At 72.0% G+C, this 55940-nt stretch carries 56 protein-coding genes (2 of these 56 only partly in view); 41 read left to right on the top strand and 15 right to left on the bottom strand.

Annotated elements, in window-relative coordinates; genetic code table 11:
- The 5 genes from ACVW00_RS12695 to ACVW00_RS12675 form a co-directional block, all read left to right on the top strand.
- Positions 1–510 carry the 3' portion of a nucleotidyltransferase family protein gene (locus ACVW00_RS12695; protein ID WP_457111262.1) on the top strand. 51 nt of this gene lie to the left of the window's left edge, so 510 of the gene's 561 nt are visible here — the last part of the coding sequence; its start codon lies beyond the left edge, outside the window; its stop codon occupies positions 508–510.
- A 112-nt stretch (positions 511–622) separates the two neighbouring features.
- Positions 623–1924 (top strand): class II 3-deoxy-7-phosphoheptulonate synthase, encoded by a 1302-nt coding sequence (locus ACVW00_RS12690; protein ID WP_457113109.1) that lies wholly within the window; start codon positions 623–625, stop codon positions 1922–1924.
- A gap of 162 nt (positions 1925–2086) precedes the next feature.
- Positions 2087–2677, top strand: coding sequence for a hypothetical protein (locus ACVW00_RS12685; RefSeq protein ID WP_457111261.1), 591 nt, complete (start codon positions 2087–2089; stop codon positions 2675–2677).
- Positions 2678–2693: 16 nt separating this feature from the next.
- Positions 2694–3692: a threonine aldolase family protein gene (locus tag ACVW00_RS12680; protein WP_457111260.1), complete on the top strand. Its 999-nt coding sequence runs from the start codon at positions 2694–2696 to the stop codon at positions 3690–3692.
- Between the two features lie 40 nt (positions 3693–3732).
- Entirely contained in the window at positions 3733–4686 is a 954-nt protein-coding gene (locus tag ACVW00_RS12675) for an acyl-ACP desaturase (protein ID WP_457111259.1), read from the top strand.
- A gap of 1 nt (position 4687) precedes the next feature.
- Here the strand turns inward: ACVW00_RS12675 and aroF are convergent, their stop codons facing one another.
- Together aroF and soxR are read right to left on the bottom strand one after the other, a co-directional pair.
- Positions 4688–5734, bottom strand: coding sequence for a 3-deoxy-7-phosphoheptulonate synthase (gene aroF / locus ACVW00_RS12670; RefSeq protein WP_457111258.1), 1047 nt, complete (start codon positions 5732–5734; stop codon positions 4688–4690).
- A gap of 71 nt (positions 5735–5805) precedes the next feature.
- Entirely contained in the window at positions 5806–6279 is a 474-nt protein-coding gene (gene soxR, locus ACVW00_RS12665; protein ID WP_457111257.1) for a redox-sensitive transcriptional activator SoxR, read from the bottom strand.
- A gap of 81 nt (positions 6280–6360) precedes the next feature.
- On the opposite strand from soxR, the gene ACVW00_RS12660 reads away from it, so the two are divergent.
- The gene (locus ACVW00_RS12660) at positions 6361–7053 is read left to right on the top strand and encodes an SDR family oxidoreductase (protein WP_457111256.1); all 693 of its coding nucleotides are present in this window, start codon (positions 6361–6363) and stop codon (positions 7051–7053) included.
- The gene (locus tag ACVW00_RS12655; protein WP_457111255.1) at positions 7046–8119 is read left to right on the top strand and encodes an S-adenosylmethionine:tRNA ribosyltransferase-isomerase; all 1074 of its coding nucleotides are present in this window, start codon (positions 7046–7048) and stop codon (positions 8117–8119) included. Before ACVW00_RS12660 ends, ACVW00_RS12655 begins: the two co-directional genes overlap by 8 nt.
- Positions 8120–8254: 135 nt before the next feature.
- Here ACVW00_RS12655 and ACVW00_RS12650 read toward each other — a convergent pair whose 3' ends face one another.
- From ACVW00_RS12650 to ACVW00_RS12640, 3 genes are read right to left on the bottom strand one after another with little or no spacing between them, the layout of a single operon-like run.
- Entirely contained in the window at positions 8255–9166 is a 912-nt protein-coding gene (locus tag ACVW00_RS12650; RefSeq protein ID WP_457111254.1) for a DMT family transporter, read from the bottom strand.
- Positions 9163–10059, bottom strand: a complete 897-nt coding sequence (locus tag ACVW00_RS12645; protein WP_457111253.1) for a deoxyribonuclease IV — start codon at positions 10057–10059, stop codon at positions 9163–9165. The genes ACVW00_RS12650 and ACVW00_RS12645 overlap by 4 nt, the downstream gene beginning before the upstream one ends.
- 20 nt (positions 10060–10079) lie before the next feature.
- On the bottom strand, positions 10080–10670 hold the full coding sequence (locus ACVW00_RS12640; protein ID WP_457111252.1) for a TetR/AcrR family transcriptional regulator: 591 nt from the start codon (positions 10668–10670) through the stop codon (positions 10080–10082).
- A gap of 91 nt (positions 10671–10761) precedes the next feature.
- Between ACVW00_RS12640 and ACVW00_RS12635 the strand changes: the two genes are divergently transcribed.
- A complete protein-coding gene (locus ACVW00_RS12635) occupies positions 10762–12270 on the top strand; it encodes an MFS transporter (RefSeq protein ID WP_457111251.1) in 1509 nt (502 codons plus the stop codon).
- A gap of 360 nt (positions 12271–12630) precedes the next feature.
- Here ACVW00_RS12635 and pknB read toward each other — a convergent pair whose 3' ends face one another.
- Positions 12631–14667: a Stk1 family PASTA domain-containing Ser/Thr kinase gene (gene pknB, locus ACVW00_RS12630; RefSeq protein WP_457111250.1), complete on the bottom strand. Its 2037-nt coding sequence runs from the start codon at positions 14665–14667 to the stop codon at positions 12631–12633.
- Between the two features lie 108 nt (positions 14668–14775).
- Between pknB and ACVW00_RS12625 the strand changes: the two genes are divergently transcribed.
- Both ACVW00_RS12625 and ACVW00_RS12620 read left to right on the top strand, forming a co-directional pair.
- The gene (locus ACVW00_RS12625) at positions 14776–15165 is read left to right on the top strand and encodes an Rv2175c family DNA-binding protein (protein WP_457111249.1); all 390 of its coding nucleotides are present in this window, start codon (positions 14776–14778) and stop codon (positions 15163–15165) included.
- Between the two features lie 81 nt (positions 15166–15246).
- Positions 15247–15669, top strand: coding sequence for a barstar family protein (locus ACVW00_RS12620; protein WP_457111248.1), 423 nt, complete (start codon positions 15247–15249; stop codon positions 15667–15669).
- Between the two features lie 7 nt (positions 15670–15676).
- On the opposite strand, the gene ACVW00_RS12615 is transcribed toward ACVW00_RS12620, so the two are convergent.
- On the bottom strand, positions 15677–16762 hold the full coding sequence (locus tag ACVW00_RS12615; protein ID WP_457111247.1) for a polyprenyl synthetase family protein: 1086 nt from the start codon (positions 16760–16762) through the stop codon (positions 15677–15679).
- A gap of 32 nt (positions 16763–16794) precedes the next feature.
- Between ACVW00_RS12615 and metF the strand changes: the two genes are divergently transcribed.
- Entirely contained in the window at positions 16795–17685 is an 891-nt protein-coding gene (gene metF, locus ACVW00_RS12610) for a methylenetetrahydrofolate reductase [NAD(P)H] (RefSeq protein WP_457111246.1), read from the top strand.
- 343 nt (positions 17686–18028) lie between these two features.
- On the opposite strand, the gene ACVW00_RS12605 is transcribed toward metF, so the two are convergent.
- Together ACVW00_RS12605 and ACVW00_RS12600 are read right to left on the bottom strand one after the other, a co-directional pair.
- Complete coding sequence (locus tag ACVW00_RS12605) at positions 18029–19333, bottom strand: phytoene desaturase family protein (RefSeq protein ID WP_457111245.1); 1305 nt, start codon at positions 19331–19333, stop codon at positions 18029–18031.
- A 35-nt stretch (positions 19334–19368) separates the two neighbouring features.
- Positions 19369–19950 carry a DUF4126 domain-containing protein gene (locus tag ACVW00_RS12600; RefSeq protein WP_457111244.1) on the bottom strand — a complete coding sequence of 194 codons (582 nt, stop codon included), beginning with the start codon at positions 19948–19950 and terminating at the stop codon, positions 19369–19371.
- A gap of 54 nt (positions 19951–20004) precedes the next feature.
- Here ACVW00_RS12600 and ACVW00_RS12595 point away from each other — a divergent pair, with 54 nt between their 5' ends.
- Positions 20005–20646: an MSMEG_1061 family FMN-dependent PPOX-type flavoprotein gene (locus tag ACVW00_RS12595; protein WP_457111243.1), complete on the top strand. Its 642-nt coding sequence runs from the start codon at positions 20005–20007 to the stop codon at positions 20644–20646.
- Here ACVW00_RS12595 and ACVW00_RS12590 read toward each other — a convergent pair.
- On the bottom strand, positions 20643–21026 hold the full coding sequence (locus ACVW00_RS12590) for an ArsC/Spx/MgsR family protein (protein ID WP_457111242.1): 384 nt from the start codon (positions 21024–21026) through the stop codon (positions 20643–20645). The genes ACVW00_RS12595 and ACVW00_RS12590 overlap by 4 nt on opposite strands.
- Positions 21026–21511 carry a YbaK/EbsC family protein gene (locus tag ACVW00_RS12585; RefSeq protein WP_457111241.1) on the bottom strand — a complete coding sequence of 162 codons (486 nt, stop codon included), beginning with the start codon at positions 21509–21511 and terminating at the stop codon, positions 21026–21028. The genes ACVW00_RS12590 and ACVW00_RS12585 overlap by 1 nt, the downstream gene beginning before the upstream one ends.
- A 172-nt stretch (positions 21512–21683) precedes the next feature.
- Here ACVW00_RS12585 and ACVW00_RS12580 point away from each other — a divergent pair, with 172 nt between their 5' ends.
- The 5 genes from ACVW00_RS12580 (at position 21684) to ACVW00_RS12560 (ending at position 25111) form a co-directional block, all read left to right on the top strand.
- On the top strand, positions 21684–22019 hold the full coding sequence (locus tag ACVW00_RS12580) for a DUF6504 family protein (protein ID WP_457111240.1): 336 nt from the start codon (positions 21684–21686) through the stop codon (positions 22017–22019).
- A gap of 7 nt (positions 22020–22026) precedes the next feature.
- A complete protein-coding gene (locus tag ACVW00_RS12575) occupies positions 22027–22434 on the top strand; it encodes an SAV_6107 family HEPN domain-containing protein (protein WP_457111239.1) in 408 nt (135 codons plus the stop codon).
- 33 nt (positions 22435–22467) lie between these two features.
- Positions 22468–23193, top strand: coding sequence for a methyltransferase domain-containing protein (locus tag ACVW00_RS12570; RefSeq protein WP_457111238.1), 726 nt, complete (start codon positions 22468–22470; stop codon positions 23191–23193).
- 57 nt (positions 23194–23250) lie between these two features.
- Positions 23251–24453: a DNA polymerase IV gene (gene dinB, locus ACVW00_RS12565; protein WP_457111237.1), complete on the top strand. Its 1203-nt coding sequence runs from the start codon at positions 23251–23253 to the stop codon at positions 24451–24453.
- A 187-nt stretch (positions 24454–24640) separates the two neighbouring features.
- Positions 24641–25111, top strand: a complete 471-nt coding sequence (locus ACVW00_RS12560) for a DUF3040 domain-containing protein (protein ID WP_457111236.1) — start codon at positions 24641–24643, stop codon at positions 25109–25111.
- Here the strand turns inward: ACVW00_RS12560 and ACVW00_RS12555 are convergent.
- From ACVW00_RS12555 to ACVW00_RS12545, 3 genes are all read right to left on the bottom strand, one after another.
- A complete protein-coding gene (locus ACVW00_RS12555) occupies positions 25105–27465 on the bottom strand; it encodes a transglutaminaseTgpA domain-containing protein (RefSeq protein WP_457111235.1) in 2361 nt (786 codons plus the stop codon). The genes ACVW00_RS12560 and ACVW00_RS12555 overlap by 7 nt on opposite strands.
- A 64-nt stretch (positions 27466–27529) precedes the next feature.
- Positions 27530–28831 carry a DUF58 domain-containing protein gene (locus ACVW00_RS12550; RefSeq protein ID WP_457111234.1) on the bottom strand — a complete coding sequence of 434 codons (1302 nt, stop codon included), beginning with the start codon at positions 28829–28831 and terminating at the stop codon, positions 27530–27532.
- A 4-nt stretch (positions 28832–28835) separates the two neighbouring features.
- Positions 28836–29873 (bottom strand): AAA family ATPase, encoded by a 1038-nt coding sequence (locus tag ACVW00_RS12545; RefSeq protein ID WP_457111233.1) that lies wholly within the window; start codon positions 29871–29873, stop codon positions 28836–28838.
- Between the two features lie 165 nt (positions 29874–30038).
- On the opposite strand from ACVW00_RS12545, the gene mraZ reads away from it, so the two are divergent.
- The 19 genes from mraZ to ACVW00_RS12450 all read left to right on the top strand — a co-directional run bounded on the left by mraZ (position 30039) and on the right by ACVW00_RS12450 (position 48832).
- The gene (mraZ, locus tag ACVW00_RS12540; RefSeq protein ID WP_457111232.1) at positions 30039–30467 is read left to right on the top strand and encodes a division/cell wall cluster transcriptional repressor MraZ; all 429 of its coding nucleotides are present in this window, start codon (positions 30039–30041) and stop codon (positions 30465–30467) included.
- 241 nt (positions 30468–30708) lie between these two features.
- Complete coding sequence (locus ACVW00_RS12535; protein ID WP_457111231.1) at positions 30709–30876, top strand: hypothetical protein; 168 nt, start codon at positions 30709–30711, stop codon at positions 30874–30876.
- Between the two features lie 7 nt (positions 30877–30883).
- Entirely contained in the window at positions 30884–31840 is a 957-nt protein-coding gene (gene rsmH / locus ACVW00_RS12530) for a 16S rRNA (cytosine(1402)-N(4))-methyltransferase RsmH (RefSeq protein ID WP_457111230.1), read from the top strand.
- Positions 31837–32418, top strand: coding sequence for a hypothetical protein (locus ACVW00_RS12525; RefSeq protein WP_457111229.1), 582 nt, complete (start codon positions 31837–31839; stop codon positions 32416–32418). Before rsmH ends, ACVW00_RS12525 begins: the two co-directional genes overlap by 4 nt.
- Positions 32415–34196 carry a peptidoglycan D,D-transpeptidase FtsI family protein gene (locus ACVW00_RS12520; protein WP_457111228.1) on the top strand — a complete coding sequence of 594 codons (1782 nt, stop codon included), beginning with the start codon at positions 32415–32417 and terminating at the stop codon, positions 34194–34196. The genes ACVW00_RS12525 and ACVW00_RS12520 overlap by 4 nt, the downstream gene beginning before the upstream one ends.
- A gap of 55 nt (positions 34197–34251) precedes the next feature.
- Complete coding sequence (locus ACVW00_RS12515) at positions 34252–35787, top strand: UDP-N-acetylmuramoyl-L-alanyl-D-glutamate--2,6-diaminopimelate ligase (protein ID WP_457111227.1); 1536 nt, start codon at positions 34252–34254, stop codon at positions 35785–35787.
- On the top strand, positions 35784–37208 hold the full coding sequence (locus tag ACVW00_RS12510) for a UDP-N-acetylmuramoyl-tripeptide--D-alanyl-D-alanine ligase (RefSeq protein WP_457111226.1): 1425 nt from the start codon (positions 35784–35786) through the stop codon (positions 37206–37208). Before ACVW00_RS12515 ends, ACVW00_RS12510 begins: the two co-directional genes overlap by 4 nt.
- Positions 37205–38305 carry a phospho-N-acetylmuramoyl-pentapeptide-transferase gene (gene mraY, locus ACVW00_RS12505; protein ID WP_457111225.1) on the top strand — a complete coding sequence of 367 codons (1101 nt, stop codon included), beginning with the start codon at positions 37205–37207 and terminating at the stop codon, positions 38303–38305. Before ACVW00_RS12510 ends, mraY begins: the two co-directional genes overlap by 4 nt.
- Positions 38298–39764 carry a UDP-N-acetylmuramoyl-L-alanine--D-glutamate ligase gene (gene murD / locus ACVW00_RS12500; protein WP_457111224.1) on the top strand — a complete coding sequence of 489 codons (1467 nt, stop codon included), beginning with the start codon at positions 38298–38300 and terminating at the stop codon, positions 39762–39764. Before mraY ends, murD begins: the two co-directional genes overlap by 8 nt.
- Positions 39765–39774: 10 nt before the next feature.
- Positions 39775–41052, top strand: a complete 1278-nt coding sequence (ftsW, locus tag ACVW00_RS12495; protein WP_457111223.1) for a putative lipid II flippase FtsW — start codon at positions 39775–39777, stop codon at positions 41050–41052.
- A gap of 10 nt (positions 41053–41062) precedes the next feature.
- Positions 41063–42154, top strand: a complete 1092-nt coding sequence (gene murG, locus ACVW00_RS12490; protein WP_457111222.1) for an undecaprenyldiphospho-muramoylpentapeptide beta-N-acetylglucosaminyltransferase — start codon at positions 41063–41065, stop codon at positions 42152–42154.
- A complete protein-coding gene (murC, locus tag ACVW00_RS12485; RefSeq protein WP_457111221.1) occupies positions 42151–43626 on the top strand; it encodes a UDP-N-acetylmuramate--L-alanine ligase in 1476 nt (491 codons plus the stop codon). Before murG ends, murC begins: the two co-directional genes overlap by 4 nt.
- Positions 43613–44347: a cell division protein FtsQ/DivIB gene (locus tag ACVW00_RS12480; protein ID WP_457111220.1), complete on the top strand. Its 735-nt coding sequence runs from the start codon at positions 43613–43615 to the stop codon at positions 44345–44347. Before murC ends, ACVW00_RS12480 begins: the two co-directional genes overlap by 14 nt.
- A gap of 185 nt (positions 44348–44532) precedes the next feature.
- A complete protein-coding gene (gene ftsZ / locus ACVW00_RS12475) occupies positions 44533–45735 on the top strand; it encodes a cell division protein FtsZ (protein ID WP_457111219.1) in 1203 nt (400 codons plus the stop codon).
- A 16-nt stretch (positions 45736–45751) separates the two neighbouring features.
- On the top strand, positions 45752–46474 hold the full coding sequence (gene pgeF, locus ACVW00_RS12470) for a peptidoglycan editing factor PgeF (protein ID WP_457111218.1): 723 nt from the start codon (positions 45752–45754) through the stop codon (positions 46472–46474).
- Positions 46471–47178: a YggS family pyridoxal phosphate-dependent enzyme gene (locus tag ACVW00_RS12465; RefSeq protein WP_457111217.1), complete on the top strand. Its 708-nt coding sequence runs from the start codon at positions 46471–46473 to the stop codon at positions 47176–47178. The genes pgeF and ACVW00_RS12465 overlap by 4 nt, the downstream gene beginning before the upstream one ends.
- Before the next feature lie 61 nt (positions 47179–47239).
- Positions 47240–47719, top strand: coding sequence for a cell division protein SepF (locus ACVW00_RS12460; protein ID WP_457111216.1), 480 nt, complete (start codon positions 47240–47242; stop codon positions 47717–47719).
- 7 nt (positions 47720–47726) lie between these two features.
- Positions 47727–48017, top strand: a complete 291-nt coding sequence (locus tag ACVW00_RS12455; RefSeq protein WP_457111215.1) for a YggT family protein — start codon at positions 47727–47729, stop codon at positions 48015–48017.
- Between the two features lie 65 nt (positions 48018–48082).
- Positions 48083–48832 (top strand): DivIVA domain-containing protein, encoded by a 750-nt coding sequence (locus ACVW00_RS12450; RefSeq protein WP_457111214.1) that lies wholly within the window; start codon positions 48083–48085, stop codon positions 48830–48832.
- A gap of 36 nt (positions 48833–48868) precedes the next feature.
- Here ACVW00_RS12450 and ileS read toward each other — a convergent pair whose 3' ends face one another.
- A complete protein-coding gene (gene ileS, locus ACVW00_RS12445) occupies positions 48869–52012 on the bottom strand; it encodes an isoleucine--tRNA ligase (RefSeq protein WP_457111213.1) in 3144 nt (1047 codons plus the stop codon).
- A gap of 469 nt (positions 52013–52481) precedes the next feature.
- On the opposite strand from ileS, the gene ACVW00_RS12440 reads away from it, so the two are divergent.
- The 5 genes in view from ACVW00_RS12440 to htpX are tightly spaced (at most 49 nt apart) and all read left to right on the top strand, a layout consistent with a single transcriptional unit that may run on beyond the window.
- Positions 52482–53504 (top strand): TraR/DksA family transcriptional regulator, encoded by a 1023-nt coding sequence (locus ACVW00_RS12440; protein WP_457111212.1) that lies wholly within the window; start codon positions 52482–52484, stop codon positions 53502–53504.
- Positions 53477–54034: a signal peptidase II gene (locus ACVW00_RS12435; RefSeq protein WP_457111211.1), complete on the top strand. Its 558-nt coding sequence runs from the start codon at positions 53477–53479 to the stop codon at positions 54032–54034. The genes ACVW00_RS12440 and ACVW00_RS12435 overlap by 28 nt, the downstream gene beginning before the upstream one ends.
- Positions 54031–54969, top strand: a complete 939-nt coding sequence (locus tag ACVW00_RS12430) for an RluA family pseudouridine synthase (RefSeq protein WP_457111210.1) — start codon at positions 54031–54033, stop codon at positions 54967–54969. The genes ACVW00_RS12435 and ACVW00_RS12430 overlap by 4 nt, the downstream gene beginning before the upstream one ends.
- On the top strand, positions 54969–55718 hold the full coding sequence (locus ACVW00_RS12425) for a GNAT family N-acetyltransferase (protein ID WP_457111209.1): 750 nt from the start codon (positions 54969–54971) through the stop codon (positions 55716–55718). The genes ACVW00_RS12430 and ACVW00_RS12425 overlap by 1 nt, the downstream gene beginning before the upstream one ends.
- Positions 55719–55767: 49 nt before the next feature.
- A protein-coding gene (gene htpX / locus ACVW00_RS12420) for a zinc metalloprotease HtpX (protein WP_457111208.1) crosses the window boundary here: on the top strand, positions 55768–55940 show its start. It continues 706 nt past the right edge of the window; the window shows 173 of its 879 coding nt (coding positions 1–173); its start codon is at positions 55768–55770; the stop codon falls past the right edge of the window.

Here is a 55940-nt window from a genome sequence, read left to right as displayed (position 1 = left end):
AGCTTGAAGGAGGCCGGGGTGCCGTTCGCGCTGACCGGCGGCTATGCCGCCTGGGCGCTGGGCGGCCCCGAGCCCGACCACGACGTCGACTTCCTCATCGACCCCGACGACGCCGACAAGGCCGCGGGGCTCCTCGCCGAGCAGGGGCTGCAGATCGTCCAGCCGCCCGAGGACTGGCTCTTCAAGGTCTTCACCGACGACTCGATGGTCGACGTCCTCTACCGCGCGCCCGGCTGGCCGCAGGTGCGCGACGTGCTCGAGCGGGCCTCCGAGGCCGAGGTGCTCTCGGTCTGGATGCCGGTGCTCACGGCGACCGACCTGCTGGTGCAGAAGCTCGCCGTCCTCTCCGAGCGCTACTGCGACCTCGCCGCGGTGGTGCCGACCGCGCGCGCCCTCCGTGAGCAGGTCGACTGGGACGTGGTCCGCGACCGCGTCGCCGGGAACCCGTACGCCGAGGTCACCCTCGACCTCCTCGAGCGGCTCGACGTGATCGCGCCCGTGAACGCCTGAGGCGTCCGCCGCAGGAGATGCGGCCGGGTGGAAACGGCCCGGGACGTAGGATTGGCCGGTGCCACACCAAATCTCCGGGGGCCCGATCCCCGACCTCGCAGCGCTGCACGCGATGGGCGCCGCGCAGCAGCCGGCGTACCCGGACCCGGTGGCGGTCGATGCGGCCGTGGCTCGGCTGCGTTCGTTCCCGCCGCTGGTCTTCGCGGGGGAGTGCGACAAGCTCAAGGACAAGCTCGCCGCGGTGAGCCGCGGCGAGGCCTTCCTGCTGCAGGGTGGCGACTGTGCCGAGACGTTCGACGGCGTCACCGCCGACAACGTCCGCAACAAGCTGCGAGTGCTGCTGCAGATGGCGGTGGTGCTCACCTACGCCGCGTCCGTGCCGGTCGTGAAGCTCGGCCGCTTCGCCGGGCAGTACGCGAAGCCGCGCTCGTCGGACCTCGAGACGCGCGACGGGACCGTCCTCCCGGCGTACCGGGGTGACGCGGTCAACGGCTACGACTTCACCGAGGCCTCGCGGGTCCCCGACCCGCAGCGGCTGGTGGAGGTCTACCACGCCTCGGCCGCGACGCTGAACCTCGTGCGCGCGTTCACCACCGGTGGCTACGCCGACCTGCGCCAGGTGCACGCCTGGAACACCGACTTCGTGCTGAGCTCGGCGGTCGGCAGGCGCTACGAGGCGGTGGCGAGCGAGATCGACCGCGCCCTGACCTTCATGAAGGCGATCGGCGCCGACCCCGACGAGTTCCACCGCGTCGAGATGCACTCGAGCCACGAGGCGCTCCTCCTCGAGTACGAGCACTCGATGACGCGCATCGACTCGCGCACGCAGCTGCCGTACGACGTGTCGGCACACTTCGTGTGGATCGGTGAGCGCACCCGTCAGCTCGACGGTGCCCACGTCGAGCTGCTCAGCCGCGTGCGGAACCCGATCGGCGTGAAGCTGGGCCCGACGACGAGCGCCGACGACGCCATCGCGCTGGCCGCACGGCTCAACCCGGACAACGAGGCCGGCAGGCTCACCTTCATCACCCGCATGGGTGCGGAGCGGGTCAACGAGCTGCTGCCCCCGCTGGTGGAGAAGGTCGACGCGGCCGGCGTCCAGGTCGCCTGGGTGTGCGACCCGATGCACGGCAACACCTACGAGGCGTCGTCGGGCTACAAGACCCGCCGCTTCGACGACGTTATCGCCGAGGTGCAGGGCTTCTTCGACGTCCACCGTGCGGTCGGCACCTGGCCGGGCGGAGTGCACGTCGAGCTGACCGGCGACGACGTCACCGAGTGCGTCGGCGGCGGCGAGGAGCTCGCCGAGATCAACCTCGCCGAGCGCTACGAGTCGGTGTGCGACCCGCGGCTCAACCGCGTCCAGTCGCTCGAGCTGGCGTTCCTGGTCGCCGAGATGCTGCGCAAGGCCTGAAACGCCGCCATACGCGGCGCCTGGCTGCGTTTGTCCTCGCTCGACGTCCGCTCCGCTGCGCTCCGCTGAAGGACGCCTTCGCTCGTCCGCCTTGCCATGCACCACGTCTGACGACGTTCCGACTGGATGAACCGGCGCGGTCTCTTGGCCGTATGGGAGAGCATGACGCCCCCTCGCGCGCCGCGATGCATCGCCGCGCTCATCGCCCTGCTCGGACTGGTGCTCCTCGGACCGCTCGCGTCCGCCCGAGCCGCCGACACGGTGGTGTCCGTGCAGGACTTCTCGTTCACCCCCGCAGCGGTCACGACCGGCCTCGGCGACACGGTGACGTGGGCCTTCGCCTCGATGCACACCACCACCTCGAACCAGAGGTTCTGGAGCTCGGGAGCGCGCGACAGCGGCGACCGCTACCAGGTCAGGTTCCGCGATGCCGGAGCGTTCGGCTACCACTGCTCGATGCACCCGTCGATGACGGGGCGCGTGTCGGTGCCGGTGCGGGCGTCCGGGTCGTCGGCGAGCGGCTGGCGGCTGACCTGGTCGGTGCGCACCAGCACCCCGGCGAACCGTCGCTTCGACGTCCGGCTCAAGCGGGTCGGGACGAGCAGGTGGACGTCGTACCGGAAGGCGACCGCGAAGCGGGCGGCCTCCTTCGACCCGGCGCGCACCGGCACGTACCTGGTCGAGGCCAGGACCCGCAACGTCGGTGCCGGCGTCTCCGGATGGTCACCGGCGCTGACGGTCGCGATCTCCTGATCGCTACGCTCGAGCGATGATCGACCTGCGCTCGGACACCGTCACGCGCCCCACCCCGGAGATGCGCGAGGCGATGGCGCGCGCGGAGGTCGGGGACGACGTCTACGGCGAGGACCCCACCGTCCTCCGCCTGCAGGAGCGGGTGGCCGGCATGTTCGGCAAGGAGGCGGCCCTGTTCACGCCCACCGGCTCCATGGCGAACGTGCTCGCCGTGGCGGCCCTGGTCGGTCCGGGCCAGGAGGTGCTCTGCGAGGCGCGCGCCCACATCGTCCGCGCCGAGCTCGGTGCCCACGGTGCGCTCACCGGGCTCACCACGCGGACCTGGTCGCACCCTGACGGACAGGTCGATCTCGACGCGATCAGGTCCATGTACGCCGCGGACATGGGCCCCTTCTTCGTCCGCACGACCGCCGTCTCTGTCGAGAACACGCACAACTTCGCCGGCGGTGCCGTGCTGCCGATCGACGACCTGCGCGCGCTGCGCGACTGGGCCACCACGATCGGCTGCGCGGTGCACCTCGACGGCGCCCGGATCTGGAACGCCCACGTCGCCACCGGTACGCCGCTCGCCGACTACGGCGCCGTCGCCGACACGATCTCGGTGTGCCTCTCCAAGGGACTCGGTGCGCCGGTCGGATCGCTCGTGCTCGGCAGCGCGGAGATCGTCGAGGAGGCCCGCATCCGGCGCAAGCGCCTGGGCGGTGGCATGCGCCAGGTCGGCGTACTGGCCGCGGCCGGGCTGCACGCCCTGGACCACCACCTGGACCGGATGGCCGAGGACCACGCGCACGCGCGCCTGATCGCGGAGGCGTGCGGCGTCGACCCGGCCACCGTGCCCACGAACATCGTCGTGGTCGACGTGCCGTCCGCCGCCGAGGTGGTCGCAGCGGCAGGTGAGCAGGGGGTGCGCATCGGCGCCGTCGGACCGCAGCGGGTCCGGCTGCTCACCCACCTGGACATCGGTCGCGAGGACGCCGAGCAGGCGGCGAAGGTGCTGGGCACGATCCTCGCCTGAGGCGGCGTAGGGTCTTACGAAGTCGAGCGAGGGAGCGCGCGTGAGCACCGAGAGCCATCTGCTGGAAGAGCTGGAGCCGGTCGTGGCCGAGAACCTCGACCGCCACCTCGCGATGGCGCAGGAGTGGCATCCCCATGACTACGTCCCGTGGAGCGAGGGTCGCGACTTCGCGTTCCTCGGCGGGGAGGACTGGTCGCCCGAGCAGTCGCGGCTGTCCGAGACCGCCAAGGCGGCCATGGTGACCAACCTGCTCACCGAGGACAACCTGCCCTCCTACCACCGCGAGATCGCCACCCGGTTCGGGCGCGACGGCGCCTGGGGCACCTGGGTCGGCCGGTGGACGGCCGAGGAGAACCGCCACGGCATCGCCATGCGCGACTACCTCGTGGTGACGCGCGGCGTCGACCCGGTCGAGCTCGAGCGCGCCCGCATCGACTACATGACCTCGGGCTACGACTCGGGGGACAAGACCGCGCTGGAGGCGGTGACCTACGTGTCCTTCCAGGAGCTCGCGACGCGCGTCTCCCACCGCAACACCGGCAAGGTCACCCAGGACCCGATCGCGGACCAGATGCTCGCCCGGATCTCCAAGGACGAGAACCTGCACATGGTCTTCTACCGCAACATCGTCGCGGCCGCGCTCGAGATCGCGCCGGACGCCACCATGCGGGCCATCGCCGACGAGGTGATCGGCTTCGAGATGCCCGGCGCCACGATGGCCGGCTTCCGGCGCAACTCGATGATCATCGCCAAGGCAGGCATCTACGACCTCCGGCTGCACCACGACGACGTGATCATGCCGATCCTGCGGCACTGGGCCGTCTTCGACCGCACCGACCTGGGCGAGGTCGGGGAGCAGGCCCGTGCCGAGCTCGCGGCGTTCCTCGACGGTCTCGACGCCCAGGCGACCCGCTTCGTCGAGCGCCGAGCCGAGAACCGGGCGCGCACCGCCGCCAGGGCCGAGAGCGACGAGACACCCGACATCGCGTCCTGAGTCAGCTGCGGATGCGCTCCCGTGCATCCGTGCGCCCGACGACCGGGGGGATCTGCCGCACCGCCTGGGCGAGCGCACGCAGGTCGGCGCCGAACAGCGCCTGCGGGCCGTCGCACAGCGCGTGCTCCGGGTCGGGGTGGACGTCGACGATCACGCCGTCCGCGCCTGCTCCGATGGCGGCGCGGGACAGCGGTACGACGAGGTCGCGCCGGCCACCGGCGTGCGACGGGTCGATGATCACCGGCAGGTGGCTCCACGACTGCACGATCGGCACGGCGGAGATGTCCAGGGTGTTGCGCGTCGTCGGCTCGAAGGTGCGGATGCCGCGCTCGCAGAGGACCACGTCGAGGTTGCCGCGCTGGGCGACGTACTCGGCCGCCATCAGCCACTCCTCGATGGTCGCGGTCATGCCGCGCTTGAGCAGGACCGGCTTGCCTGCCTCGCCGGCGGCCTGGAGGAGCCCGAAGTTGGCCATGTTGCGGGTGCCGATCTGGAGCATGTCGGCGTACTCCGCCACGACGCCGACATCGCGTGCGTCGACGACCTCGGTGACGATCGGGAGCCCGGTGACCTCGCGCACGTCCGCCAGGATCTCCAGGCCCCTCACCCCGAGGCCCTGGAACGCGTAGGGGGACGTGCGCGGCTTGAACGCCCCGCCGCGGAGGATGGTGGCGCCGGCAGCCTTGGCCATCTCGGCGGCGTCGAGGGTCTGGCTCGGGGTCTCGACCGCACATGGGCCGGCGATGAAGGTGAAGGTGTCCGGACCGATCGGGACCTGGTGGCCCTTGCCGCCGACCCACACGGTGGAGCGGTCGGGGTGGTGCTGCCGGCTGACCAGCTTGAACGGGTCTGAGATCCGGTGGACGTCGGCCACGCCCGGCATGCTGCGCAGGTTCAGGCCGTGGAAGGAGTCGATGTCGCCGACGAGGCCGATGATCGTGCGGACGACGCCGCGGCTGACGAAGGCCTGGCCGCCCACGCTCTCGACGCGCTCGGTGACGTGCGCGATCTGCTCCTCCGTCGCATCCGGAGCCATCACCACCACCATGGGCCGACCCTAGTTGGCGCGTCCACAGTCCGGACGGCGATATCGCTGTCCGAGACTGCGACGCGGCTGCCTCAGCGTGTCGGCTGCGGCCGGCGCAGGATCGCCGGGAGGTACGCCGCGCCCGGAGCGTTCGCGGTGCGGGCAGCGAGGTCGTCGGGGTTCGCGAACGAGCAGTGCTTCAGCGAGAGGCAGCCGCACCCGATGCAGGAGTCCAGGCCGTCGCGCAACCGCGCGAGTGCCGCCATCTGCTCGTCGAGCCGCGCCCGCCAGTGGTTCGAGATCCGGTGCCAGTCCGCCTTCGTGGGGGTGCGCCCGCGGGGGAGGCGGTCGAGCTCCTCGCGGACCTCGGCCAGCGACAGCCCGATGTTGCTCGCAGCCCGGATGAACGCGAGCTGCCGCAGGACGGATCTCTCGTAGCGGCGGCGCCCGCTGGTGCTCCGGGTCGCCTCGATGAGGCCCTGGTCCTCGTAGAAGCGCAGGGCCGAGGCGGCGAAGCCGCTGCGTCGGGAGACCTCGGTCACCGTGAGCAGGTCGTGGGCGTCCATCACTTCTCCATTTGTGCTTGACCTCAAGTTCACTTGAACTTGAAGAATCGCAGACGAAGGCATCCCGATCAAGGAGATTCCATGTCTGTTGCAGTGATCACCGGCGGCTCCGCCGGCCTCGGCCTGGCCCTCGCGCGGGCGCTCGCCGTCGACGGTTGGCGCGTGGTCGTCGACGGCAGGGACGCTGAACGGCTCGCGGCCGCAGCCGACCACCCCGACATCGTCACCGTGCCCGGCGACGTCACCGACGACTGGCACCGCGGTGCGCTCGTCGACGCGGCGGAGCAGGAGGGCGGTCTCGACCTGCTCGTGCACAACGCGAGCACGCTCGGGCCCACGCCGCTGCCGCACCTGGCCGACGCATCCATCGCCGACCTGGACCAGGTGTGGAGGACCAACGTCGGCGCGCCGATGGCACTCACCGCTGTCCTGCTGCCGATGCTCGTCGCGTCGAAGGGCGTGCTGGTCTCGATCTCCTCCGACGCGGGCGTCGAGCACTACGAGGGCTGGGGACTGTACGGCACGTCGAAGGCGGCGCTCGACCACCTCACGCTGACCTTCGGTGAGGAGAACCCCGAGATCAGCGCGTACGCCGTGGACCCGGGCGACATGCGCACCCAGATGCACCAGGACGCGTTCCCCGGAGAGGACATCTCGGACCGCCCCCTCCCGGAGACGGTCGTCCCGCACTTCCTGGCCCTGCTCGCCGACCGACCGCCCTCGGGCCGCTACCGAGCCGCCGAGCTGCCGGCCGTGCAGAGGGTGGGTGGCTGACGTGCGCATCCTGGAAGAACGGTCCTCGATCCGGTTCGACCCCAAGGCCGATGCCGTCGCCCCGGCACCGGCCGAGGCACGCGGCCTGTCCCGGGAGGACGTGCGCCTGCTGGTGGCCTCGCCCGACGGCGTCCACCACGCCCGGTTCCGCGACCTGCCCGACCACCTGCGTGCCGGCGACCTCGTGGTGGTCAACGACTCCGCGACGATTCCCGGAGAGATCGACGCGGAGTGGCTGGGGCACGGCCCGGTGGTGCTGCACCTGGCGACGCCGCTCGAGGACGGCACCTGGGTGACGGAGGTCCGCACGCCGGTCGACGGATCGCGAGCGGTGCTCGACGCCGAGCCGGGTGACCGGTTCGACGCGGGACCGGTCAGTGTGACCCTCGTGGCGGCCTACCCGCGCGCGGGCTCCTCGCCGACCGGGCAGGGCAACCGGCTGTGGCGCGCGCGCGTCGACGGACCGCTCGAGGACCACCTCGACCGGCACGGTCGCCCGATCGCCTACGGCTACCTGCCGCGGCGCTACCCGCTCAGTGCGTACCAGACGGTCTTCGCCTCGCGGCCGGGAAGCGCCGAGATGCCCTCAGCGGCCAGGCCGTTCACCCACGGCCTGGTCACCCGGCTGGTCTCGAAGGGCGTGGCGATCGCGCCGATCACGCTGCACACCGGCGTCTCGTCGCAGGAGGCGGGGGAGGCACCCCAGGCCGAGCGGTTCAGCGTCCTGCCGTCGACCGCGCGCCTCGTCAACGCGGTGCGCGCCGGCGGTGGCCGCGTCGTCGCGGTCGGTACGACGGTCACCCGGGCGCTCGAGTCGGCGGTCGGCCAGGACGGCACCGTGGTCGCGCGCAGTGGCTGGGCCGAGCGGGTCGTCACGCCCGCCGACCCGCCCCGAGTGGTCAACGGGCTGGTCACCGGCTGGCACGACCCGCACGCCTCGCACCTGCTGCTGGTCGAGGCCGTGGCCGGCCCCGAGCTCACCCAGCGTGCCTACGAGGCTGCCGTCGCCGAGGACTATCTCTGGCACGAGTTCGGCGACGCCGCGTTGCTGCTGCCTGCGCTCTGACGCGGTCCGGCCGACTCGGTCCTCGCGGAGCCACCGCTCAGGTCTCGACCCGCCGTTCGCGGTTCGCAGGCTCACCGCGAGGCTCGCTCGACCTCTTCGCGTGGTGCCTCCGCTCGTTCCTCGCGGAGCCACCGCTCAGACGGCGATGTGCGGGACCTCGGCCTCGATGCGTCGCCGGGGCACCAGCTCGACGAGCAGCATCGCCCCGAGGACCATGGCGCCGCCGACCAGCATTCGGGCGTTGACAGACTCGCCGCCCAGCAGCACCGCGAAGAACGCGGCGAAGACCGGCTCCATGCTCATGATGATCGCCGACCGGGTCGGAGGCAGGTGGGCCTGCGCCCAGGTCTGCCCGAGGAGGGCGGCGGCGCCGGCGAACAGCGCCATGTACACCACGGCCAGCCAGTCGCCGGTCCGGTCCGGCAGGGTGATCCCGCCGGGCGCCGCGGCGACCAGGCAGATCGTGGCGATGACCAGGCACTGCAGGATCGACATGCCGATGGCGTCCGACGGGCGCGACCACGCGCCGAGCCCGACGATGTGCAGCGCGTAGATGACCGCGGCGACCAGGGTGAGCGCCTCGCCGTACCCGATGCTGAAGCCCTGGAGGGTCAGTACGGCGAGCCCGGCGACGGCCAGCCCGACCGCGACCATGGTCAGCGAGGTGATCCGCGTGCCCAGGATCAGTGCCGCCAGCAGCGGCGTGCAGACGACGTACATGCCGGTGATGAAGCCCGAGACGCTCGCCGGTGTGTGTGCCAGGCCGACCGTCTGGAGGATCTGCGCGACGCCGTAGAGGACGCCGAGCACGAGCGCGTGCCGGCGCAGCTCGGGGGTGAGGCGGGCGACCGCGCGCGGTGCGAGCACCAGCAGGGCCGCGCTCGCGATCGTGAACCGCACGGCCAGGAAGTCGACTGCGGGCACCCGGTCGAGCAGGTCGTGGATCAGGAAGAACGTCGAGCCCCAGCACGCGGTCATCGCCAGGAGGGTCAGCGTGGCGAGCAGCGCCAGCCGGCGCTCGCGTGCCGCGAGGACCTGCGCCGTCACCGCTCGCCCACGGGCTCGCGGAGCTTCTTGAGCAGCGGCACGCAGCTGCCGGGCACGCCGCCGTCCCCGGACCCGGGCGTCTCCGCCACGAACGGCACCCCCTCGGTGGCGGGGTGCCGGAACAGCTCGACGAACGCGTCCTCGCCGATGTGCCCGTCGCCGATCCGCTCGTGCCGGTCGCGCAGCGAGCCGCGCGGGTCCTTCGAGTCGTTGGCGTGCACGAGCCGCAGGCGTCCGGGTCCGGCGACCTCGACGAGCTGGTCGAGCGTCCGGGCCGCGCCTCCGGTCTCGTCGAGCGGTGCGCCCGCAGCGAAGACGTGACAGGTGTCGAGGCAGACGCCGACACGGGGATGCCGCCCGAGAGCGTCCAGGTAGGGCCCGAGCTCCTCGACCAGGCCGCACAGGGACCGGCCCTGGCCGGCGGTGGGCTCGAGCAGCAGCCACGGTCCCTCGTCAGCGGGTGTCCCGGCGGACCGGTCGTGCTCCAGCCGGTCGAGTACCGGGAGCAGGCCCTCGCGCACCTGGCGCAGCGCGGCGTCGACGTTGCCGTCGTCGACGCACGACCCGGTGTGCACCACCACGCCCTCCGCACCGAGCCGGGCGGCACGACGCAGGTTGTGCTCGACGGTGGCGACCGACCGCTCGTAGGTCGCGGCGGTCGGGGAGCCCAGGTTCACCAGGTACGGCGTGTGCACGAAGCTGCGCAGACCACGGTCGGCGCACGTCGTACGGAACGCCTCGTCGACGGCCGGGTCCCCGGCGCTCGGCGCCCACCCGCGCGGGTTGCCGACGAACACCTGGACGGCCTCGGCAGCAATGGTCTCGGCCGTGCGCAGCGCGCCGGAGACGAGACCCCGTCCGACGAAGACGTGGGAGCCGACCGGGTTGCGCACCCGGCCAACCCTACGACCGGTCAGTCGGCCCTGAGGCCGTCCATCACGACCTTCATGATGCGGCGGAGCTGGGCCCGGTCGAAGTTGGGCATCATCGTGCAGCCGCCGACGAGGCGGATCACGTCGAGCGCCGTGATGTCCTTGCGGATCTCGCCGGCCTCCTGGGCGCCGCCGACCATCGCCTCGGCCGCGGCCGTCATGGTCGCGCGGGAGTGGGTGATCAGCTCGGAGTCGCGTCCGGTCGCCTCGACGAGCTCGTGGAAGATGTGCTTCTTGGTGGCGGCGTAGTCGGCGAAGACCTCGAGCCAGAGCTCCAGCGCCTCGAGCGGAGGGTGCGCCGCGGCGAGCCGGTCGGCCGCCTGCCGGAGCCCGTCGACCTCTTCGCGGTAGACCGCCTCGAGCAGGTCCAGGCGCGTGGGGAAGTGCCGGTAGAGGGTGCCGATCCCGACCCCGGCCGACTTCGCGACCTGCTCCAGGGAGACCTCGGCATCGGGCGGGCCGGCCAGGAACAGCTCGCGGGCCGCCTCGACCAGCCGGGCCCGGTTGCGGGCGGCGTCGGCGCGCAGCTTCGGAGCCCCGGCGGGGGCCTCGGCGGCGGTCGTGTCGGTCATCGGCGTTAAATCCCTTGATAAGCGGAGGAGGCCTCCGTATTGTAAGTGGAGGCGCCCTCCGAATCATACCTCTCGCGGAACGGAAACCACTGTGTCCGACCAACTTATCGCCGAGATCCCGGCGATCGAAGCAACCGAACCATCCCGCCGTGAGCGCCGCCTGCGACCCAGGCAGCGTCCCGAGCGGCCACGCCTCGTCCTCGCCACGATCCTGACCGCACAGCTGATGGTCGTGCTCGACATGAGCATCGTGAACGTGGCGCTCCCGCACATGCAGCAGGCCCTCGACTTCTCCCCGACCGGGCTGTCGTGGGTGGTCAACGCCTACAGCCTCGCCTTCGGTGGGCTGCTCCTCCTGGGCGCGCGCTCGGGCGACCTCCTCGGCCGGCGGCCGACGTTCCTCGCGGGGATCGCACTGTTCACGCTGGCCTCGCTGGCAGGAGGCTTCGCGACCACCGGCGCCGCCCTCGTGGCCGCCCGTGTCGCCCAGGGAGTCGGTGCTGCGTTCGCGGCTCCGGCGACCCTCTCGCTGATCACCACGATGTTCCCGGAGGGCCGTGAGCGCACCCGTGCCATGGGCCTGTTCACCGCGATGTCGATCGGCGGAGCCTCGCTGGGCATGGTCCTCGGCGGCATCCTCATCCAGGTCGCCGACTGGCGCTGGGTGATGCTGGTCAACGTGCCGATCGGTGCCGCGGTCGCGACGGCGGCGTGGATCGCCGTACCGCACACGCCGCGTCGGCACGGTCGCTTCGACCTGGCCGGCGCGATCACCTCGACGCTCGGGGTGTCCGGGCTCGTCTATGGCTTCGTGCACGCCGCGAGCGACGGCTGGGGTGACCCGGTCACCCTCGTCGCGCTCGTGCTCGGCGTCGGCCTGCTCGCCTCCTTCGTGGCCGTCGAGCGCACCGCCGAGGAGCCGATCACCCCGCTGTCGCTGTTCGCGAGCCGGGTGCGCAGCGGTGCACTGCTGGCGCGCGCCTTCCTGATCGCCGGCGCGATGGGTGCGTTCTTCTTCCTCACCCAGTACCTCCAGGACGTGCTCGACCTGAGCCCGATCCGAGCCGGGCTCGCGTTCCTGCCGCTGACCGCGATGCTCTTCGTCGCCTCGCAGGCGGCCTCGCGCGACCTGGTCGAGCGCTTCGGCGAGCGCGTGGTGCTGATCGCCGGCTCGAGTCTGACGCTGCTGTCGCTGGCCTGGCTCACCCGGCTCGATGCCGGGAGCGGGTACGCCGACGTGCTGGTGTCGCTGGTCGTCCTCGGCCTGGGCAACGGGCTCGCGTTCGTGCCGCTGACCACCTCGGCCCTCCATGCCGTGCAGCCGCACGAGGCGGGTGCTGCGGCAGGGCTGGTCAACGTCGCCCAGCAGCTGGGCTCGGCGCTCGGCCTCGCCGGGCTGGTGACGGTCTCCGGTCACGCCAGCCGGTCGGTGCACCTGGCGCCGGGGCTCGATGCGGTGGCCCGTGCCCACGAGACGTTCCTCTCGGGGGCCCACGCGGCCTTCGAGGCAGCGACGGTGATGCTGGTCGTGACCATGCTGCTGGTCACCTTCGTGGTCAGGCGGCAGCCGGCGCCGGTCGAGGTCCCGGCGGAGCAGTAGCCGGCACCGGGCGAGGGCTGTCGTGGCCTCGCTCGACCTGTCTGAGCCGGGACTCCGCCCGTTCCTCGCGGAGTCCCGGCTCAGGTCTCGACCCGGCGTCGCGGGTTCGCAGGCTCACCCGCGGCCTCGCTCGACCTCTTCGCGTCGGGACTCCGCCCGTTCCTCGCCGGCTCAGGTCTCGACCCGGCGTCGCGGGTTCGCAGGCTCACCCGCGGCCTCGCTCGACCTCTTCGCGTCGGGACTCCGCTCGTTCCTCGCCGGCTCAGGTCTCGACCCGGCGTCGCGGGTTCGCAGGCTCACCCGCGGCCTCGCTCGACCTCTTCGCGTCGGGACTCCGCTCGTTCCTCGCGGAGTCCCGGCTCAGACGATGCTGAGCGTGACTGTGCTTCCCCGGGGTGCGAGCTGGCCCTCGGACGGGTTGGAACCGACGACGTAGCCGGCGCCGACGTACAGGGGGTTCTCCACCACGTCGACCTGGAAGCCCAGGCTCTCGAGCTCGTGCCGGGCGTCGTCGACCTTCAGGCCGTTGACGTGGGGGACCGCGACCAGGGCCGGTCCCTTGGAGACCACGAGCTTGACCGGGTCGTCCTTGAAGCCCGTGCCGGAGCTCGGGCTCTGCGAGATCACCTTGCCGGCGGGCACGGTGTCGCTGAAGTCGTCGGAGCGGTCGACCTTGAAGCCGAGCCGGTCGAGCGCGTCCACGGCCTTGTCGCCGTTGCGGCCGGTCCAGTCGGGGATGTCGATCGGCCGCGGGCCCTTGCTGACCACCACGTTGACCGCGGTGCCCCGGCGCAGCGGTGTGCCGGGGGCGGGATCGGTGGTGATCACGGTGTCCTTGGCGACCTTCTGGCTGAACTTCTCCACCTTCTGGCCGAACGAGAGGGCGGCGTCGCCGAGCATGGCCTGGGCGTCGTCGAGGCTCTTGCCGCGCACGTCGGGCACGGTGTGCCGCTCGGGGCCCAGCGAGAGCACCGCCGTGACGGTGCCGTGCTTGCTGATGCGGGACCCCGCGCTGGGGTCGGTGCGGACCACGGAGCCCGCTGCCACCGTCTCGGAGTACTCCGACTTGCCGGTCCTGAAGGTCAGACCGGCCTTCTCGACCTTCACCTTCGCGGCGGCGGCGGACATGTTGATCACCGCCGGAGTGTGCGTGTAGCGCGCGACGCCGAGGTACCACCCGGCGAGGCCGACCAGCAGCGCGAGGACGAGCACGGACACCAGCAGGACCGGTCCGCGGCGGGAGCGTCGAGCAGCAGGACGTGGCCGGTCGGCCCCGGTCACGACCGGCGGCGGCGAGTCCGGTGGCCGCGGTGGCGTCGCGGCGGTGCGTGACGTGGGCGCCATCGGCGGGCCGACCGGTGCCGTCATCTCGAGGTCGGGGTCGAAGACGACGTCGCGCGGCGAGGCGACCGCGCGGGGAGGATCGCGACGGACGTCCCTGGTCAGGAACAGCTCGCCGGTCGGCACGCTGTCGGGGTGGCTGGTCCTCGGCGTGAGGTCCGCGGTGAGCTCCGGGTCGTCGGCCACGCCGTGGTCGAGCGCCTGCCGGACCCGGCGTACCTGGTGGAGCAGCACGCGCGCGTCCGAGGGCCGCAGGTCCTTGTCGCGGGCGGTCGCGCGCGCGACCAGCGCGTCGACGTACGGCGGCAGGCCGGGCACCCGCAGCGAGGGGGCCGGGATGTCCTCGTGCACGTGCTTGTAGGCGACCTGGATCGGGCTGTCGGCCTGGTGCGGCTTGTGGCCGGTGAGCATCTCGTAGAGCAGTACGCCGGTGGCGTACACGTCGGAGCGCGCATCGGCCTTGCCGTCGACGACGAGCTCGGGGGAGAGGTAGGAGACGGTGCCGATCAGCACGCCGCCGGTGGCCGTGTGCTGGGTCTCGGCGTTGACCGCGCGCGCCAGCCCGAAGTCCGCGACCTTGATCCGGCCGTCGTCGGAGAGCAGCACGTTCTCCGGCTTGACGTCGCGGTGGATCATGCCGGCGGTGTGGGCCGCGGCCAGCGCCGCGAGCACGGGCTCGAGGATCGCGAGCGCCTTGCCCGGCTCCATCGGCGCTTCCTTGCGGATCACGTCGCGCAGGGTCAGGCCGGGCACGAGCTCCATGACCAGGAACACCGTGCCGCGATCCTCGCCCTGGTCGAAGACCGCGACGACGTTGTGGTGCGAGAGGCGCGCCGCGGACCGTGCCTCGCGCTCGAACCGGGCCACGAACTCCGGGTCGTCACCGAGTCCGGCGTGCATGATCTTGACCGCCACCGTGCGGTCCAGGCGCAGGTCGGTGGCCTGGTAGACGGTGGCCATGCCCCCGCGGGCGATGCGCGCGCCGACGCGGTACCTGCCGTCGAGGATGCGGCCGATCAGCGGGTCGTCGTGACGACCCTCCTCCGTGCGCTCCACAACGTCCTCCAAGCCCGGACCGGGAGGGGAAGGCCCCGATCGAGGGTCGAGTCTAGTTGGGAGGAGGCCGGAATCGCCGCACCACGGCGCGGCTGGCAGCATGGAGGTGTGACCGACGACATCTCCACGCGCCCGGCCTCCGACACGGCGGATCTCGGCGCACTGATCCCCGAGTGGCTGGACTGGAAGGCTGCCGGGGTGGCCCTCGGCGTCTCCGTGAGCAAGGTGCGCCAGCTGATCCGCGAGCACCAGCTCGCCGCCGCCGTGCCCCGTGAGAAGGCCGGCCAGCAGGTGCCGGCTGAGCTCATCATGGACGGCGAGATCGTCAAGGGCGTCCCCGGGCTGCTGACCCTGCTCCACGACGGTGGGTACGACGATCGGGAGATCCTCGCCTGGATGTTCGCCAGCGACGACTCGCTGCCCGGTCGCCCGATCGACGCGCTCCGCGAGAACCGGGGATCGGAGGTCAAGCGACGCGCGCAGGCGATGTCGTTGTGACCGGTGCGCTCCGAGGTCTTGCCTTCGAGGCGGTTGGCGGGCTATGACCGTGGTACGAGCAAGCAACCGAGGAGAGCAGTAGTGAGCGGACTCGCGGGACTTCTCGCCGGGCACCACCCGCCGGGCATCTACCAGTGGCATGCCGCGTTCCCGCCGGACGACGTGCGCCACACCGTCGAGCACGCGGGTGCGCGCTTCGGCTACGTCGACGGCTGGACGCACCAGGAGAAGACCGAGCTGCTCGAGGCGCTGGCCGAGACGCTGGAGTTCCCCGACACGTTCGGCCACAACTTCGACGCCCTCGCGGACTGCCTGCGCGACCTCGACGGCAAGCCGATCGTGCTGCTCTGGGACGGCTGGGGGCCACTCGCGCGGTCCGACGAGCGTGCCTTCGAGGTCGCAGCCGACATCCTCGCGGGTCGCGCGAACGAGGGTCACTGCCCGATGACGGTGCTGCTGCGGGGAGACGGCCCCGAGATCGACGTACCGTCGCTGGACGGCTAGCGGCCGGTCACACCGTTCGCTGGGTCGCGGCGGCCGCCAGGTCGCGCAGCACGCCGCGCGCCTCGGCGCGGATGTCCGCGGCGTCCAGCGCGGACAGCGCCCGGTCGGTCAGGGCGGCGATCACGTCCTCGACCTGGCTGCGTGCGCCGCTGGCGTCGATCAGCGCCCGCAGGTCGGCGACCTCGTCGACGCTCAGCGCGCGGCCAAGGCTGGTGTCGAGGTGCTTGCGGTCGTCGGGGCCGAGCGCGTCCAGGGCGAGCGCGATCAGGACGGTGCGCTTGCCCTCGCTGAGGTCGTCGCCGGCCGGCTTGCCGGTGGCGGCGGGGTCGCCGAAGACGCCGAGGAGGTCGTCGCGCAGCTGGAACGCCTCGCCCAGAGGCAGGCCGAAGCGGGTGAGCTGCGCCATCGTCTCCTCGTCCGCACCCGCGAGGGCGGCGCCGATGTGGAGCGGGCGCTCGATGGAGTACTTCGCGGACTTGTAGCGCAGCACCGTCATCGCCACCTCGACGTCGCTGGTGCCGCGGGCCTGGGCGGACACGTCGAGGAACTGGCCGGTGACGACCTCGCTGCGGGTGAGATCGAAGTAGCCGAGCGCGTCGAGCACCCGTGGGGCCGGGAGCCCGCTGGTGCGGAGCAGCTCGTCGGACCAGGACAGCAGGAGGTCGCCGAGCAGGATCGCGGCCGCGGCGCCGTACTGCTCGGCGCCGCCGGACCAGCCGCTCGTGCGGTGCAGCGCCTCGAAGGCACGGTGGGTGGCCGGCCGGCCCCGGCGTACGTCGGAGGCGTCCATCACGTCGTCGTGCACCAGTGCGCTGGCATGCAGCAGCTCCAGCGAGGCGCAGGCCTTGAGCAGCGCCGCACGGTCGTCCGGCTCGGCGACGGCGAGGTGGCCCCACCAGCAGAAGGCCGCCCGGAACCGCTTCCCACCGGTGACGCTGAGCCGTGCGTGGTCGACGAGACGGGTGGCGTCCTCACCGAGCTCGGCGAGCCACGCGGACTGCTGGTCGATGAAGTCCAGGAGCGCGTCCTCGACGCCCGAACGGAACGCCGCCGGGTCCCACGGAGGCGCTACGACTTCCTGAGACTCGCTCACGGCGCGAGCGTAGCGCCCGTATTCTCGGCGCCATGGCCGCGCACCCGACCACGAGCATCGCCACCCGACTTTCCGGAGGCGAGCGCTCCTTCTCCTTCGAGTTCTTCCCTCCCAAGGATGCCGCCGGCGAGGAGATCCTCTGGCGCTCGATCAGCGAGCTCGAGCCGCTCCGGCCGACGTTCGTCTCCGTGACGTACGGCGCCGGCGGCTCGACCCGCGACCGGACGATCGAGATCACCGGGCGGATCGCCCGGGAGACGTCGATGACGCCGATGGCGCACCTCACGTGCGTCGGGCACACCGTCGCCGAGCTCGAGGAGATCCTCGACGCGCTCGCTGCTGCGGGCGTGGAGAACGTGCTAGCCCTGCGCGGCGACCCCGTGGGCGGTCCCGGCACGCCGTGGACCGCGACCGACGGCGGGCTGGACTACGCGTGCGAGCTGGTCGAGCTCGTCCGGCGCCGCAACCAGTTCGCGGTCGGCGTCGCGGTCTTCCCCGAAGGCCATCGCGACGCGCCGGGTCTGGACCACGACGTACGGGTGATGCGTGAGAAGTACGACGCGGGCGCGGAGTTCGCGATCACCGAGATGGTGCTGCGGTCCTCGGACTACTTCGGACTGGTCGAGCGGGCCCGCGGTGCCGGTGTGGAAATCCCGATCCTCCCCGGCATCATGCCGATCCTCGCCCTGGGCTCGATGCGGAAGATGGTCGAGCTGTCCGGACGCGAGATGCCCGAGGAGATCCTGCGCCGGATCGAGCCGCTCGCCGACGACCCGGCCGCGGTCCGCGCCGAGGGCATCCGGATCGCCACCGAGCTCTGCGACGAGCTGCTCGACGGCGGCGCCCCCGGGCTGCACTTCTACACGCTGAACCGCTCGAAGGCCACCCGCGAGATCTACCAGTCCCTCGCCTGCCACGCCTGACGCCGAGCGGGCAGAAAAGCAGCGCCGAGGCACGCCGAGCGGGCACAGAAGCTGCGCGGATGTACGCCGAGCGGGCAGTAAAGCAGCGCCGAGGCACGCCGAGCGGGCACAGAAGCTGCGCGGATGTACGCCGAGCGGGCAGTAAAGCAGCGCCGAGGCACGCCGAGCGGGCCCCGGCGTTCGGCCCCGAGGTACGTCGGCGCGCATGGATCTCGCCGACACATCCAGCGTTTGTGCCCGCTCGGCGTACTCCTGGGCAGCGTTTGTGCCCGCTCGGCGTACTCCGGCACTGCGTTTGTGCCCGCTCGGCGTACTGCAGGGTTGCGTTTCTGCCCGCTCGCGGCTAGGCGGGGCCGATCACCTGAGCGACGAGGGCCGCTGACAGGCCGACGCTGGGAAGACCGGAGCCCGGAGTGGTGTGGGCACCGGCCATGTAGACACCCGCGACCGGGGTCCGCGTGCCGAGGCGGTGGACCAGGGTGTTGCGGCCCTGCCAGAGCACGCCGAGAGGGGAGCCGCCCCACTGCTCGACGAGCTCGCGGGGCGAGCGGTCGACCCGGACCTCGACCTGGTCGCGGATCCGGACGCCGGCCCGGTGCAGGGCGGTGACGATGTCCTCGGCCAGCCGTCCGCGTCCGAGCACCGTCCACGCGTGCGCGCCCTCGGGCGCGGTGCCGGTCGTCCGGAGCACCAGCGTGGGGTCCCCGTAGAGGACGACCTCGGCGGGCAGGTCGGGCACCTCCCCGACGACGCCGATGTGGCACAGGGACGGGGGGATCGCGGGCATCGTCCGGGCGACGTACGCCGCCAGCGCGGGCAGCCGTCGCGGGTCGATCGCGCACACCACGTGGTCGGCGTCGACGGTGCCCTCGTCGACGCGGACGGCCCGGGCGCGTCCGTCCTCGACGACCAGGTCGCGCGCGGGGTTGCCGGTCAGCACGGTGACGCCGCGCGTCTCGAGCCGGGACGCGAGGATGTCGGCGAGCTGGCCCATGCCGCCCGGCAGGGTCCAGGCGCCGAAGTTCTGCTCGACGTAGGACCAGACGCCCTCCCAGGCCGGGACGTTGCGGGGCTCGTGCCCGTCGAACGCCGCGCGGTGGCAGGCCAGCAGCCGGAGCCGGTCGTCGCGGAGCTCGCGGTTGACGAGCCGGTGCAGCGTGAGCCGTGTCGAGAGCAGGTCGCGGGCCTCCTTGCTCGCGTGCTCCTCCGACCACGGCCGCTCGTACCAGTCCTTGCGCAGCGTCTCCCACACGTCGCCGAAGGAGTCGACGTACGCGATCCAGGCACGGCCGGCTTCCTCGCCGAGCGCCGACGCGACGGCGGCGAGCTGTGCGGCCCGGCTCCCTCCCGGGAGGTCCAGCACGGTGCCGTCGGGGAACCGGTGCTGCTGCACCGGGTCGACGGGCACCAGGTCGAACTCCTTCTCGGCCGGCCGCCCGGACTTGCGGAAGAAGTCCCGGATCACTGCCGGCAGCAGGGTCGTCGAGGGGCCGCTGTCCCAGCGGAACCCGTCCTGCTCGACGTGGCCGAGCGCGCCTCCCAGCCGGTCGGACGCCTCGAGGAGGGTGACGTCGTGACCCAGCTTGGCGAGCCGGGCCGCGGACGCCAGCCCGCCGAAGCCACCGCCGATCACCACCACCCGTGCCATGCGCACACCCTAGGGTCCGGGCGTGCGGGCGTCCGTCACGCCGGTGCCGCTGTGCCCTTCCAGCGCCGCCAGCCGCGGCGGACGAGCCTGAGCAGGTGGTACACGGCATACCCGCCGACCACCAGCAGCACGGCGGCCAGCGAGAGCGCGAGCCACGGGTGCTGGATCGCCAGCAGCACCACCCCGACGACCGCCACGTCCTCCCCGAGGCTCGCCACCACATTGCTCACCGGCTCGGGGGAAGCGTTGAGGGCGAGGCGTCCGCCGGCCTTGACGAGGTGGCTGGCCAGCGCCGTGCCGCCCCCGAGCGCGCCGTACGCCGCCTGCTGCACGGAGCCCGCGTCGCCGGAGACCAGCAACGCGATCGCGGTGCCGATCGCCGGCCGGATCACGGTGGAGACCACGTCCCAGGTGGAGTCGAGGTAGGGGATCTTGTCGACGACGAACTCGATCGCGTAGAGCGTGGCGGCGGCGACGAGCACGTCGGTGCGCCCGAGGCTGTCCGGGATCGAGGAGAAGTCGCCCACGCGGTCGGCGATGCCCAGGACGAGGACCGCCAGGTAGGCGTTGACCCCGCTGGCCCAGCCGGTCGAGAACACCATCGGCACCAGGTCCACGCCGGCAGCATATTCAGGTCGCCCGGGCAGTCGGGCTGCCGTAGGTTCGGGCACGTGGACGAGACCGCGGCACCGGCCTGGACGGAGATCACCGACGTCGAGGCGCTCGTCGGCCTGCTCGGTGAGCCGCAGCAGCGCGCCCGCGACAAGGTACGCCGCTCGCTGACCGACCTCGACCGCGACTGGCTCGCCGCATCCCCGTTCTGCGTGATGGCGACCGCCGGACCCGACGGCTCGTGCGACGCCTCACCCAAGGGCGATCCGGCAGGTGACCTGGTGCACGTCGTCGACGACACGACCATCGCCCTGGCCGAGCGGCCCGGCAACCGGCGCGCCGACGGCTACCGCAACATCCTGGCCAACCCCCAGGTCGGCCTGCTCTTCGTGATCCCCGGCCGGGGCGACACGCTCCGGGTCAACGGCCGGGCGCGGCTCGCCTCCGACGCCCCGTTCTTCGACGCGATGCGGGTCAAGGGACATCGACCGGTGCTCGCGGTCGTGGTCGAGATCGACGAGGTCTTCCACCACTGCCAGAAGGCGTTCCTGCGCTCGCGGCTGTGGGAACCAGCGTCCTGGGAGCCGGACGCACAGGTGCCCCGGCGGGCGGTGATCGCCCACGAGCTCGAGCCGTCGGGCAAGACCCTCGAGGAGCTCGACGAGTACTACGGCCCGCAGTACCTCGACGGCCTCTACTAGCCGGTCGGGGCCTCCCGCTTCACCACCCCGGCGAGCGTCTCGGCGTCGCGGGCCACCACCGTCGTCCCGTCGGCGGCGGTGATGATCGGGCGCTGGATGGTGCGTGGGTGCGCGACCATCGCCTCGATCCAGTCGTCGCGGTGCGCCGCGTCGCGGGGCAGGTCGATGCCGGCCTCCCGGGTCTCGGCCGGCCTTGCGACGTCCCACGGCTCGAGAGCGAGCCGGTCGAGGACACCGGCGAGCTCGGCGGCCGTCGGCGGGTCGTCGAGGTAGCGCCGTTCGACGTACTCGATGCCCGCCGCGTCGAGGTTCTCCTTGGCCGTGCGGCACTTCGAGCACGCCGGGTTGATCCAGATCTCGACGGGCGGCCGCGGCGACATCAGTTGACCTCGATCTCCTCGGCGCCGGTCATCTCCAGCAGCTCGTCGTAGGTGGTCGAGAAGACAGCGGCCGGGTGCCCCGCGGCAGCCCAGATCTCGTCGTACTGCCGCAGCGTGGGGTCGAGGAACGTGCGAACCGGCCGCGGGTGGGCGAACGGCGACACCCCGCCGATCACCTGACCGGTGTGCTCCCGGACGAAGTCGGGAGTCGCCCGCTCCAGCGCAGGCGCGCCGACTGCCGCCGCCGCCTTCGCGGTGTCCACCCGGTGCGCGCCGGACGTGAGGATCAGCACCGGCACCCGCTCCCCGGAGTCGGTCGCGGCGGCGAAGAGCAGGCTGTTGGCGATCGCGCCGACCTCGCACCCGAGCGCCTCGGCAGCCAGCGCGGCGGTGTGCACGGAGTCGGGGAGCACCACGATCCGGCCCCGGCCGCCGCGGGCCTGGAGCTCGGCGCGGAAGCCGGCGATGGAGGGGTGCTCGCTCATGGTCGGCAAGTTATCCCACCGGCTGCAGAGGCCCCGTGCGGTTCTTGCTTGACGGGCTGTCCGTGGCCGGGTGTACCTTGGAATCGTTCGAACACACGTTCGATCAACGGCCCGGTGGCGGTGACTCGACCCCATCGTCCACCGGGCCGCCGACAACGGAAGGAGCAGGCGGGTGCGGCCGTACGACGAGCTGGTGGAAGTGCGCAAGGGTCCGGGCGACGTGCTCGCCGGTGAGGGTGAGGAGGGCCCCGACCAGTTCCTTTGGCGCGGTCGCCTCTGGCAGGTGCGCGAGGTGATCGCGCACTGGATGGAGTCGGGCGCCTGGTGGCTGCGACGGCCCGAGGAGGCGCCCGGGCACTCCGAGCTGGTGTCCCAGCGGGAGGTCTGGCGGGTCGCCGCCGCCCGCGGTCGTTCCGTCGCCTCCGTCGACGATCCCGGCTTCGGGATCTTCGACCTCACCCTCGACTGGAGCGAGGGCGTCTGGCGCCTCGCCGGCTCCCTGGACTGAGGGCGAGATGAACCTCCACCTGCCCGCAGCCACGCACTCCTACCTCGAGCGGTCCGCCGAGTCGCTGCGCGAGGCGATCACCTGCACCGACGTTCCGCGGCGCTACGCCCTCGCCCACGTCGCCGCGCTGCGGGCGACGGCTGCGCTGCTGGCGGCGCGCGCGCAGCCGATGCCGGTCCAGAAGCGCCGGCAGAAGAACGCCTGGGTGCTGCTCGCCGAGGTCGCCCCCGAGCTGCGCGAGTGGGCCACGTTCTTCGCGGCGGGCGCCGCGAAGCGGGCCGCTGCCGAGGCCGGGTCGCGACGTGCCGTCACCGAGCGCGAGGCCGACGACCTGGTCCGCGACGCCGACCGCTTCCTCGCCGTCGTCGAGACCTCGCTCGGCGTGACCGGGCACGCCCCGTTCCAGGTGGCCTGACCACGCCCCGGTGACGTCGTTAGTGTTCACCGCATGGAACGCCCCCTCGAGCGCCGCGCTGCCACCCGCACGGCGGTCGTCTGGGAGGCCTGCCGACGAGCTCTCGACGACGGTCCCTCGGGGCAGACGGTGCTCGACGTCGGCGGCGGGACCGGCGGGTTCGCGGTGCGCGTCGCCGAGCTCGGGCACCGCGTCACCGTCATCGACCCGAGCCCGGACGCGCTCGCGGCTCTGGACCGGCGAGCCCGGGAGCACGGCGTCGCTGAGCTGGTCAGCGGTCGGCAGGGCGACCTGGCCGACGCGGTCGACCTGGTCCCGGCCGCCACCGCCGACCTCGTGCTCTGCCACGAGGTGCTCGGGCTGGTCGACGACCCGGCTGACGCCCTCGCGGTGCTCGGCCGGCTGCTGCGCCCCGGCGGCACCCTCAGCCTGCTGGTCAGCCAGCGCCACGCCGCCGTGCTCGGCCGTGCGATGGCCGGTCACTTCGCACAGGCGCGCGACCTGCTCGGCGGCACGCCTACCTCGGCGGAGCACGAGCGCCGGTTCACGGCGGCGGAGGTCGCCGACCTGGTGGCCGAGGCCGGTTTCGAGCTCATCGGGATGCACGCCGTACGTGTGTTCACCGACCTGGTGCCCTCGGCCCTGCTCGACCTCGAGCCGGGTGCGGTCGACGGTCTGCTGGACCTCGAGCGTGCCGTCGCCGACCGGCCCGAGTACCTCACCCTGGCCGCCCAGATCCACACCCTCGCCCGCCGCTGACCCGGGTCCGGACACCGAGCGCGCACCCGGGCCGTCGCCCCGCGAACGAGGTGTCCGGTGAGGCCGGCGGACCGGTCACTGGCCTGCCCGATCCTGCACGTCGACATGGACGCGTTCTACGCGTCGGTCGCGATCCGTGACCGCCCGGACCTCCAGGCCCTGCCGGTGATCGTGGGCGGGGGGCACCGTGGTGTCGTGCTGTCCGCGAACTACCCGGCGCGCGCCTTCGGGGTGCGCTCGGGGATGTCCGGCCGGATGGCCAAGGAGCTGTGCCCGCAGGCGGTGCGCGTCTCGCCCGAGTTCGGCGAGTTCGAGACGGTGTCGCGATCGGTGATGGAGATCTTCCGCGAGGTGACACCCCTGGTCGAGGCGTACTCCCTGGACGAGGCGTTCCTGGACGTCTCCGGCGCGGTGCGCCGGCTCGGCTCGCCGGTGCAGATCGCCGAGTACATCCGCGCTCGAGTCCGTGACGAGCAACGGGTGGACTGCTCGGTCGGTGTCGCGGGCACCGTCTCGGTGGCGAAGCTCGCGAGCCGCCGGGCCAAGCCCGACGGTGTCCTCGTGGTGCCACCCGACCAGGTCGTCGGCTACCTGCATCCCCTCGATGTCGGAGAGCTCTTCGGCGTCGGACCGCGCACCCGCGCGCGGCTGCACCGGATCGGCCTTGCCACGGTGGGTGACGTGGCGCGGACCCCGCGGTCCACGCTCCAGCTGCTTGTCGGCAGGGCGCTGGGCGCCCAGCTGCACGAGCTCGCCTGGGGCACCGACAGGAGCACGCTCACACCGCGGCGCAGCGACCACGATCCGGAGCGCAGCATGGGCGCCGAGGAGACCTTCGGCCGCGACGTCGCCGATCGCGAGGTGATCAGCCGCGAGCTGCTGCGGCTCGCCGGCCGGGTGACCGCCCGGATGCGACGTGCAGGGGTTGCCGGGCGGACGGTGGCCCTGCGGGTCCGCTACGCCGACTTCACCACCCTCACCCGGTCCCGCACTCTGCCCGATGCCACGGACGTCACCGGCGAGGTGCACGCCGAGGCCCTCCGGCTGTTCGACGCCCTCAAGCAACGGCGGCTGCGGATCCGGCTCGTCGGAGTGCGCGTGGAGGGCCTGCTGCCCCTCGAGCGGGCCCATCGCCAGCTGGTCATCGGGGAGCGCGAGCACGGCTGGCCGGCCGCGGACCGTGCCGTCGACCAGGTCCATCTCCGCTTCGGACGGGGCGTGGTGCGGCCCGCGACCCTGTTCACCGCAGACCGTCCATGAGCGGGCCCAGAGCAGGTCCAGTGCATGCCCGGAGCGGGCCCAGAGCGGGCTCTGAGCGGGCTCTGAGCCGGTCGCGGCGACCGCGCCCGCTTGCGTGAATTTCCCGATCTCGGGTACCGACTTTCGCGCAGGCTGCCTAGACTTGCGGAATCAAGAGCACCTGAGCACCGGATCGTTGGAGGACGTCGTGCCGCTGTCGGAAGAGGAGCTTCGTCTGCTGGAGCAGATGGAGCGCGCCCTCGCCGCAGAGGACCCGAAGTTCGTCTCCGCCCTGCAGGGGCGCACGCTGCGCCGGATGGCCCGGATGCGCACGATGGCTGCGGCGGTCGTGTTCGTCGGCGGCATCGCGCTGCTCATGGGCGGCGCGATGGCCCGGATGACCTGGCTCGGCATCGTCGGCTTCCTGGTGATGCTCGGCTCCGCGACCGTCGGCCTGGCCGCCTGGCGCGGCCATCGGGTGAGCGACGAGCGTCCGGCCCAGCCGGCCGACGCCCTCTTCGACTTCGACGACCACCCGCACCGCTTCGAGGTCCTCGACGGCGGTCGCGCGAGCAAGCCGAAGCGCCCCCGCCGTCAGCCGCGAGACCGTCGGCAGGGCACGTTCATGCAGCGGCTCGAGCAGCGCTGGCAGCACCGCCGCGACCAGGGCGGCTACTGACCGCTCGGCGCGCCGGCTCCGGCCAGCTCCACCTGCCGGTCGACCACGAGTGAGGCTGTCCGCCGGTCGAACACCGACCGCGGGAAGACTCGGGCGACCCGGCTGCGGCTGGTCGCGACCGAGGCGTCCATGAGGTCCGACCACTTCTCGACGGCCTCGACCACGGCCTGGCGGGTGGCCGGGTCGACGGCGAACGGACGTGCGTAGAGCGCCCGCTCGACGAACAGGGTGAGCTCCTCGAGCCGGCGTACGGCATCGGTCGTGCCGTGGGTGCGGCGTCGCAGCGCGCCGGAGATCTCGCGCACGGAGCGCTGCAGCGGCAGCGCGATGCCGAGGTCGCGGGCGGTCGCGACCAGCTCCGCCCAGGCACCGTCGGCGAGGACCCGGGCGTCGTCGCTCACCGGTCCTAGCCGGTGGTCGCCGAGCCGCCGCCGGCGCTGACGTGAGCGCACCCACCGGGGCAGTGCCAGCACGAGCGCCAGCAGCAGGACGCCGACGGCCCAGCCGACGGCCGTCGCGCGAGCCTCCGACGAGCCTTTCGCCGACGCGGTCTTGTCCAGCTCGCGGGGCGCCTTGGTCGGCGCCTGGCTGGGCGCCGCCGTCGCGCTCGGGCCGGTGGGCCGGGTCGTCGGTGCACCCGTGCCCACCGTCCAGGACGGCGGTGTCGTGCCGGTGCGCGCGGCGGGAGTCGGTTCGAAGCGGACCCAGCCGGTGCCGCTGAAGTAGATCTCCGGCCACGCGTGCAGGTCGTCACTCGTGTAGAGGTACGTCCCGTCCTGCAGGCGTTGCGGGGCCAGGAACCCGACCGCGACCCGGGCCGGGACGCCGAGCGAGCGGGCCATGACCGCCATCGCGGCGGCGAACTGCTCGCAGTAGCCGACCTTGTCGGTGGTGATGAACCGGACCAGCTGCGAGATGCCGCTGCCGGGCGCGGGCTCGAGGGAGTAGCTGAAGCCGCCGGTGTTGCGGAACCACGTCTGCAGCGCCACCATCCGGTCGTAGTCGGTGGTGGCTCCCGCGGTCACCTCCTGCGCGATCCGGGTGATCACCGAGGGCCGGTTGCCGGGCACCGACGTCATCGGCGCGCGGACGGCCGACGGCGCGGTGAGGGCCGCCTGCATCCGGGTCGGGGACAGCTCCGGGGTGAACCCGACGAGGTTGTAGGACAGCCCCGCGGTGTCCTGCTTGTCGACGCTGGCGACGTCCAGGGTCCTCAGGTCGTAGCGCCAGTCGCCCTTCTTGATGTCGATGCTCCGGGTCGGGTACGGCGTGGGCAGCCAGGTGCTCTGGAACCCGTCGAGGAGCCGGATGGACCAGTTGGCGTCGGTGCCGGCCGCGTTGATCTGCATGCCCGGCGCGGTCGGCAGCTTGCCGTTGGCGTTGTTGGACTTCGCGAGCTGCCGCGCCGACGGCAGCCACTCGACCCCGCTGAACTTGTCGAGCACGGTGAGCCGCAGGTAGCCGGGGTCGCCCGTCGTCTGGGCCTCCACCAGCGGGATGTGGTTCTGGCTGATGAGGTCCCGGCGGAGGTCGACGATCGGGTTGCGCAGCGTCACGTTGCTGTCATTGCCGCTCCCGTTGCCGCCTCCGTCGCCGTTGCCCTTCAGCAGGCCGCCGGTCACCGGCACCAGGATGGGCAGGACCAGCGCGCCCGCTGCGGTGAGCAGGCCGATGCGCATCGCGGATCCGCGGACCGTCGACCCGTTGACGACCTGGTCGAGCGAGTCGATCCGCTCACCGCGACCGGCGACCGAGCGGCCCCAGCCGAGCACCCGCTCGGTCTCCTCGGTCGCCAGCAGCATGATGAACAGCAGCGAGGTGATCACGAAGACGACCCACGACAGGCTCGCCTCGAGGACGCTGATCGGCACGGTCAGCGTCACGATCACCGGCAGCCCGGCCCACGGCACCCGGCGAAGGCCGCAGGCGAGCAGGTCGGTGGAGAGCAGCACCAGCAGCGACGTCGCGAGCAGGTAGGCATAGGTCTCGGGGTGCTCGGCGCTCACCGGCGAGGCAAAGGTGTTCACCGCCACCGCGCCCGCATGGATGCGGTCGGCGACGTCGTGGATGCTCCCGGGCGTCGGCACCCAGCCGCCCCAGGCGGCGGCTGCCGCGTAGCGGTGGTCGAGCCAGAGCACCAGCACGGCCAGCTGGCTCGGCAGCACGGCGTACCAGGGCCACCCGAGCGTCCGCCCGATCGAGCCGACGCCGACGACGAGCACCGCGCCGAGCAGGGCAGGGGACAGGAAGTGGCCGGGCTGCTCCACGAGCCCGCCCCACGACCAGAGGGCGACCCACGCCATCGTCCCGGCGATCGCCGCCGTGGCGAGCCTGCGCGCGAACCGGCTGCTCATGCGGCTTCCCGGCCCAGTGGCGAGTGCAGCAAGCGCCGTGCTCGGGCGAAGAGGCGTCGAGCGGTCATCGGCCGAGCTCCTGCCAGGTGGTCGGCAACGACCCGGTGCGGGACAGCTCGGAGGCCTTCCAGCCGCGGTGGCGCAGCCAGGAGGCCACCGCCAGCTCGCCGGGCCGTCGCGCGAAGGCCGGCTCGGCCATCCGGGCCGCCCAGGTGTCGACGTCGAGGACGACCGCGTAGGAGGCGCTCCCGCGATGGTGCAGCCCGGAGAGGAAGTCGCGGTCGTGCTGGTTCACCTCGCCGAGGACCGCGACGCACATGCCCGAGGTGACGCTCTCGTCGACCCAGCCGGTGTAGAGCTCGGCGGTCTCGACGGTCGGCAGCACCGCGAGGCGCTCGAGCAAGGGGCGGGCGGAGCTCGCGACGTCACCGTCGTGCCAGCCGTGCTCGATCTCCTCGCCGAGGGCGCTGACCAGGCGCACCTGGTAGCCCTGGGTGGTCAGGTGGACGGCAATGGAGGCGGCCGCGGTGACGGCGCGCTCCAGTGAGGAGTGCGGGCCCTGGCCGCGGTGGGACCGGGCACGGTTGTCGATGAAGAGCGTGCACCGCGACTGCCAGGGCTGCTCCTCGCGCCGCACCATCAGCGCGCCGACCTTGGCGGTGCTGCGCCAGTGCACGCGACGCAGGTCGTCGCCCATCCGGTAGTCGCGTACCGTCACGTCGGCTGCGCTGCCGCTCGCGAACGGGCGCGGCCGGTTGTCACCGGTGCCGGTCCAGGCGCCGAGCAGGGGGATTGCCGGCAGTGCCTCCGTCGCCGGGATCACCACCAGGTGGGCGGTCTTGGTGAACGTGCGGTGCAGCTCGAGCAGGCCGAAGGGATCGCCGACGCGCACGCGCAGCGGACCGATCTGGTAGCGGCCGCGCACGTCTGCCTGCACGGCGTACTCGATGCGCCGGCTCCAGCCCGGGCGCATCGTGTCGATCACGAACCTCGGCCGGGATCCCAGCGCCCACGGGATCTGCTCCTCGATGAGGAGCACGCCGGTGGTCGGCCCGACGTTGGTCAGCTCGAGCTGTACGACGGCCCGCTGACCCACCTCGACGAGCGAGGCGCCGAGCGTGCGGGCCAGCCCGAGCCGGTTGCCCGAGCGCGCGACCCACAGCGCGGCGAACAGCGGGAGCAGCACGACGAGGGCACCGATGCGCACCAGGTCGCGCTCGCCGAGCACGATGCCGCACAGGGCAGCCGTGGCGCCGGCCGCGATGAAGCTGCGCCCGCGCAGCGTGAAGCCGCGCAACGCCTCGCGGATTGCAGCGCTCGCGGGCACGGGCGCGGCGTGGGGGTCGGACGCGGCCAGGACGGACACCGGATCAGCGGCCGGTCGTGCCCGCTGCGACGTCAGAGACGGGCACGGAGTCGAGGATGCCGGCGAGGACGTCGCCCGGGCCGCGGCCGTTCATGGCCGCCTCGACCGTGGGCAGCAGCCGGTGGGCGAGCACCGAGGGAGCGAGCGTGTGCACGTCGTCGGGGATGACGTACTCGCGCCCGGACATCGCAGCCCACGCCTTCGCGGCCCTGACCAGGTGGAGGGTGGCGCGCGGGGAGGCACCGAGCCTGAGCTCGGCGGAGCGGCGCGTGGCGGTCGAGATGGCCACCGTGTAGCGCTGCACGGCGTCCGAGACGTGCACACCGGCGACCACCGAAGCGAGCTTGCGGATCTCGGCGGCGTCGGTCACCGGCTCGAGGTCGTCCAGAGGGCTGCGCGTCTCGCGCGCCGAGAGCATCGCGATCTCGGCCGCCTCGACCGGGTAGCCCATCGACACCCGGGCCATGAACCGGTCGCGCTGCGCCTCGGGAAGCGCGTAGGTGCCCTCCATCTCCAGGGGGTTCTGGGTGGCGATCACCATGAACGGCGACTCGAGCGAGAACGTCTGGTTGTCGACAGTGACCTGTCGCTCCTCCATGCACTCGAGCATCGCCGACTGGGTCTTGGGCGAGGCCCGGTTGATCTCGTCGCCGATGACGATGTTCGCGAAGACGCCCCCGGGACGGAACTCGAACTCGCGGGTGTCCTGGTTGAACACCGAGACGCCGGTGACGTCCGAGGGCAGCAGGTCCGGGGTGAACTGGATCCGGCGGACGGTGAGGTCGATGGAGCGGGCCAGTGCCTTGCTGAGCATGGTCTTGCCGACGCCCGGCACGTCCTCGATCAGCAGGTGCCCCTCCGCGAGCAGCACCACGACGGCGGCGCGGGCCACCTCCGGCTTGCCCTCGATGACCCGCTCGATGTTCGCGCGAACACGGTCGGTGACCGAACGAAGGGTGTCGAGGTCCGCAGCGGTGGTGGGTGTCGGGCCGGTGGCGGTCGTCCCGATCGGGGACGGCGCGCTCGCAGGTGCTTCGTGCATGCCCCTAGTGAACCTCATCACGGAAGAGGCGGTGGTGCATCCGTCGGGCGGGCCCAGAGCGGGAACGGGCGCGAAAGAGGAGGGAAAGGGAGCGAATGTGGTTGACGGTGGAGGGTTGTGGAGTATCGTGGGGGAAAGTGGAGGAAGAGCGGGAGAGGTGGCGCGATGTTCTCCGGCACCTTTCGACCCCGGCTCGACGACAAGGGGCGGCTGTTCCTCCCGGCAAAGTTCCGCGAGGCGATGGGGGACGGACTGGTGATCACCAGGGGGCAGGAGCGCTCGATCGACATGCGCACGCAGGCCGACTTCGCCGCCTTCACCGAGAGGTTCAAGAACGCCTCGCAGACCGATGCCCGGCTCCGTGCCTACGGGCGGATGCTCTTCGCGCTCGCCTCCGAGCAGGTGCCCGACAAGCAGGGCCGGATCACCATCACCCCCGAGCTGCGCCAGTACGCCGCGCTCGACCGGGACTGCGTGGTGATCGGCATCTACGACCGGGTCGAGATCTGGGAGCCCCAGGCCTGGACCGACTACACCGCCCAGCAGGAGAGCGCCTTCTCCGACGTCCAGGAGGAGATCTTCCCCGGGTTCTGACCCGGCCTCCGCAACCACACCAACCACCCCAAGCGCCGGTACCGGGACCGGCCACAACTCCACATCGGTGATCGCAGGACGAGGCTCGCGTCCGCTCCTCCCCGTACCGGGGCTGCCGTCTGGGGCACCTTCCCCGGCTCCAGAACTCAGCGCCACGAGGAGAGAGCGGACGGGAACCTGGCCCGGCGATCACCCTCCTCCACTACTCACCACCCGCATCCAGCCAGCCAGGGGTCGAAGCATGAACGGAGTCGCCGGACCGATCAGCGGTCCGCACGCCGCACCGGTGAGGCCCGCGCGCCGGGTCCGCCACGAGGTGCGCGACGGCCTGGCGCTGATGGCGTTCTCGGCCGCGACCAGCGTCGCGCTCGCCGGGGCGCTGACCTTGCTCACCGGGCTCGGGAAGTAGGGCGGGCATGAACGACCTCGCCCACGTCCCGGTGCTCCTCGACCGGGTCGTCGCGCTGGTCTCACCCCCGCTGCAGGAACCCGGGTCGATCCTGGTCGACGCGACCCTCGGACTGGGTGGGCACACCGAGGCCGTCCTCACGCGCTGCCCGGCTGCGCACGTCGTCGGCGTCGATCGCGACGTCCACGCCCTCGAGCGGGCCGGCGAACGGCTCGCACCCTTCGCCGGACGGACCACGCTGGTGCACGCCGTGTACGACGAGATCCCCGAGGTGCTGGCCGACCTGGGCATCGGCTCGGTCCAGGGCGTGCTGTTCGACCTCGGCGTCTCCTCGATGCAGCTCGACCTGCGCGAGCGCGGGTTCGCGTACGCCGAGGACGCGCCGCTGGACATGCGCATGGACGACACCGGCGGGATCACCGCGGCCGAGGTCCTCAACAGCTACCCGGCAGCCGACCTGGCCCGGATCCTGCGGGCCTACGGCGAGGAGAAGTTCGCCCGGCAGATCGCCCGGGCCATCGTCCGTGAACGGGAGCGGGCGCCGTTCGACCGGTCCGCGCGGCTGGTCGACCTGCTCCGCGAGGTGATCCCGGCGCCGGCCCGGCGTACCGGGGGCCACCCGGCGAAGCGCACGTTCCAGGCGCTCCGCATCGAGGTCAACGACGAGCTCGGGGTCCTCCGCCGGGCGATCCCCGCGGCGATCGACGCGCTCGCGGTCGGTGGCCGCGTCGTGGTGATGAGCTACCACTCGCTGGAGGACCGCATCGTCAAGCAGGCACTCACCGCCCGTGCACGAAGCACGGCGCCGGAGGGACTACCCGTGGTCCCCGAGCACCACCAGCCCGAGCTGCGGCTGGTGACCCGGGGATCGGAGAAGGCGTCCGACGCCGAGATCGCCGAGAACCCGCGGGCGGCCTCGGTGAGGTTGCGCGCAGCCGAGCGAGTGCGGGGAGCGGTCGCATGAGCACGCTGATGTCACAGGCACGCGCGCGGGCGCCCCGGTTCGCCGAGGCAGCCGTCGAGCGGGCCCGGCTGTCGCTGGTCCCGGTACGCCGCACGCGACCGCCGAGGGCGCCCTTCGCGGTGCTGGTCTTCGCGATCCTCGGCGCGGGGGTCGTGGGGCTGCTCATGTTCAACACCCACATGCAGCAGGCGTCGTTCTACGCCACCCGGTTGCAGCAGCATGCCGACGACCTGACGGCCAGGCAGCAGGCGCTCGACATCGATCTCGAGCAGCTGCGCGCCCCGCAGCGGCTGGCCGAGGCAGGCAAGGCGCTGGGCATGGTCGCGCCCGGCGTACCGGCCTTCGTGCGGCTCTCCGACGGCAGCGTCGTCGGGACACCGACCCCGGCAAGTCCCGAGGATGCCGTCCGCATCGAGCCGCTGCCCCCGGGGCTACCGGCGGCACTGCAGCGCAAGCCGATCGTCATCCGGGTGCCCGCCGTCGTCGGGACCGGCACTGATCCCGGCGCCGACCCGGCCACGAACCGGGCGACGAACCCGACCACGAACCCGACCACGAACCCCGGGACCGCCCCGTGAGCCCGGCACGACGCCCGGCCGGCCGGTGGCGCGGGTCCTCGGAGCTCCGGCTCCGGGTCGGGCTGATCGTGCTGGCGATGGTCATCTCGGTCTTCGGGGTGCGACTCTTCGAGCTGCAGGGCCTCGACCCGAAGGCCTATGCCGCGAAGGCGGACGCGGAGGGGCTGGTCACCGTGCCGCTGCCCGCGACCCGTGGCTCGATCGACGACCGCAACGGCGTGCCGCTGGCCGAGTCGGTCAGCGGGCTGATGATCGTGGCGGACCCGAAGCGCACCGACGACCACGCCGAGGAGATCGCACGCATCCTCGCGAACCGGCTGGGCCTCGACTACTTCGACATCCTCGGCAAGCTCCGCGAGAACCCCGATCGTCCGGGCGCCCGGTTCGCCTACGTGGCACGCCGGGTCCCGGCCACCGCGGCGACCGATGCCGTCGACGCGATCGAGAAGGCTGGCCTCAAGGGTGTCGACACCCGGCTCGACCCGGTGCGTGAGTACCCGGGTGGTGACGTCGCCGCCAACCTGGTCGGCTTCATGAAGGTCCCCGGGGAGCCCGGCACCGGTGGTGGCCTCGAGCGCTCCTTCGACGGGCTGCTCGCCGGCAAGGACGGCAGCGAGACCTACGAGGTCGGCGCCGGCAACCGGATCCCGCTGGGCGAGAACACCGAGACCAAGCCGGTCGACGGAAAGAGCCTCACCCTCACCATCGACCGGGACGTGCAGTGGTACTCGCAGCGGGTGCTGCGGACGGCGGTGCAGCAGGCTCGCGCCGAGTCCGGTGCGGCGATCGCCCTCGACTCGCGCACCGGGGAGATCCTGGCGCTGGCCGACTACCCGTCGTACGACGCGAACAAGCCGGGCGAGGCCAGCAAGGACGACCTCGGCAGCCGCGCACTGAGCGACGTCTACGAGCCCGGGTCGGTCGAGAAGGTGCTGACCATGTCGGGGCTGCTCGACAAGGGACTGGTCTCACCGCGCACGAAGGTGCGGGTGCCCCGGCAGCTGCCGGTGGCGGACCGCGTGATCCACGACTACTTCGACCACGACACCATCCGGCTGACGCTCGCGGGCGTGATCGCCAAGTCCTCCAACATCGGCACCGTGCTCGCGGCGCGCCAGTACCAGCCCGGTCAGCTGTGGAGCTACCTCGATCTCTTCGGCCTCGGGCACCGCACCGACATCGGCATGCCCGGCGAGACCCGCGGTCTGCTCCCTGCGTCGGACACGTGGACCCAGCTGACCCAGGCGACCGCCTCGTTCGGGCAGGGCGTCTCCGTCAATGCGTTGCAGATGGCCACCGCCATCAACACCGTGGCGAACGGCGGCGAGCTCATCAGTCCCAGCCTGGTCAAGGGCAGTGCCACCACGTCCTCGGGTGACGAGGTCGGCACGGACGTGGCCACCCGGCACCGGGTGATCAGCGCCGCTGCCGCGGAGAAGGTCTCGAAGATGATGGAGATGGTGACCACCGAGGGCGCGGGCACGGCACCCGCCGCCGGGATCGCCGGCTACCGGGTCGCGGGCAAGACCGGCACCGCCCAGCAGGTCGGTGCGACCTGTGGCTGCTACGACGGGTCGCTGGCAGTGTCCTTCGCCGGCTTCGCCCCGGCCGACAATCCGCGCTTCACCGTCTACGTGGTGATCCAGAAGCCGCAGGGCGCCGCCAGCGGTGGCGGGACCGCCGGTCCGGTCTTCCGCAAGATCCTCACGTACCTCCTCCAGAAGTACGCCGTGCCGCCGACGGGCACCAAGCCCGCGCATCTCCCGATCGAGTGGTGAACCGGTAGGTTCGCGGGGTACCCAGCACGGCCACGGGACGAGGAGGGTTCCCCAGGTGCACGAGGCGAGCCTGACCCGCCCGGCGGATCCGGTGGCCACGCCGCTCACGGAGGTGGCGAGCCGGCTGGGTGCCCGCACCCTCGGAGATCCCGCAGGCGTCGTCGTGACCGGTGTGTCCCTGAGCTCGCAGCGGGTGCTGCCGGGGGACATCTACGCTGCACTCCGCGGCACGCACGCCCACGGCGCGGCGTACTCGCGCGACGCCGTGACGGCAGGAGCCGTCGCCGTCCTGACCGACGACGCCGGCGAGCCGGAGGCGCGCGCTGCCGGCGTGCCGGTGCTCGTCGTGACCGAGCCGCGTCCCCTGCTCGGAGCACTCGCCGGCTGGCTGTACGGCGACCCGGCCCGTGCCCTGACCCTGATGGCAGTGACCGGTACCCAGGGCAAGACGACCACGACCCGGCTGCTCGAGTCCGCCCTCCAGGACTCCGGCGTCCGGGCTGCCTCGGTGGGCACCGTGGGCACGCGCATCGACGGTCGCGACGTGAAGACCGCGCTGACCACCCCGGAGGCACCCGACCTGCACGCACTGTTCGCGGTCATGCGCGAGCAGCACGTGCAGGCCTGCGCGATGGAGGTCTCCAGCCATGCGCTCGTGATGGGCCGCGTCGACGGCGTCGTCTTCGGCGTGTCGGCCTTCACCAACCTCGGCCGTGACCACCTCGACTTCCACGCCGACCTCGAGGACTACTTCGCGGCGAAGGCGTCGCTGTTCACGCCCGAGCGGTCCAGGCTCGGGATCACCAACGTCGACGACGCCTTCGGCCGCCGGCTGCACGACGAGGCGGGCATCGAGATGCGCACCTTCTCCCCGACAGGCGCCGACGCGGACTGGCGGGCGGAGAACGTGGAGCTCCGACCGGACGGGTCGCGCTTCACCGTGGTGTCGCGCGAGGGTGACCGGTTCGACGCGGGTGTGCCGCTCACCGGCGCGTTCAACGTCGCGAACGCGCTGTGCGCCGTCGCGCTCGCCGCCGAGGCGGGCTTCGACCCCGGGCCGGTCGCGCGCGCGATCGCCCGCAGCCACGGCGTGCCCGGCCGACTCGAGAGGGTGGATGCCGGGCAGCCGTTCCTGGCGGTGGTCGACTACGCGCACAAGCCCGACGCGCTCGAGGCCACCCTGGCCGCACTGCGTCCTCTGACAGCCGGTCGGCTGCTGCTCGTCGTGGGTGCGGGCGGCGACCGGGACACCGGCAAGCGGCCGGTGATGGGTGCGATCGGCGCACGGTTCGCCGATGTGCTCGTCGTGACCGACGACAACCCACGCAGCGAGGACCCGTCGGCGATCCGGGCAGCGGTGCTCGCCGGAGCGCGGGACGTGCCCGAGGACGAGCGCGCCGAGGTCCTCGAGGTCGGCTCGCGCCGGGAGGCCATCCGGCGTGCCGTGGGGCTCGCCGCCGAGGGCGACACCGTGCTCGTCGCGGGCAAGGGCCACGAGACCGGTCAGGAGATCGGCGGTCCCGACGACCGGGTCGTGCATCCCTTCGACGACCGCGACGAGGTGCGGGCAGCACTGGAGGAGCTCCGGTGATCACGCTGACCGTGGCCGAGATCGCCGGCATCGTCGGCGGCACGGTGGCCGGCGACGCCGCGACGGCCGTGACCGGACCCGCGTTCCTCGACACCCGCCGGCCGGAGCCGGGAGGCCTGTTCGTCGCGATCGCGGGCGAGCACGTCGACGGCCACGACTTCGCGGAGGCCGCTGTCGAGGGCGGAGCCGCGGCGGTGCTCGGGTCGCGACCGACCGGGGTGCCCACGGTCGTCGTGCCCGACGTGCAGCAGGCCCTGCAGCAGCTGGCGGCCGAGGTGCTGCGACGGCTGCGGCGGTCCGGGCGGAAGCTGCGAGTCGTCGCGATCACGGGGTCGCAGGGCAAGACCAGCGCCAAGGACATGCTGGCCGCGGTGCTGTCCGACTCGGCGCCGACGGTGGCGACGTACCAGTCGTTCAACAACGAGCTGGGGCTGCCCCTGACCGTCCTCCGCGCCGATCCCGGTACGACGTACCTGGTGCTGGAGATGGGCGCCCGCGGCATCGGCCACCTCGCCGAGCTGTGCGCGATCGCTCCTCCCGACGTCTCGCTGGTGCTCAACGTCGGGCTCGCCCACGTCGGCGAGTTCGGCTCCCAGGAGGCGATCGCCCAGGCCAAGGGCGAGCTCGTCGAGGCACTCGGGCCCGACGGGATCGCCGTGCTCAACCTCGACGACCCGCTGGTTGCCGGGATGGCGCCGCGCACGCGAGCGCGGGTGCGCACCTTCGGGCGCGGACCGGGCGCGAGCCTGCGCCTGGAGTCGCTCGAGCTCGACGACCTGGGTCGTCCGTCCTTCGACCTCCACCAGGGCACGCACCGCGTCAGGGTCCGGCTCCGGCTGCTCGGGGAGCACCAGGCGACCAACGCCGCCGCCGCAGCGACGGTCGCGTCGGCGCTGGGCCTCGGCCTCGAGGAGATCGGCGCCTCCCTGGAGCGGATCGAGGTGCTCTCACCCTGGCGGATGGAGCTGCGCGAGCGTGCCGACGGCCTCGTGGTGGTCAACGACGCCTACAACGCGAACCCGCACTCCGTGCGTGCCGCGCTGGAGACGCTCGCCGGGATCGGCCGGCGCACCGGCCGCCCCACGGTCGCCGTGCTCGGAGAGATGCGCGAGCTGGGGGAGTCCGGCGAGGCCGAGCACCGTGCGATCGGCGCCCTGACGGCCCAGCTCGGCATCGGCCGGGTGGTCGTGGTGGGCGACGGGGCCCGGTCGATCACCGAGACGGCTCGTGGGGCATCCTTCTACGCGTCGGTGGCGGAGGCGGCCGACGCCGTGCGGGACAATGTCGGCGGCGCCGAGGTGGTCCTGGTCAAGGCGTCGCGCGCCGCGGGGCTCGAGCGCCTCGCGCTCGCGCTGCTGGCAGACCAGCCGGACCGACCGCGGACAGACCCCGGAGAGCAGACGGAGGAGGACAGCCCGTGAGAGCGATCCTGCTCGCCGGAGGCCTCTCGCTGCTGTTCACGATCTTCGGCACCCGGCTCGCGATCAAGGTCTTCGCCGCCCGCGGCTACGGGCAGCTGATCCGTGACGACGGTCCGACGACGCACCACACCAAGCGCGGCACGCCGACCATGGGCGGCCTGGTGATCGTCCTGGCAACCCTGCTCGCGTACTTCCTGGCCAAGCTCATCACCGGTTCCGACATCACGCTCTCGGCGCTGCTGCTCCTCTTCCTCTTCGTCGGACTCGGCGTCGTGGGCTTCCTCGACGACTTCATCAAGATCTACAAGCAGCGCAACCTCGGCCTGCGCAGCAAGGCCAAGTTCATCGGCCAGACCGTGGTCGCCCTCGTGTTCGCCTGGCTGGCACTGTGGCGGGCCGGCCCGCTCGAGAACCACCGCGGCGAGACGCCCGCCGGGCACGCCATCTCGTTCACCCGCGACATCGACAAGCTCGCCCTGCCCACGGTGCTGCTGGTGCTCTTCATCGTGCTGCTGATCGCGGGCACCAGCAACGCCGTCAACCTCACCGACGGGCTCGACGGGCTCGCCGCCGGCGCCTCGATGATGGTCTTCGGCGCCTACACGCTGATGAACATCTGGCAGAACAACCAGGCCTGCGGCGGGCGCCGGGTCGCCCTGGACCTCACCTCCACGGCCGGCTCCTGCTACCACGTCCGCGACCCCCTGGACCTCGCCGTCGTCGCCGCCGCGATCACCGGGGCCTGCTTCGGCTTCCTCTGGTACAACGCCTCCCCGGCCCAGATCTTCATGGGCGACACCGGTTCGCTGGCCCTCGGCGGCGCAGTGGCCGGGATGGCGGTGCTGACCCGCACCGAGCTGCTGCTGGTGCTGCTCGGCGGGCTGTTCGTGCTCCAGACGATGTCGGTCATCCTCCAGGTCGGGTACTTCAAGCTGACCAAGGGCAGACGCCTGTTCCGGATGGCACCGCTCCACCACCACTTCGAGCTGCTCGGCTGGGAGGAGATCACCGTGGTGATCCGGTTCTGGCTGATCGCAGCCGTCTTCGTCGCTGCCGGCCTCGGCATCTTCTACGCCGAGTGGGTCGCCGGTGCCTGATCGCCGGACCCCCCGGCTCGACGAGCTCGGCCGGCTCGACTCCTGGGAGGGCGTCCGTGCGGTCGTCGCGGGCTTCGGGGTGTCGGGCTTCGCGGCGGCCGACAACCTGACGCATCTCGGCGCCTCGGTGGTCGCACTGGACGAGTCGGAGGCAGGGGACCGGCCGGACAAGGCAACGCTGCTCGAGGTGCTCGGCGCCGAGGTGCGCCTCGGCGAGGGCAGCACGGCGGAGCTCCCGGACGACGTCGACGTGGTGGTGACCTCGCCCGGCTGGCGCCCCGACACCTCTCTGCTCACCCAGGCCGTCGCGCGCGGGATCCCGGTGTGGGGCGAGGTCGAGCTCGCCTGGCGGCTCCGCGACCCGCGGCACGACACCCCGTGGCTGGCGGTCACCGGCACCAACGGCAAGACCACCACGGTCCAGATGCTCGAGGCGATCCTGCGCGCGGCGGGCCTGCGGGCGGTCGCCTGCGGCAACGTCGGGCTGCCGATCGTCGAGGCGGTGATGGACCCCACGCCGTACGACGTGCTCGCGGTCGAGCTCTCCAGCTTCCAGCTGCACTACACCTCGTCCGTGCGCGCCCAGTCGGCCGCGGTGCTCAACGTCGCCGAGGATCACCTCGACTGGTACTCGTCCTTCGACGACTACGTCGCGGACAAGGGCCGGATCTACCAGGGCGTCGAGCGGGCCTGCGTGTACAACGTCGCCGACCCGGTCACCGAGCAGCTCGTGCGCGACGCCGACGTGGTCGAGGGTGCGCGTGCGGTCGGGTTCACCCTGGGCACCCCCGGCGTCGGCATGGTCGGCGTCGTCGAGGAGGTCCTCGCCGACCGGGCCTTCGTGGAGGACCGGGAGACCTCGGCGGCCGAGCTCTGCACCCTGTCCGACCTGGCCAGCCAGGCGCCGCACTTCGTCGCGAACGCGCTCGCCGCCGCGGCGCTCGCGCGCTCCCACGGCGTCCCGCCCGCTGCGGTGCGTGACGCCCTGCGCTCGTTCAAGCCGGCCGGGCACCGCATCGCCGAGGTGGGCACCTTCGGCGGCGTCACCTGGGTCGACGACTCGAAGGCGACCAACCCGCCGGCGGCGATGGCGTCGCTGCAGGCCTACGAGCACGTCGTCTGGATCGCCGGCGGCCTGGCGAAGGGTGCCTCGTTCGACGAGCTCGTGACCAGGGTTCGTGAGCGGCTGCGCGGCGTCGTGCTCCTCGGGCGGGACGCCCCCGTGATCGCGGCCGCGCTTTCCCGACACGCACCGGATGTGCCCGTGTTCGCGCTGCCTGCCGGAGAGACTGCTCCCATGGATCGCGTGGTGGCCGAGGCCGCAGCGCTGGCACGGCCCGGGGACACCGTGCTGCTCGCCCCGGGCTGCGCATCCATGGACATGTTCACCAACTACGCCGCGCGCGGCGACGCGTTCGTCGAAGCGGTGCAACGGATGAGGCCCGGCACCGAGCAGTGAAGGAGAGAGCGTGAGCGCGACGGCCCAGTCGGGACGCCCAGCCTCCCGTCCTGTCCGGGGCGACGCCGGGGTCGTCGGCGCGGTGACCTCGTTCCGCCGCTCGCTCGACCGGCCGCTCACGCCGTACTACCTGCTCCTCGGCGCCACCGGCCTGCTGCTCGCGATCGGCATGGTGATGGTCCTCAGTGCCTCCAGCGTCGATGCCTACAAGCACCACGGCGGCAACAGCTACTACTGGGCCACCAAGCAGCTGATGTGGGTGCTGATCGCGCTGCCGTGCGCCTGGATCGCGACGCGACTGCCGCTGAAGCTGCTTCGTGTGGCCGCCTGGCCGATGCTCGCGGTGGCGATCCTGATGCTGGCGCTGACCCAGACCTCGCTGGGCGTCGAGGTCAACGGCAACCAGAACTGGCTCGGCGTCGGGCCGTTCCAGGTGCAGCCCTCCGAGGTGGCCAAGTTCGCGATGGTGCTGTGGTGCGCCGACGTCTATGCGCGCAAGGACCGGCTGCTGCACAGCTGGCGGCACCTGGCGATCCCGGTGCTCCCGGTCGCCGGCATGATCACCGGCCTGGTGCTGCTCGGCGGCGACCTCGGGACCGCGCTGGTCCTGTCGGCGATCACCATGGGCATGCTCTGGGTGGTGGGCGTCCCGGCGCGGATCTTCGTCGCGGCGATCAGCATGGTCTCGGTCGCGGCGCTGTTCCTGGCGGCGCGCAGCCCCGAGCGGCTCGACCGGATCACCTCGTTCCAGAACCCGTTCAAGGACCTGCAGAACTCCGGCTGGCAGGCCGGTCACGGCATCCTCGGCATGGCCAGCGGCGGCATCCTCGGCAAGGGCATCGGCGCGAGCCAGCAGAAGTGGGGCAACCTGCCCGAGGCGCACACCGACTTCATCTTCGCGGTGCTCGGCGAGGAGCTCGGGCTGGTCGGCACCCTGCTCGTGCTGGCGCTCTTCCTCACGATCGCGTACGCCGGCCTCCGGGTGGCGATGCAGACCCGCGACGCCTTCGTCCGCTACACCACCGCCGGCGTCGTGATCTGGCTGACGGCCCACGTGGTCATCAACATCGGGATGGTGCTCGCGCTGCTGCCGGTGATCGGCATTCCGCTCCCTCTGGTGTCCTACGGCGGCTCCTCCCTGGTGCCCGAGCTGGTCGCACTCGGCCTGGTCATCGGGTTCGCGCGCGCCGAGCCGGCCGCCGCGGGGGTGCTCCGCGAGCGTCGGGAGGAGCGCCGGCGCGCGCACTCCTCGGTGAACGCGGGTGCGCGCCCGCGGCGCTCCTCGTGAGGAGGCACTCATGAGACGCGTCCTGCTCGCCGGTGGCGGCTCGGCCGGCCACACCTCGCCGCTGCTGGCCACCGCCGACGCGCTCCGCCGGCGGCACCCGTCGCTGGAGATCACCTGCCTGGGCACCGCGCGCGGCCTGGAGACCACGCTGATCCCGGCGGCCGGCTACCCGCTGGAGCTGGTCTCGCCCGTGCCCCTGTCGCGCAGCGTGAACGCCGATCTCTTCCGCACCCCGGCTCGGCTGCGCACGTCGGTCCGTGAGGCGGTCGCCGTGCTCGACCGGGTCGCGCCGGACGTGGTCGTCGGCTTCGGTGGCTACGTGTCCGTGCCGGCGTACCTCGCGGCGCGCAGGCGCCGGCTCCCGCTGGTCGTGCACGAGGGCAACGCGCTGGCCGGCATCGCGAACAAGCTCGGCGCCCGCCTGACCCGCCACGTCGCGACGAGCTTCCCCGGGACGAAGCTCCCGCACGCCGTGTTCACCGGTCTGCCCATCCGGCGGATGATCGCGACGCTCGACCGGCCCGCGCTGCGCGCCGAGGGCCGGGCGGCCTTCGGGCTCGATCCCGACCTGCCCACCCTGCTGGTCACCGGCGGGTCGCAGGGCGCGCTCCGGCTGAACACGTCGGTCTCCGAGGCGGCCGACGCCTTCGCCGACGCCGGCATCCAGGTCCTGCACGTGGCCGGGCCGAAGGGCCAGGTGAGCGTCGGGCGCGCGTCCGGCGGTCCGCCGTACGTGGTCGAGCAGTACGTCGACCGGATGGACCTCGCCTACGCCGCCGCCGACCTCGTCGTCTGCCGGGCCGGCTCCAACACCGTCACCGAGGTGGCCGGCGTCGGCCTCCCGGCCATCTTCGTGCCACTGCCGATCGGCAACGGCGAGCAGGCGCTCAACGCGCGGCCGGTCGTCGACGCCGGCGGCGGGCTGCTGGTCGCCGACGGGGCCTTCACGACCGAGTGGGTCCGCACGCAAGTGCCGGCCCTCCTGGCTGACGCCGATCGGCTCGGGGCGATGTCACGTGCCGCCGCCGGCGTGATGCGGCTCGACGGGGACGAGCGGCTGGCCGACATCGTCGAGCTCGCGGCGGGGGAGGGCGACCGATGAGGGTCTCCGTCCCCGAGGTGCTGCTCCCCGCCGACCGGCTCGGGCGGGTGCACTTCGTCGGCATCGGCGGTGCGGGGCTCTCCGGCATCGCCCGGATCATGATCGCCCGCGGCATCGAGGTGTCCGGCAGCGACGCCAAGCCGTCGGCGACCCTCGAGGCGCTGCGCGCCCTCGGTGCCCGGTGCGACGTCGGCCACGACGCCGAGCATGTCCGCGGCGCCGACACCGTCGTGGTGTCGACCGCGGTCCGGGCCGACAACCCCGAGGTCGTCGAGGCGGAGCGGCTCGGCCTGCGGCTGCTGCCACGCTCGGCCGCTCTGGAGTCGGTGATGCAGGGTCGCCGCGTGGTCGCGGTGGCGGGCACCCACGGCAAGACCACGACCACGTCCATGCTGACCGTGGCGCTCCAGCACTGCGGAGCGGACCCCTCCTTCGCGATCGGCGGCGAGCTCAACGAGTCGGGCTCCAACGCGCACGACGGCACCGGTGATCTGTTCGTCGCGGAGGCCGACGAGAGCGACGGCGCCTTCCTCGTCTACTCGCCGTACGCCGCCCTCGTCACCAACGTCGAGGCGGACCACCTCGACAACTACGGCACGCCCGAGGCCTATCGCGCCGCCTTCGTGGAGTTCCTCGACCGCATCGACCCCGACGGGTTCCTCGTCGTGTGCGTCGACGACGGCGGCGCCGCCGACCTGGCGGAGACCGCCCGTGGGCGCGGCATCACGGTGGTCGCCGTGGGTGAGTCGGCCCAGGCCGACGTGCGTGCCGAGCAGGTCGAGCTGGTCGGCTCCTCGTCGAGCTTCACCGTCGTCGACCACGGTCGCCGCCTCGGAGAGGTGCGGCTGCAGATCCCGGGACGGCACTACGTGCTCGACGCCCTGGCCGCCCTGGCCAGCGGGCTCCGGCTGGGATATCCGTTCGCCGACCTGGCCCGCGGGCTCGCCGCCTACAGCGGGACGCGCAGGCGGATGGAGTTCAAGGGCGAAGTCGGCGGCATCAGGGTCTTCGACAGCTACGCCCACCACCCGAAAGAGATCGCCGGCGACCTCGAGGCCGCGCGCTCGCTCGCCGGCGCCGGGCGCGTGGTGGTCGCGTTCCAGCCGCACATGGTCTCCCGGACCCGGATCTTCGGCCGCGAGATGGGCGTGGCGCTGGGCGCCGCCGACGAGGTCGTGGTGATGGACGTCTACGTGGCGCGGGAGGACCCCGAGCCGGGCATCACCGGCGCACTCGTCGCGGGCGCCGTTCCGCTTTCCCCCGAGCACGTGGTGTTCGAGCCGTCGTGGTCGGCGACCGCCGACCACCTGGTGGCGCGAGCCCGGCCCGGCGACATCATCCTGACCCTCGGTGCCGGCGACGTCACGCTGCTCGGCCCCGCCGTGCTCGCCCAGCTGCAGTCGCCTTCGGTGGTGCAGCAGCGCGCCGGGTCCGACCCGACGCGACCGGAGGTGGGCGATGACGCTGACTGACGAGGAGACCGTGACGATCGCGGCCCGGGACTTCGCGCGGCGACGGTGGCTGCAGCGGCTGCGCCGCTTCCGCCCGCTCCTGTACGCCGCCCTGGTGCTCCTCCTCGTCGGCGGTGGCATCTGGCTGCTGTTCTTCTCCTCGGTGGTGACCGTCCGCGACGTGTCGGTGCACGGCAACAAGACGATGAGCTCGATCAAGGTGGAGGCCGTCGCGAAGGCGCCGATGGGCACGCAGCTCGCGCGGGTCGATCTCGCGGCGATCCAGGCGCGCGTCGAGTCGCTGCCGGCGGTGAAGTCGGTCTCGGTCTCCCGCTCGTGGCCGCACACGATCGCGATCTCGATCACCGAGCGCACGCCGGTCGCCGTCGTCGACCGCGGCGCCGGCCTGCAGGCGGTCGACGAGGACGGCGTCCTCTTCGGCAGCTATGCCCGCCAGCCCGACGACCTGCCGCTGATCGGCACCGCGCCGGACGTGAAGGCCGAGGCGCTCGCGGAGGCCGCCCACGTCGTCACCTCGCTGCGCGCCGACATCGCCGCGAAGGTCGACCGCGTCGACGTCGAGTCGGTCGACCGGATCCGGCTCCGGCTCGCCGGTGGACGCACGGTCATGTGGGGGAGCTCGGAGGACTCCGGCCAGAAGGCGGCAGTCCTGGCCGTGCTGCTCGGCCAGCCGGGCAACGAGATCGACGTCAGCGTGCCGGGTCGTCCGACAACTCGCTGATCCTTGGGCGTGTTGCCAAGGAATCCGCGGACGCCCTGCCTACCTTGGTTCCACGACCTCAGGTTGACATAACATTAACCTTCTACTGGAGGGTTAGGGTTCCGGACCTGAGGGCGCTTCCCCGAACTACCCGGAGTCGCCGTGCAGTCGGGCAGGGCGACGACACAGACCGAGAGGCACCCGCCGTGGCAGCACCACAGAACTACCTGGCCGTGATCAAGGTCGTGGGTATCGGTGGAGGTGGAGTCAACGCCGTCAACCGGATGATCGAGGTCGGGCTGAGGGGCGTCGAGTTCATCGCGATCAACACCGATGCGCAGGCGCTCCTGATGAGCGACGCGGACGTCAAGCTCGACATCGGCCGCGAGAAGACGCGTGGCCTGGGCGCCGGCGCCAACCCCGAGGTCGGGGCCGAGGCCGCCGAGGACCACGCCGACGAGATCGAGGAGGTGCTCAAGGGCGCCGACATGGTCTTCGTGACCGCGGGCGAGGGCGGCGGCACCGGCACCGGCGGTGCACCGGTCGTCGCCAAGATCGCCCGGTCGCTGGGTGCGCTGACCATCGGGGTGGTCACGCGACCGTTCGCCTTCGAGGGCCGCCGCCGTGCCCAGTCGGCCGAGGACGGCATCGCGAACCTCCGCGAGGAGGTCGACACCCTCATCGTGATCCCGAACGACAAGCTGCTCTCGATCTCGGACCGCAACGTCAGCATGCTCGACGCGTTCCGCCAGGCCGACCAGGTGCTCCTCCAGGGCGTCTCCGGCATCACGGACCTGATCACCACCCCGGGCCTGATCAACCTCGACTTCGCCGACGTCAAGTCGGTGATGTCCAACGCGGGCTCGGCCCTGATGGGGATCGGCTCGGCCCGCGGCGAGAACCGCGCGGTCGAGGCCGCCGAGCTCGCCGTCTCCAGCCCGCTCCTCGAGGAGTCCATCGACGGCGCCCAGGGCGTGCTGCTCTCGATCGCGGGCGGCTCCGACCTCGGCCTGTTCGAGATCAACGAGGCCGCGGCGATGGTCTCCGACGCGGTCCACGACGACGCCAACATCATCTTCGGCGCCACCATCGACGACGCGCTCGGCGACGAGGTGCGGGTCACCGTGATCGCGGCGGGCTTCGAGGGCGGGCGCCCGAAGCGTCGCGAGGAGGCTCCGAGCCTGCGCCGTCCGGCGCCGGCCAGGCCGGCCCAGACCCAGGAGGAGACCCGGGCGGCCGCGCGGGCCCTCGCCGAGCAGCGCCAGGAGGGTCAGACCGGACAGCCGGCCGAACGGCACGGCGAGCCCGGGCGCAAGGAGCCGGTGCCGGTCGGTGCCGCCACTCCGGCGCCGGGTCGCAAGGCGCCGGTCTTCGACGACGACCTCGACGTCCCCGACTTCCTGAAGTAGGGCGGCGCGGCACAGCGTGTACCACTGGCGGACCTCCATTGGCCCCGTCGACCTGGCCTTCACCGACAGGTACGGCGGGGCCAGTGCCGTGCTCGGCGACGAGCTCGACCTCGCCCTCGAGGCCGGTGAGGATGCCGGTGCCCACGCCGCGAACCTGCGCCTGGTCGTCGACGACTTCGCGCCCGGTGCCGTCGTCGCCGACATGCGTCAGGTGCACGGCAGCACCGTCGAGGTCGTCGAGGACCGGCACTCCACCGAGCGCCCCGAGGCCGACGCACTGGTGACCTCCGCACCCGACCAGGTGCTCGTGGTGCGGGTCGCGGACTGCGTGCCCGTCCTCCTCGCCGATCCCGCGGCGGGTGTCGTGGGAGCCGTGCACGCCGGGCGGCTCGGGCTCGTGGCCGGCGTCGCACCGGCGGCCGTGGAGCGGATGCGCGGCCTCGGGGCAGTGCGTCTCGCGGCCTGGGTGGGCCCGCACATCTGCGGCTCCTGCTACGAGGTGCCCGAGGCGATGCAGGCCGCGGTGGGCGAGCTGGTGCCCGAAGCAGTGTCGACCACCTCGTGGGGCACCCCGGCGCTCGACATCGGGGCCGGCGTACGCGCCCAGCTGGAGGCCGCCGGCGTCGAGGTCCACGACGTCGCCACCTGCACGCGTGAGTCCGCCGACCTCTACTCCTACCGACGCGACGGTGCCCGAGCGGGCCGGTTCGCCGGCCTGGTGCGGAGACGGCCCCGATGAACGGGCAGCGCAGCCGCCGTGACGAGCTCGCCGCAGGCCTCGCCGCCGTCCGCGGCCGGATCGCAGCGGCGTGCGACGCAGCCGGGCGCGTCGACGATGTGTCGCTCGTCGTGGTCACGAAGTTCTTCCCCGAGTCCGACGTCCGGCTGCTCGCCGAGCTCGGCGTGAGCGACGTCGGCGAGAACCGTCACCAGGAGGCCTCGGCCAAGGCGGCAGCCTGTGCCGACCTCCGGCTGACCTGGCACTTCATCGGCTCGATCCAGAGCAACAAGGCGGCTGCCGTGGCGGCGTACAGCGACGTCGTGGAGTCGGTCGACCGGCTCAAGCTGGTCGGCCCGCTGGACCGAGGCGCCCACCTCCGCGGCCGGCCGGTCGACTGTCTCGTCCAGGTGAGCCTCGACGCGACGGATGCGACCGGGCGCGGGGGAGCGAGGCCGGGCGACGTCGCGCCGATCGCCGACGCGATCGCGGCGTCGGAGTCACTCAGGCTTCGCGGGGTGATGGCGGTCGCACCCCTGGGCGAGCCGCCACGTGCCGCCTTCGAGCGGCTCGCCGTCGTGGCCGAGGACCTCGGGCGCGACCACCCGGGCGCGCGCGTGGTCTCGGCCGGGATGAGCAGCGACCTCGAGGAGGCCGTCAGGTGCGGCGCGACACACGTGCGTGTCGGCTCCGCGGTCCTCGGTCCGAGGCCATCGATCAAGTAATGTCCCAAGCAGGATTCGTCGCCGTACCCAGGTGCGGCACCGAGCGCAGAGGAAGAGGAACATGAGCGGCGCGATGCGGAAGATGGGCGTCTACCTCGGGCTGCTCGAGGACGCCGAGGGCGAGTACGCCGAGCTCGACACCGAGTACGACGAGCCGGCCGCCGCGCGTCCCGTGTCCAGCATCTCCGAGCGTCGTCGCGGCCCGGCCGCGCCGGTCCGGTCCGACGGCCCGGTTGCCGTGGCGCCGCGGGCGATGGCGCCCCTGTCGCGGATCACCACCCTGCACCCGCGCACCTACAACGAGGCCCGGGTGATCGGCGAGAACTTCCGCGACGGCATCCCGGTGATCATGAACCTCTCCGAGATGGGCGACGGCGACGCCAAGCGCCTCGTCGACTTCGCCGCCGGCCTGGTGTTCTCGGTCCACGGCTCGATCGAGCGCGTCACCAACAAGGTCTTCCTGCTCTCTCCGCCCAACGTCGACGTTGCTGCCGAGGACAAGCAGCGCATCGCCGAGGGTGGGTTCTTCAACCAGAGCTGAGGGCTGAGTGAATCCTGTCGGCCAGATCATCGACGTGGTCATCTGGACGTTCATCATCCTGCTGCTGATCCGCTTCGTCGTGGACTGGATCCAGGTCTTCGCCCGGTCCTGGACCCCGCACGGCCCGGTGCTGGTGGTGCTCGAAGGGGTCTACTCCGCGACCGACCCCCCGATCAAGGCGTTCCGCCGGGTGTTCCCGCCCCTGCGGATCGGCAGCGTCTCGTTGGACCTCAGCTTCCTTGCCGTGCTGCTGATCTGCTACCTCTTGCTCTACATCAACCGCATGGTGTGGGCCTGATCGCGGACGGGCTATTGTTCAATCCGGCAAACGTGATGTCCGACTAACGAAGATTGGGTGAGGTCATGCCGCTGACGCCTGAGGACGTGAGCAACAAGCGCTTTACTCCCGTCCGGCTCCGTGAGGGCTATGACATGGGTGAGGTCGACCAGTTCCTCGACGAGGTGGAGGCGGAGCTCGATCGGCTGAACAAGGAGAACGAGGACCTTCGGCAGAAGCTCGCGGCCGCCCAGCGCAGCGGCGGGGAGTCCAGCTCCCCGGCGCCGCAGGTCGTCGAGCGGGCTCCCGAGCCGACTCCACCACCTGCGCCCGCGCCCGTCCCGGTCGCCGCGGCCGCTCCGGCGCAGGAGATCAAGGTGACCACGGTCGCCGACGCCTCCAGCGCCGCTGCGAAGCTGCTCGAGATCGCCACCCGCAACGCCGACGAGCTCGTCGGAGAGGCCAAGGACGAGGCCGACCGCATCGTCGGTGCGGCCCGCGCGAAGGCCGAGCGCCTCGAGACCGAGGTCAAGGCCAAGAGCGACCGGCTCGAGTCCGACGCCCGCACGCGCGCGGCCATGCTCGACTCCGAGACCGAGGCTCGCCGCAAGGAGATCTTCGGCAACCTCGAGAAGGAGCGCGACCAGCTCAACAGCGAGATCGAGGGGCTGCGCTCCTTCGAGCGCGAGTACCGCAGCCGGTTGAAGAGCTACTTCACCCAGCAGCTCGAGGCGCTCGACGGCAACGGCAACGCGGTCGCGTCACTGCCGACCGCGAGCGACCACGCGCCCAAGCGGCTCCGCTCGATCCTCGGCGAGGAGCCGGGGGACAACTGATCCCGGGCCCGCCCCGGCGGGCTCACCTCTCCGGACTCACACCCGGTACACGGTGAAGCTGAAGCCGAGTTCGTCGTCATGCACCGTCAAGGTGTCGGCGGACTCGGCTTCTGCCATCGTCGAGGCAAGCACCTCGCCCGCGACCAGGTCCCGGTGCTCCGCCAGGGCCGCGGCCATCTCGCCCTCGGCCGACCAGGAGAGCGCGATCCGGTCGGAGACGTCGAACCCGCTGTTCTTCCGGGCGTCCTGGATCAACCGGATCGCCTCGCGGGCGAGACCCGCACGGCGCAGCTCGGGGGTGATCTCGAGGTCGAGGGCGACCGTCTCGCCCTGCTCGTTGACCACCGACCAGCCCTCGCGCGGCCGCTCGGACACGATCACCTCGTCGGCGAGGACCTCGACGTCGGCACCGTCCACGGTCACCACCGCCCTGCCGTCGGTGGTCAGCGAGGCGAACAGCTCGCTGGGGTCGGCTGCGGCGATCGCCGCCGCGACCTTCGGGGTGTCCTGTGCGAACCGCTTGCCGAGCGCGCGGAAGTTGCCCTTCGCGGAGTGCTCGACGAGGTCGGCGCCGGCCGCGCTGAGCGGCTCGAGCCCACCGAGGTTCAGCTCCTCGGCGACCTCGGCGCGCAGCTCGTCGCTGAGCCGCTCATGGGCGGACGTGCCGACCAGCGCGCGCCGCAGCGGCTGCCGGATCTTGACCTTCGCGTCCGCGCGGGCCGCTCGGCCGAGCTCGACCAGCCTGCGGGACAGCGACACCTGCGCCGCCAGCTCGTCGTCGACGAGGCTCCCGTCGACGCTCGGCCAGGCCGCGAGGTGCACCGATGCCGGCAGCTGCGCCGAGGTGCTGGCGAACAGGTCCTGCCACACCCGTTCGGTGATGAAAGGAGTGATCGGCGCCATCAGCAAGGTGACGACGTAGAGGCACTCGTGCAGCGTGGCCAGCGCGGCCGGGTCGCCCTGCCAGAACCGCCGGCGTGACCGGCGGACGTACCAGTTGGAGAGGTCGTCGACGTACGCCGCGAGCAGGCTGCCGGCGCGCTGGGTGTCGAAGCGCTCGAGGGCCTCGGTCACCGACTGCACCAGTCGGTGGGCCTCGGACAGCGCCCACCGGTCCAGCACCGGCCGGTCGGCGAGCTCGGGCGCCGGGTCTCCCGGCGACCAGCTCGACGTGCCGGCGTACAGGACCTGGAAGGCCACCGTGTTCCAGTAGGTCAGGAGCACCTTGCGTACCGTCTCCTGGATGGTCGCGTGGCCGACCCGCCGGGCGGCCCAGGGCGACCCGGAGCACGCCATGAACCAGCGGACGGCATCGGCGCCGTGCTCCTCCATCAGCGGCATCGGCTCGAGGATGTTGCCCAGGTGCTTGCTCATCTTGCGGCCGTCCTCGGCGAGGATGTGGCCCAGGCAGAGGACGTTGCGGTACGACGACTCGTCGAAGACCAGCGTGCCGATCGCCATCAGCGTGTAGAACCAGCCGCGGGTCTGGTCGATCGCCTCGCAGATGAAGTCGGCCGGGTACGCCGCCTCGAACCGCTCCGTCGAGCCCTCGACGTGCGGGTAGCCCCACTGGGCGAAGGGCATGGACCCGGAGTCGAACCACGCGTCGATCACCTCGGGGACGCGCTCCGCGGTGGCGCCGTCCACCGGGCAGGGGAAGGTGATCTCGTCGATGAACGGACGGTGCGGGTCGAGCCCGGACAGGTCCCTGCCGGTGAGCTCGCTCAGCTCGGCCAGGGAGCCGACGCAGGTCTGGTGACCCTCGGCGCAGCGCCAGATCGGGAGCGGCGTTCCCCAGTAGCGGCTGCGCGACAGCGCCCAGTCGATGTTGTTGTTCAGCCAGTCGCCGTAGCGGCCCCACTTGATCGTGTCGGGGTACCAGCTGGTGCCCTCGTTCTCGCGGAGCAGCGCCTCCTTGATCGCGGTGGTGCGGACGTACCAGGACGGCTGCGCGTAGTAGAGCAGCGCGGTGTGGCAGCGCCAGCAGTGCGGGTAGCTGTGCTCGTACGGCACGTGCCGGAACAGGATGCCGCGCTTCTCCAGGTCGGCGACCAGGTCGCTGTTGGCGTGCCGGAAGAACTGTCCGCCCACCAGGGGGACCGAGTCCTCGAAGTGGCCGGTCGTGTCGATCGGGTTGACCATCTCGACGCCGTTGCGCCGCGTCGAGAGGAAGTCGTCCTCGCCGAAGGCCGGGGACTGGTGCACGAGCCCGGTGCCGTCCTCGGCGGTGACGTAGTCCTCGGCCACGACGAAATGCGCCCGGCCCGGCCACTCGATGAGGTCGAAGGGCCGCTGGTAGGTCCAGCCGACCATCTCGCTGCCCGCGAATCGGTCCTGGACCGTCCACTGGTCGCCGAGTGCCTGACCCACCAGCGACTCGGCCACGACCAGTGTCTCGCTGCCATCGGTGACGGTCACGTAGGTCAGGTCCGGCTTCACCGCGACCAGGGCGTTGGACACCAGCGTCCACGGCGTCGTCGTCCAGATGAGCAGGGCAGCGCTCTGCCCGTTCGGCAGCTCGGCGTACGGGCCGCTCGTCAGGGGGAAGCGGACGTAGACAGAGGGGTCGGTGACCGTCTCGTAGCCCTGGGCGAGCTCGTGGTCGGAGAGCCCGGTGCCGCAGCGCGGGCAGTACGGCGCGACCCGGTAGTCCTCGACCAGCAGGCCCTTGCCATGGATCTGCTTCAGCGCCCACCAGACCGACTCGATGTAGCCGGGGTCCATCGTGCGGTAGGGGTTCTCGGTGTCGACCCAGTAGCCCATGCGCTCGGTCATCTGCTCGAAGGCGCCGACGTGGCGCAGCACCGACTCGCGGCACCGCTCGTTGAACTCGGCGACCCCGAACGCCTCGATGTCGGCCTTCCCGGTGAACCCGAGCTCCTTCTCGACCGCCAGCTCGACCGGCAGTCCGTGGCAGTCCCAGCCGCCCTTGCGCTCGACGTACCGGCCGCGCATGGTCTGGAAGCGGGGGAAGACGTCCTTGAAGACCCTCGCCTCGACGTGGTGGGTGCCGGGCATGCCGTTGGCGGTGGGTGGGCCCTCGTAGAAGGTCCACGGCTCGCCGTCCCGGGTCAACTCCACCGATCGGGCGAAGGTCTGCTGCTCCTCCCAGAGGGCGAGCACGTCTCGCTCGAGCGCGGGGAGGTCCACCTGCGGTGGGACGGGGCGGTACTGGGTCACGGGGATCCTTCGTCTGTTCCGTAGCGGGAGCCTGTCGAAACCAAACGAAGGGACGAGAGAACGGGTCTCCCGCGGTACCACCCTTCTTGGCCGCCCGGGGACGGCCCTCTTCATCGTTCGCCGCTGCCGGGTCTAGTCCGCCACCACCGGCCGTGGAGGCGATTCTTCCGGCGACTCCGGGATGATGTTCGCGTCCTCGTCGTGCCCCCGGGCTCACACCATTCCCGGGTCGCTCTGGGCCGTACGAAGGGCTACTGGTCCCATCGATGTCGTGCAGCACCGCCCAGTGTGCCAGAGCCCCCCGCCCAAGATCACCGCAGATTCCCCGGTACGGCGGGTTGAAGGGCTTGTGAGTTGCACATATCCTCGCGCCCACTGGTTATGACCCGGTGCCTCGGACCTGGGTCGTACATCTCTTCGGCCCGATGGGGGCGCAGCACTCATGGCAAGGACCGGTAACCGTTCTCTGGTGAGCAGGGCAGGCGCGGCCGCGCGCAAGGTCGTCGGGCGCTCGGCCACGTCGACGCGCCCCGCGAAGAAGGCCGCGCCCACGGGCAGCACCGTCGCCCTCAAGAAGGCCGCACCCGCCAAGAAGGCGGCCGCCAAGAAGGTGGTCGCCAAGAAGGTGGTCGCCAAGAAGGTGGTCGCCAAGAAGGCCCCGGTGAAGAAGGTGGTCGCGAAGACCCCGGCCAGGAAGACGGTCGCCAAGGAGACAGTGTCGAAGAAGGCCTCGGTCACGAAGGCGCCGGCCAAGAAGGCGCCGGCCAAGAAGGCGCCGGCCAAGAAGGCGCCGGCCAAGAAGACAGTCGCCAAGAAGGCACCGGCCAGGAAGACAGTCGCCAAGAAGGCACCGGCCAAGAAGGCCGCCGCCAAGAAGGTGGTCGCCAAGAAGGCGGCGCCGGTCAAGAAGGCGCCGGCCAAGAAGGCGGTCGCCACCAAGACGCCGGCCAGGAAGGCCGCACCCGTTCCCCCCAAGGCCCCGGTGAAGAAGTCGCCGGCGCCTCCCGCCCCACCCACCACGAAGGCAGCACCTGTGACGAAGGCCGCCCCAGAGAAGGCTCCGGCAAAGAAGGCCGCTCCGACGCCGAGGACGTCGGCCGCGAAGCTGGTCGTCCTCGAGGCAGAGGAACCCTGGACCAAGGACGAGCTCAACGAGGTCCGCAACCAGCTCCGCGCCGACGTCAAGCGGCTGCGCAGTGAGCTCGAGGAGGTCGCCGGAGACCTGGCCGACCTGATGCGCGACGCGGGGGAGAGCGCCGGGAGCGACCAGGCCGACGTCGGGTCCGCGACCTTCGAGCGTGACCAGGAGATGACCATCGTCAACAACGCCCGCGACATGCTGATGCAGTCCGAGCACGCACTCGAACGGATCGCCGACGGCACCTACGGTGTCTGCGAGATGTGCGGCAACCCGATCGGCAAGAATCGGCTGATGGTCTTCCCGCGTGCCACAATGTGCATGACATGCAAGCAGCGCGAGGAGCGTCGCTGACCCGCGACCGCACATCGAGTCCTCGGCCATCCGGTCCCAGCCTCCTGGCGGGAGTCGCGCTCGTCGCGTGGCTCGTCGACCTGGGCACGAAGGTGGTCGCAGAGCGTGAGCTTGCCGATCGCGGTCCGGTCGACGTCGTCGGGTCCCTGCTGAGGCTGAACGTGACCCGCAACGCGGGCGCCGCCTTCAGCACCGGCCGCTCACTGACACCGGTCATCGCGGTCTTCGCCGTGGTCGCGTTCGCCGTCGTGCTGGTGCTGGCCACGCGCGTGCGCACGACCGGCTGGGCCTGGGCGCTCGGGCTCCTGCTGGCCGGCATCGCGGGCAACCTCACCGACCGGGTCTTCCGTGAGCCCGGCTTCCTGCGTGGCCACGTGATCGACTTCCTGCAGCTGCCGCACTGGCCGATCTTCAATGTCGCCGACATGTGCATCAACGTGGCTGCGCTGCTGATCGTCATCCTGTCGGTGCGCGGCGTACCCCTCGGGGGGCGCACCGAGGACGTGCCGGCGCCGGAGGCGGACCGATGACCTCCGCGGCGGAGGAGCGGGCCCTCACCGTGCCCGACGGCCTTGCCGGTGAACGGGTGGACACCGGCCTTGCGCGGATGTTCGGGATCTCGCGGTCCAAGGCCGCAGACCTCCTCGGCCAGGGCCTGGTCCGCGTCGACGGCGCCGCGGCGGCCAAGTCCGAGCGGCTGGTCCCCGGGAGCCTCCTGGAGGTGAGCCTGCCCGCGACGGCAGATCCGCTCGAGGTGCACGAGGAGATGGTGGAGGGCATCAAGATCGTGCACGACGACGAGTCGATCGTCGTGGTCGACAAGCCGGTGGGCGTCGCCGTGCACCCGTCGATGGGCTGGACGGGACCGACCGTGGTCGGCCACCTCCGTGCCGCCGGCTACCGGATCGCCACCAGCGGCGCCCCCGAGCGCCAGGGCATCGTGCAGCGGCTCGACGTCGGCACGTCGGGCGTGATGGTGATCTGCAAGGGCGAGCGGGCGTACTCCGTGCTGAAGAACGCGTTCCGCCACCGCGAGGTCGACAAGACCTACCACGCACTCGTCCAGGGCCATCCCGACCCGCTCGAGGGCACTGTCGACGCCCCGATCGGGCGCGCCCCGAAGTCGGACTGGAAGTTCGCGGTGCGCGACGACGGCAAGCACAGCGTGACCCACTACCAGACCCTCGAGGCCCACCGGTTCGCGAGCCTGCTGGAGGTCCAGCTGGAGACGGGCCGCACCCACCAGATCCGGGTCCACATGGCGGCGCTGAAGCACCCCTGCGTGGGCGACCTCACCTACGGGGCCGACCCGACCCTCGCCCGCCGCCTCGGGCTCGAGCGACAGTGGCTGCACGCCGTCCGCCTCGGCTTCGAGCACCCCGACACCGGTGCGTACGTCGAGTTCGAGTCCGACTACCCCGAGGACCTCGCGGCAGCGCTCGAGCAGGTCCGGAACTGGGACTGATGGCCGACGAGGTGCGCGAGGGGGCCGACCTGGTGCTGCGTCCGGCCGCGACCGACGACGCCGAGGAGATCGCCGAGCTCTACCTCGCCACGCGTCGCGCCTCCGAGCCGGCGATGCCACCGCAGCTGCACACGCCCGAGTCGGTGCTGGCCCACACGACCGGCGAGATCGTCAAGAAGGAGGTCTGGGTCGCGGAGTCCGACGAGGTCCTCGGCTTCGCCACCCTCGACAAGGCCTTCCTCGACTCGCTCTACGTGGGTCCGGACCACCAGGGCTTCGGCGTCGGCACGGCCCTCCTCGACCTCGCCAAGGCGCGCCGGCCCGACGGTTTCGCGCTCTGGGTCTTCGCGAGCAACGACCGGGCGCGCGGCTTCTACCGCCGGCACGGGCTGGTCGAGCTCGAGCACACCGACGGCTCGGGCAACGAGGAGCGGTGCCCCGACCTGCGGATGGCCTGGCCCGGTGCCGACCCGGTGGCCTTCCTGCGACGGCAGATCGACGAGGTCGACGACGAGCTGGCGCTCGTCCTGGCGCGCAGGTTCGCACTGACGGCGAGCGTGCAGGACTACAAGTCGCAACCCGGCCAGGGCGGTCGTGACCCGCAGCGGGAACGGGAGATCGCGGAGAAGATGGTGCAGCGGATGGCCACCCACTCGCCGGGACTCGGCGCGGAGGCGATCGCCCGGATCATGGACGCTGTCATCACCGAGTCGCTGAGCGCCTACGAGTCGGGACGCGGGTGGCGCTGACCACTCCCCGCACCGGGAACGCGCGGGGCCGAAGGAGCGTTGACAAGGCATGCACAACCACTACAACGGGCTGAAGACCACCCTGCTGCTCGGCGGCATCTTCGGTCTCCTCCTCGCCATCGGCGGACTGGTCAGCGCCTCGACGGGCAGCGCGGCGTTCATCTGGCTGTTCGCCCTCTTCGGCGTCGGCATGACGGCGTACGGCTACTGGAACTCCGACAG

The sequence above is a fragment of the Marmoricola sp. URHA0025 HA25 genome (assembly GCF_054059435.1).
Note: the sequence above shows the minus strand (reverse complement) of the source record. Positions and strands in the feature narration are given on the sequence as shown.

Excerpts from the sequence above, each read along its gene's own strand:
- aroF (WP_457111258.1), bottom strand. The coding sequence starts at position 5,734 with ATGGTGGTGGTGATGGCTCCGGATGCGACGGAGGAGCAGATCGCGCAC.
- soxR (WP_457111257.1), bottom strand. The coding sequence starts at position 6,279 with ATGGACGCCCACGACCTGCTCACGGTGACCGAGGTCTCCCGACGCAGC.
- mraZ (WP_457111232.1), top strand. The coding sequence starts at position 30,039 with ATGTTCTCCGGCACCTTTCGACCCCGGCTCGACGACAAGGGGCGGCTG.
- ACVW00_RS12590 (WP_457111242.1), bottom strand. The coding sequence starts at position 21,026 with ATGTCGCCGCGGCCGCCCGTCGAGATCTGGATCAACCCGGCGTGCTCG.
- ACVW00_RS12435 (WP_457111211.1), top strand. The coding sequence starts at position 53,477 with ATGCAAGCAGCGCGAGGAGCGTCGCTGACCCGCGACCGCACATCGAGT.
- ACVW00_RS12685 (WP_457111261.1), top strand. The coding sequence starts at position 2,087 with ATGACGCCCCCTCGCGCGCCGCGATGCATCGCCGCGCTCATCGCCCTG.
- ACVW00_RS12605 (WP_457111245.1), bottom strand. The coding sequence starts at position 19,333 with ATGGCACGGGTGGTGGTGATCGGCGGTGGCTTCGGCGGGCTGGCGTCC.
- ACVW00_RS12430 (WP_457111210.1), top strand. The coding sequence starts at position 54,031 with ATGACCTCCGCGGCGGAGGAGCGGGCCCTCACCGTGCCCGACGGCCTT.
- ACVW00_RS12465 (WP_457111217.1), top strand. The coding sequence starts at position 46,471 with ATGAACGGGCAGCGCAGCCGCCGTGACGAGCTCGCCGCAGGCCTCGCC.
- ACVW00_RS12660 (WP_457111256.1), top strand. The coding sequence starts at position 6,361 with ATGTCTGTTGCAGTGATCACCGGCGGCTCCGCCGGCCTCGGCCTGGCC.
- ACVW00_RS12535 (WP_457111231.1), top strand. The coding sequence starts at position 30,709 with ATGAACGGAGTCGCCGGACCGATCAGCGGTCCGCACGCCGCACCGGTG.
- rsmH (WP_457111230.1), top strand. The coding sequence starts at position 30,884 with ATGAACGACCTCGCCCACGTCCCGGTGCTCCTCGACCGGGTCGTCGCG.
- ACVW00_RS12570 (WP_457111238.1), top strand. The coding sequence starts at position 22,468 with ATGGAACGCCCCCTCGAGCGCCGCGCTGCCACCCGCACGGCGGTCGTC.
- ACVW00_RS12480 (WP_457111220.1), top strand. The coding sequence starts at position 43,613 with ATGACGCTGACTGACGAGGAGACCGTGACGATCGCGGCCCGGGACTTC.
- ACVW00_RS12545 (WP_457111233.1), bottom strand. The coding sequence starts at position 29,873 with ATGCACGAAGCACCTGCGAGCGCGCCGTCCCCGATCGGGACGACCGCC.
- ACVW00_RS12425 (WP_457111209.1), top strand. The coding sequence starts at position 54,969 with ATGGCCGACGAGGTGCGCGAGGGGGCCGACCTGGTGCTGCGTCCGGCC.
- ACVW00_RS12575 (WP_457111239.1), top strand. The coding sequence starts at position 22,027 with ATGAACCTCCACCTGCCCGCAGCCACGCACTCCTACCTCGAGCGGTCC.
- ACVW00_RS12460 (WP_457111216.1), top strand. The coding sequence starts at position 47,240 with ATGAGCGGCGCGATGCGGAAGATGGGCGTCTACCTCGGGCTGCTCGAG.
- ACVW00_RS12525 (WP_457111229.1), top strand. The coding sequence starts at position 31,837 with ATGAGCACGCTGATGTCACAGGCACGCGCGCGGGCGCCCCGGTTCGCC.
- murC (WP_457111221.1), top strand. The coding sequence starts at position 42,151 with ATGAGGGTCTCCGTCCCCGAGGTGCTGCTCCCCGCCGACCGGCTCGGG.
- murG (WP_457111222.1), top strand. The coding sequence starts at position 41,063 with ATGAGACGCGTCCTGCTCGCCGGTGGCGGCTCGGCCGGCCACACCTCG.
- metF (WP_457111246.1), top strand. The coding sequence starts at position 16,795 with ATGGCCGCGCACCCGACCACGAGCATCGCCACCCGACTTTCCGGAGGC.
- ACVW00_RS12555 (WP_457111235.1), bottom strand. The coding sequence starts at position 27,465 with ATGAGCAGCCGGTTCGCGCGCAGGCTCGCCACGGCGGCGATCGCCGGG.
- ACVW00_RS12680 (WP_457111260.1), top strand. The coding sequence starts at position 2,694 with ATGATCGACCTGCGCTCGGACACCGTCACGCGCCCCACCCCGGAGATG.
- ACVW00_RS12585 (WP_457111241.1), bottom strand. The coding sequence starts at position 21,511 with ATGAGCGAGCACCCCTCCATCGCCGGCTTCCGCGCCGAGCTCCAGGCC.
- ACVW00_RS12640 (WP_457111252.1), bottom strand. The coding sequence starts at position 10,670 with ATGACCGACACGACCGCCGCCGAGGCCCCCGCCGGGGCTCCGAAGCTG.
- ACVW00_RS12450 (WP_457111214.1), top strand. The coding sequence starts at position 48,083 with ATGCCGCTGACGCCTGAGGACGTGAGCAACAAGCGCTTTACTCCCGTC.
- ACVW00_RS12690 (WP_457113109.1), top strand. The coding sequence starts at position 623 with ATGGGCGCCGCGCAGCAGCCGGCGTACCCGGACCCGGTGGCGGTCGAT.